This is a genomic window from Actinomycetospora sp. NBRC 106378 (assembly GCF_030269685.1).
In the GTDB taxonomy this organism is placed as follows: Bacteria; Actinomycetota; Actinomycetes; order Mycobacteriales; family Pseudonocardiaceae; genus Actinomycetospora.
This window is the reverse complement of record NZ_BSTT01000019.1, coordinates 57672-112670: the sequence shown is the minus strand read 5'-3', so window position 1 is coordinate 112670 and position 54999 is coordinate 57672. Positions and strand designations below refer to the sequence as shown.

Genomic DNA, 54999 nt, shown 5'->3' with positions numbered 1-54999 from the left:
GGCGACCGACACAACGACGCCCTCCGCGCCCTCAAACGACGCCTCGCCCGCGTCGTGTTCAACCTGCTCCTACAGACCGAACACACCCCAACCCCCGCTGCCGCTTGACATAGGAGCAGCTCGCGGCGGGGCCGGGGCGAGCCCCGTCCCCCGGACGCACCACGGCCCCGCCTCCACCCCGGGGCAGCGGGGAGGACGACGGGGCCGTGGGCTCGGGGAGCGGACGAGTGCGGACGGACGGGCCACCGACCGGGTCGGAGTCGGTCGGAGGGACCCGCCGTCCACGTCGCCGCGGGCCGGGTGGGGAGACCCGGCTCCCGACCCGCTTCCGGACCGATCGGGGAGGGCCGGTACGCGGGGCGGTCGGTGGAGGACTAGCCGAACGAGAGCAGGGAGGACTGCGTCGGCGCCTGCGACGCCGCCTTCGCGGTCCAGTGCCCGACGTCGTTGCGGCCGTTGTCCAGGGCGTGCTGGACATCGTCGCCCATGAGGCCGAACTGGTCGGACATCTCGTGCGGGGTCAGCCCGTCCTTCGAGGCGGCCGTCCAGTTGTACCGGGCGTGCTCGAGGTCGTTCTTGGTGTTGCTCAGCGCGTGGCCGCCGTCGGTGGCCATGTCGGCGAGGACCGAGGAGGACGCCGAGCTCTTCAGCGAGGAGGCGACGTCCGAGCCCTGGTGCTTCAGATCGCTGCCGTGGCTCTTCAGCGAGTCGGCGTCGACCTTCTTCGAGGCCTCGGTGAACTGGTGGGCACCGTCGGTGAGCTTGCCCTGGACCTCGTGGCCCGCGGACTGCGCCTGGTGGACGGTGGGCGCCTCGTGCGCGAACGCCATCGAGGCGGTGCCTCCGGCGACGACGGCGACGGCAGCGGCCGTGAAGGCGCCGCGGCCGGCGAGGCGGGCAGCCTGGGACGCCACGTGGGGAGCGTGGGGAGCGTGATGAGCGCCCATGCGAAGGCCTCCTCCTATCGGGGTGTACGGATACGACCGGTCGGCGGATCAAGCACTGACCCACCTGGAGTCCGGCTACGAACCGTTCTCCGCCGACTCCAACGGGCGACTACCGATCGGGTTACGGATCGGTCACGGTCGCCGTGTAAAAAGAGTGTTCCCGTCACCAGGTGTGACCGCTCCACACGGACGGTGATCTTGCCTGAACGCACGAACGGCACCCTCGCGGCATCGTTCGTGCGCGAGAGTGCCGTCGGTGGGAGGACGCCGTCAGGAGCCGGCGGCCACCCGCTCCAGCACCAGCGACTGCACGCGAGCGGCGTCGGCCTGCCCGCGCGTCGCCTTCATGACCGCGCCGACGATCGCGCCCGCGGCCTTCGTCTTCCCGGACCGGATCTTCTCCGCGATCGCGGGCTGGGCGGCGAGGGCCTCGTCGACCGCGGCGGTGAGTGCCGAGTCGTCGCTGACCACCGCGAGCCCGCGGCCCGCTACCACGTCGTCGGGGGCGCCCTCACCGGCGAGGACACCGTCGACGACCTGCCGGGCGAGCTTGTTCGTCAGCGTCCCCTCGGCCACCAGCGCGATCACGCGGGCCACGTCGGCCGGGGTGATGGCGAGCTCGGCGAGCTCCACGCCCGCCGTGTTGGCCTGCTGGGTCAGGTAGGAGACCCACCACGAGCGGGCCGACTCGGCCGGTGCCCCGGCTTCCACGGTGTCGGCGACCAGGTCCAGCGCGCCGGCGTTGACCAGGTCGCGGAGCTCCTCGTCGGAGATCCCCCACTCGGTCTGGATCCGCGCGCGACGCTCCCACGGCCGCTCGGGCAGCCCGGCCCGCAGCTCCTCCACCCACGCGGCGGACGGCTCGATCGGCACCAGGTCGGGCTCGGGGAAGAACCGGTAGTCGGCGAAGGTCTCCTTCGGGCGGCCGGCGGACGTGGTGCCGGACTGCTCGTCGAAGTGCCGCGTCTCCTGGGTGATCGTCCCGCCCGAGAGCAGCACGCCGGCGTGCCGACCCATCTCGTAGCGCACCGCCCGCTCGACCGAGCGCAGCGAGTTGACGTTCTTGGTCTCGGTGCGGGTGCCGAACTCGGTGGCCCCCTTCGGCATGAGCGAGACGTTGGCGTCGCAGCGCATCGAGCCCTGGTCCATGCGGACGTCGGAGACGCCGAGGCCCTGGATGACGTCGCGCAGGGCCGAGACGTAGGCCCGGGCGATCTCCGGCGCGCGGGTGCCCGCCCCGAGGATCGGCCTGGTGACGATCTCGATGAGCGGCACGCCCGCCCGGTTGTAGTCGAGCAGGGAGTACGAGGCGCCGTGGATGCGACCCGTCGCGCCGCCCATGTGCAGCGACTTGCCGGTGTCCTCCTCCATGTGCGCCCGCTCGATCTCCACCCGCCAGGTCGAGCCGTCGTCGAGCGGCACGTCGAGGTGGCCGTCGAAGACGATCGGGTCGTCGTACTGGGAGATCTGGAAGTTCTTCGGCATGTCCGGGTAGAAGTAGTTCTTCCGGGCGAAGCCGCTGCGCTCCCGGACCTGGCAGTTCAGCGCCAGGCCGATCTTCACCGCCCCCTCGACCGCGCGGGCGTTCACCCGCGGCAGCGAGCCCGGCAGGCCCAGGCACACCGGGCAGACGTGGGTGTTCGGCTCCGCCCCGAACTCGTTGCGGCAGCCGCAGAACATCTTGGTGGCGGTGTTGAGCTCCACGTGCACCTCGAGCCCCATCACGGGGTCGAAGCGCTCGCAGACCTCCTCGACGGTGTACGGGGCCGCGTCGACGGTGCTGGTCATGAGGTGGTCTCCAGGACGGCGGGCTCCGGGATGGTCTCGGCGAAGGGCGTTCCCGACGACGTGTCCCGGGCCAGCTCGTAGGCGGCCGCGACCCGGTAGGCGCGGTCGTCGGCGAGGGCCGGAGCCATGATCTGCAGGCCCACGGGGAGCCCGTCGTCGGCCGAGACGCCGCACGGCACGGACAGCGCGGCGTTGCCGGCCAGGTTCGTCGGGATCGTGCACAGGTCGGCGAGGTACATCGCGACCGGGTCGTCCACGCGTTCCCCGAGCGGGAAGGCGGTGACCGGCACGGTCGGCGACACCAGCACGTCGCAGTACTCGAAGGCGGCCGCGAAGTCCCGCACGATCAACGTGCGGGCCTTCTGGGCCTTGCCGTAGAGCGCGTCGTACGCCCCGGCCGACAGGGCGTGCGTGCCGATCATGATGCGGCGCTTGACCTCGGGGCCGAAGCCGGCCTCGCGGGTCAGGGACATGACCTCGTCGGTCGAGTGCGACCCGTCGTCGCCGATCCGCAGGCCGTAGCGCATCGCGTCGAAGCGGGCGAGGTTCGACGACGCCTCGCTCGGCGCGATGAGGTAGTAGGCCGGCACGGCGTAGGTGAACGAGGGGCAGTCGACCTCGACGACGTCCGCACCGAGGTCGGTGAGCACCCGCACCGCGTCGGTGAACGCGGCGAGCACGCCGGGCTGGTTGCCCTCGCCCGAGAGCTCCCGCACGACCCCGACCCGGACCCCGGCGAGGTCGCCGCGCGCCCCGGCGTAGGCGGCCTCGACGACGGGCGGCAGGGGCGCGTCGATGGAGGTCTGGTCGTTCGGGTCGTGCCCGCCGATCACCTCGTGCAGCAGCGCGGCGTCGAGCACGCTGCGCCCGAAGCTGCCGATCTGGTCCAGCGAGGACGAGAAGGCGACCAGGCCGTAGCGCGACACCGTGCCGTAGGTCGGCTTGACCCCGACGATGCCGGTGAAGGCCCCCGGCTGCCGGATGGAGCCGCCCGTGTCGGAGCCGATCGCGAGCGGGGTCTCGCCGGCCGCCGTCGCGGTCGCCGAGCCGCCGCTGGACCCGCCGGACACCCGGGAGGCGTCCCAGGGGTTGCGCACGGGACCGAAGGCGGAGTTCTCGTTGGAGCCGCCCATGGCGAACTCGTCGAGGTTGGTCTTGCCCAGCGGCACCAGCCCGCCGTCGCGCAGACGGCGCACGACCGTCGCGTCGTAGGGCGGGCGCCAGCCGTCGAGGATGTGCGAGGCGCACGTGGTGGGCATGTCGCTCGTGGCGACGTTGTCCTTGATCGCGACGGGGACGCCCGCGAGCGGCCCGCGGACGGTGCCGGCGGCGATCTCGGCGTCGACCGCCTCGGCCGCGGCGAGGGCGACCTCGCGGTCCACGTGCAGGAACGCGTTGAGCCCGCCGTCGACGGCCTCGATGCGGTCCAGGTGGGCCCGGGTCACCTCGACCGAGGAGACCTCGCGGGCCTGGACGCGCCGGGCGATCTCCGCGGCGGACAGACGGGTCAGCTCGCTCACTGCGACTCCCCCAGGATGCGCGGGACGCGGAAGCGCCCCTCCTCGGCCTCGGGCGCCCCGGCGAGTGCCGCCTCGCGGGACAGGCTCGGAGCGGGCTCGTCGGGCCGCAGGACGTTGGTCAACGGGGCGACGTGGCTGGTGGGCGGCACGTCGTCGGGTATGTCGGAGACGCGACCCAGGGTGTCGAGGATCGCGTCGATCTGACCGGAGAACACGTCGAGCTCGTCGTCGGTGACGGCCAGGCGGGCCAGTCGGGCCAGGTGCGCGACGTCGGAGCGCGTGATGTCGGACATGATCCTCCGTGTGGGGAGACGGAGCGCGGTGGAGCTCGACCCCTCGAGATCGTCGATCCCGCGCGCGGGGGCGCGGGCGTACCGATCCAGTCTAGGCGTCGGCCGGCCGGGGGAGGTTTGCCGGGACCGCCACCGGGCCACCTCCCGCCGAGCGGCGCACGGCGGCCCACCCCGACCCCGCCCTCCTCGCTCACGGACCGCGCGGCTGGCACACTCGCCGCGCCCGACGACGGGTCGCCGCGGGCTCCTCGACGGAGGCGATCCCGGGCGCCCGGGTGACGCTCGACGAAGGACGGAGGCGACGTGACCTACCTGCTGCGGGTGGTGCTCCCCGACCGGCCGGGCACCCTCGGCGCGGTCGCGTCGGCCCTCGGCGTCGAGGGCGCGGACATCCTCAGCGTCGACGTGGTGGAACGTCATCAGGGGCAGGCGGTGGACGACCTCGTGGTCGACCTGCCCTCGGCCCGGCCGCCCGACGTGCTGATCACCGCGGCGGAATCGGTCCGTGACGTGGTCGTCGAGTCGGTCCGGCCGTTCTTCGGCCCGCTCGACACCGCCCGCGAACTCGAGCTGGTGGAGAGCGTCGCCGCCGCCCCCGAGGACGGCATCGCCCTGCTCGTCGACGCCGTCCCGCGGATCTTCCGGTCGGCCTGGGCGCTCGTGGTCGAGGCGTCGAGCGGGGACGTGTGGAGCGACGGCGGTACCCGGGTGCGCCGGGTGGCGGCGAGTTCCGCGGCTCCGGAGACCGAGGCACAGACGCTGCCGTGGCTGCCGCTGGTCAAGGCCACCGTGCTCGACCCGGCCGCCGGGCAGTCGGTGCCCTCGGCCTGGACCGACCTCGACACGGAGCTGGCCGCGGCGCCGCTGGGACGATCCGACCGGGCGCTCGTGGTGGGCCGCCCGGGCGGTCCCGGGTTCCGGCCGTCGGAGCTGGCGCGTCTCTCGCACCTGGCGGGCATCGTCGCCACGATGACGGGCTGAGCATCCCGCCCGCGATCGGACTCAGCGGCGGTGGTCGGGCCGCCCGCGCAGGCCGAACCCGCCGAAGTTGGAGCCCCAGCCGGACCGCCGTCGTTCGGCGAGGCGCGGGGTGACCGCCTGCCCGAGGGCGTAGCGCACGAGCTCCTCGTTGCCGGTGGCGAGCCACGTGCCGTCCGGGCCCTTGAGGGTGTCCTCGAAGCCGATGCGGGTGTCGAGGTTGTTGCGGCGGGCGTAGTCGAGCACCGGCCAGGCGCCGCCCTCCTCGCCGTGCAGCAGGATCGGGACCTGCATCGGGCCGAGGGCCTTGAGGATGCGCACCGCCTCGGCGACGGCGGTCTCCGGGTCGGTCACCGTGACCTCGGCGAGCACCCGCACGGTGCCGGCGGGGACGCCGGCCTGCTTGAGCTGCACCGCGTCGCCGGTGGTCCACACGCCGAGCTCGATGCCGATCCCCACCGAGTCGAGCGCCTCGCACACGATCTCCCAGCCGCGCTCGTGCACGTTCACCGAGGCGACGTCCGGCCGGGCGTGATGGGGCAGGCGGGCCCACTGCTGCACGAGCTCGGTGCGTTTGAACGGGTTCGGCTCGACCCAGCGGGCCGTGGTGACGCCGATCTCCATCGACGGCGCGGCCTGGCGGATCGCCGACACGACGGCGCCGATGGGGCCCGGGTCGAGGCTCTCCTGACCGTCGACGTCGCGGGGGTGCACGTGGAAGCTCGTGACCCCGAGGGCCGCGACGGCCCGGGCGTCCCGCGCGAGGTGGCGCGGCGTCATCGGGACGGCGGGGTAGACGTCGGCGGGGCGGGCGCCGTTGGGGCAGCACTGCAGCACCGTGGCGCCACCTCCCCTCTCGACCGTGCCCGGAGTGACCCGAGTGCGTCCAGTCTTCAACCTCTCGGGTGTCGACGGCAACGTCTGCACGTGCGTCTGCACGCATTTCCCGCAATGCCACCCGTCCGCCCCAGCGGCGGTCACTCTGCGGCATCCAGTGTGCCCGGGGCGTCTAGCCCTCCCCGTCCTGCTCGTCGGGAGCCGCCGCCGTCTCGCCGTCGCCGATCTGGGCCACCGCCCGCGCCGCCTCCGGACCCTGCTCGAGCAGCACACGGAAACCCGGCTCGTCGAGGATCGGGACCTTCGCGGCCACCGCCTTGTCGTACTTCGAGCCGGGCTCGTCACCCACCACCACGAAGGCCGTCTTCTTCGACACCGAGCCCGCCGCACGACCACCGCGGGCCAGGATCGCCTCCTTCGCCTCGTCGCGGGAGAAGTCCGGCAGCGAGCCGGTGACCACGATCGAGAGGCCCTCGAGCGTGCGCGGGGTCGACTCGTCGACCTCCTCGGCCAGGTCCACCCCGGCGGCCCGCCACTTCTCGACGACCTCGCGGTGCCAGTCGACGGCGAACCACTCGCGCACGGCGGCCGCGATCGTCGGGCCGACCCCGTCGACGCCGGCCAGCTCCTCCTCGGAGGCCGCGTCGATCGCCTCGACCGACCGGAAGTGCCGCGCGAGCGCCTGCGCCGCCGTGGGCCCCACGTGGCGGATGGACAGGCCGACCAGGACCTTCCACAGCGGGCGGTGTTTCGCGCTCTCGAGGTTGGCGAGCAGCTTGCGCCCGTTCGCCGACAGGTTCCCCGCCTTCGTGCGGAAGAGCGGGACCTGCTCGAGCTGCTCCTCGGTCAGCGCGAAGACGTCGCCCTCGTCGTGCAGCGCGCCCGACTGCAGCAGCGCCGTCGCCGCCTCGTAGCCCAGCACCTCGATGTCGAACGCGCCCCGGCCCGCCACGTGGAACAGCCGCTCCCGCAGCTGGGCCGGGCAGGACCGGGAGTTGGGGCAGCGGAGGTCCTTGTCGCCCTCGCGCATCTGGCGCAGCTCGGTGCCGCACTCCGGGCAGTGGGTGGGCATGACGAAGGCGTGCTCGCTGCCGTCGCGCGCCTCGACGACCGGCCCGAGCACCTCGGGGATGACGTCGCCCGCCTTCCGGATGATCACCCGGTCGCCGATGAGCACGCCCTTGCGCTCGACCTCGCCCGCGTTGTGCAGCGTCGCCATCGACACGGTGGAGCCCGCGACGAGCACCGGGTCCATCTCCGCGAAGGGGGTGACCCGACCGGTGCGCCCGACGTTGACGCTGATGTTCCGCAGCGTGGTGGTGGCCTGCTCCGGCGGGTACTTGTAGGCGATCGCCCACCGCGGCGCGCGCGAGGTGGAGCCCAGCCGCCGCTGCAGGGAGACGTCGTCGACCTTCACCACCACGCCGTCGATCTCGTGCTCGGCGTCGTGCCGGTGCTCGCCCCACCACCGGGTGTGCTCGATGACCGCGTCGACCCCGTGCAGCACGCGGGTGTGGGTCGAGACCGGGAGGCCCCAGGCGGCGAGGGCGTCGTAGGCCTGGGACTGGCGCTCGGGCGTGAAGCCGCGCCGCTTGCCCAGGCCGTGGCAGATGAGGCGCAGCGGCCGGGTCGCGGTGACCCGCGGGTCCTTCTGCCGCAGGCTGCCCGCCGCGGAGTTCCGCGGGTTCGCGAACGGCTGCTTGCCGACCGCCACGAGCCCGGCGTTCAGCTCCTCGAAGTCCCCCACGCGGAAGAACACCTCACCGCGGACCTCCAGCAGCTCGGGCACCGGGAACTCGTCGGTGCCCGTGAGCTCGGTGGGCACGTCGGCGAGCGTGCGCATGTTCAGCGTGATGTCCTCGCCGGTGCGCCCGTCCCCCCGCGTCAGTGCCCGGGTGAGATGGCCGTTCTCGTAGAGCAGGTTGCAGGCGAGGCCGTCGATCTTGAGCTCGCAGAGGTACTGCAGCTCCTCGGTCGGGAAGTCCAGCTCCCGCTGCACTCGCAGCACCCACTCGCGCAGTTCCTCGGGCTCGAACGCGTTGTCCAGCGAGAGCATGCGCTCGAGGTGGTCCACCGCGACGAAGTCGGTGGAGAACCCGCCCCCCACCCGCTGGGTGGGGCTCGCGGGCGTGACGAGCGAGGGGTACTGCTCCTCGAGCCGCTGCAGCTCGCCGAACAGCTCGTCGAACTCGCCGTCGGTGACGATCGGCGCGTCGAGCACGTAGTAGCGGAACTGGTGGTCGGCCACGAGCTCGGCCAGCTCCTTGTGCCGCGCCAGCACGTCGGCCGGCACGTCCGGGGAGGTCAAGGCAGGGGTCTCGCTGCTCACGGGGCCGAGGGTAGCCAAGGGGTCCGACAACCACGCCCGATCCGGAGGAGGCTCCCCCGGACCGGTCTCACCAGGACGACGGCGGATCCGCGAACGCCTCGGCCAGCTCCACCGTCCGCGCCATCGCGGTGCGGGCCCACGCGGGCGTGGCCCCCGCGAGCCCGCAGGTCGGGGTGACGACGGCGCGGTCGGCCAGCCGGGCCCGGTCGAACCCGAGCCGGTCGGCCAGGTCGAGCGCCGGCCGGGCCAGCGCGCCGAGCTCCGGCGCCGGTCCCTCGGACCGGGAGGGCACCAGACCGAGCCACAGCTCCCGGCCGGCGTCCCACTGCTCCCCGACGGCGTCCAGCACCGCGCCGGAGCGGTCCAGCGCCGACAGGTCCACCGCGAGCCCGTCCACCCCGGTCGCCCCGAGCAGGGCGAGCGGCGGCGTCGGGTGGCAGCAGTGCGCCACCACGGCCACCGCACCGGCGTCGCGCGCCGCGTCGACGAGGACCGCGAGACCCGCCCGCGCGTCCGCGCCGGACACCGATCGGACCGTGCCGTACCCGCTGGGCGTCGACAGCGTGCCCGCGAGCACCGCGGGCAGCGTCGGCTCGTCGATCTGCACGACGACGTCCGCCCCGGTCCGCCGGGCCAGCTCGGCGACGTGCCCGCGCAGCCCCTCGGCGAGGCTCGCGGTGAACTCCGCGACCGCGCCCCGGTCGGTGAGCGCCCGGTTGCCCGACCGCAGCTCCACCCCCGCGCACAGCGTCCACGGGCCGGCGACCTGGGTCTTCACCCGGCGGGGCGCCGCCCCGGTCTCGCCGATCGTCGAGTCCAGCGCGTCGACGTCCCGCGCGAGCAGGTCGACCCCACGCCGGTGCTGCGCGCCCGGCCGGGAGCTCACCCGGTAGCCCGACGGCCACACCTCGACAGCCAGGTCCACCAGCAGCGCGGCCGCCCGCCCGACCATGTCCGCACCGACCCCCCGGTCGGGCAGCTCGGCGACGTGCGGGAACGCCGGCAGCTCGCCCACCACCGTCCGGGCCGCCTCGTCATGATCGACACCGGGCAGCGACCCGATCCCGGTGGCACGCTCCTCGGGGCGCAGGGGCTCCTCGGGAGCCTCGACCGCAGGCACGGTCCCGTCGTCGGGAAGATCGCTCACCCCGCCAGGTGTACCAGGGAGGACCGTGCCGGACCGCAACGGACGGATGCTCGGCGTCGGTGCGGTCAGCGGGGTCGTCGGCGGTCTGCTCGGCGCGCGGGGATGGCGGTGCGCGAGACGGTGCTGCTGCTCCGGCGCCGACGGCGGTCCGGTCCCGACGGCGGGTAGCGCGGCCGGCCGGCGGGCGTGGCGCGCTGCTGACGTCGGGTGTCGGCCGTGGGCCACCGCTGACGTCCGGCGCCGACGACGGGTGGGACGGCCGGTGCGGCGGATTGCACCACCGGTGACGCACTCCGCCGCACTCGCCCCTGGCACCCTGGAGCCGCGATGCTCCACCTCGACGAACCCACCTGGCGGGCCCGCGCCGGCGCCCACGCCGCGCGCGCCGACGCGCTGACGGCCGCGCACCGGGCCCGGCGGGAACGCCACGAGACGCATCCCGTCGAGGACTTCCTCTACACCTACTACCCGACGCGGCCGAACCGCCTGCGCGTCTGGCACCCGGGACCCGGGGTCGTCCTGGAGCACTCCGACCGGGCGGGCTGGAAGCACTACGCCCCCGACGGCGGGCACGTCGACCCGACGACGATCCGCCCGGCCACCGTCGCGTTCGTCCGGAGCCTGCTGCGGGCCACCGCGTCCCGCACGGCGCACCTCGGCTGTTTCGGGCTGCACGAGTGGGCCATGGTCTACCGCGCCGACGCGACCCGGCACCCCGTCCCGCTCCGACTCGGCGCCGACGGCACCGACGCCGTCGTGGAGCAGCACCGGATCCGGTGCACGCACTTCGACGCCTACCGCTTCTTCACCGACGAGGCCGCGCCCCGCAACGTCGAGACCCCGACCCGCGAGCGGCAGGCAGAGCTGGAGCAGCCGGGCTGCCTGCACGCGACGATGGACCTCTACAAGTGGGCGACGAAGCTCGGCCCGCTCGTGCCCGGGGAGCTGCTGCTGGACTGCTTCGAGCTCGCCCGCGACGTCCGGGTGCTCGACATGCGGGCCTCGCCCTACGACCTCGCCGACCACGGCTACGAGCCCGTGCGCATCGAGACGGCCGCCGGCAAGGCGACCTACGCGCAGGCCCAGCAGGGGTTCGCGGACCGGGGCGCGGACCTGCGCGCACGGCTCCTGACGGTGCTCCCTTCGTGACCGTCGACGACCTCGTCGCCCGGGCACGGCGGCTGATCCGCGACGACCGCCGCGCCCTGCTCGGCATCGCCGGCGCGCCGGGCGCGGGGAAGACGACGCTCGCGCTCGCCCTGGTCGAGGCGCTCGGGCCCGAGGCCGTGCACGTCCCGATGGACGGCTTCCACCTCGCCGACGTCGAGCTCGAGCGGCTGGGCCGTCGCGACCGCAAGGGCGCGCCGGACACCTTCGACGCCGGCGGGTACGCCGCCCTCCTGGCCCGGCTGCGCGTCAGCGACCCGCCGTCGGGAACGATCTACGCCCCGGCCTTCGACCGGGAGATCGAACAGCCCATCGCTGGATCGATCCCGGTAGCCTCCTCCTGCCGCCTGGTGGTCAGCGAGGGGAACTACCTCCTCGTCGACGACCCGGCCTGGCGGGCCGTGCGCGCCCGCTTCGACGAGGTATGGTTCCACGGGACCGACGAGGTCCTGCGGCGTATGCGCCTGGTCGAGCGCCACGTACGGTTCGGGAAGTCCCGCGACGAGGCCGTCGCGTGGGTGGAGGCCGTCGACGAGCCGAACGCTCGTCTGATCGAGACCACCCGTCCCCGCGCCGATCTCGTCGTCACGGAGGACGGGCCGACGCGACCGGAGGACCGATGACGGCGACCGCAGGCGACGACGCGGGCCTGGCCGATGACATCAAGGCCGACGACCTCGCCATCGAGACCCTCGGACCCGCCCGGATCACCTCGCCCCTCTCCCCGCTGCTCGACGCCAGCCGCGGCACCACCGAGCACTACGTCGACTCCGGCGACCGGGTGCTGCTCGACGACACGGCCGCCGGCATCAGGGCGCGCGGCGTCTCGCTGGAGGACCTGCCCGGTCTCGAGCCCTGCGGTCCCCGGCGGCAGATCTACTTCGACCCCTCGAAGACCCGCGCCGGCATCGTCACCTGCGGCGGGCTGTGCCCGGGCCTGAACGACGTCGTCGCCGGGCTCGTCCGCACGCTGACCTACCACTACGGCGTGCGCCGGGTCGTCGGCTTCCGCAACGGCTACCGGGGCTTCGTCTCCTCCTACGGCCACGACGTCGTCGAGCTGACGCCGGAGTCGGTGCGCGACTCACCGGTCGACGGCGGCACGTTCCTCGGCACCTCCCGCGGCCCGCAGGACCCCGAGGAGATCGTCGACTGTCTCGAGCAGATGCACCTCAACGTGCTGTTCGTGATCGGCGGGGACGGCACGATGCGCGGCGCGATGGAGATCGCCCGCGTGATCCGGGAGCGCGGGCTGCGGATCGCCGTGGTCGGCATCCCGAAGACCATCGACAACGACATCCCCTTCATCGACCAGAGCTTCGGCTTCCAGACGGCGTTCGCCGAGGCCAGCGACGCCATCCGGTCGATGACGGTGGAGGCGAAGTCCACCCCGGGCGGGGTCGGGCTGGTCAAGCTCATGGGCCGCCACTCCGGCTTCATCGCCTGCTACGCCGCGCTCGTGCGCTCCGACGCCGACGCCGTGCTCATCCCCGAGGTGCCCTTCGAGCTCGACGGCGAGACCGGGCTGCTCGAGCACCTGCGCAAGCGGGTCGCCACTCGCGGCCACGCGGTGGTGGTGGTCGCGGAGGGCGCGGGCCAGGACCTGCTCCCCGCGGTCGGGCGCACCGACGCCTCCGGGAACACGAAGCTCGCCGACATCGGCCCCTGGCTCTCCGAACGCATCACCGACCACTTCGCGAGCGCCGGTGAGGAGACCTCGGTGCGCTACGTCGACCCGAGCTACCTCATCCGCAGCGTCCCGGCGAACCCGTACGACAGCGTCTACACCGTCCGGCTCTCGCACGCCGCGGTGCACGCCGCGATGTCCGGGCGGACCGCGATGGTGGTCGGCCGGGTGCGCCGCCGGTTCGTGCACATCCCGATGAGCCTCGCCGTCAGCCGCCGCAACCAGGTCGACCCGCACGGCGACCTGTGGATGGCCGTGCTGGAGTCGACCGGGCAGCCGTGGCGGTTCGGCGAGGACTCGGGCGCACCGACCCGGGCGCCGCACGCCTGAGCACCACGACGGGGACACGGGCCCCGGTCACGGCCCGTCCCGGCCCCCGTCCGGGAAGGGCCAGCCGTCGATGCGCTTGGGCCGCGGACGACCGAAGGTGCGCACCTTCGAGGTACGCAGGTCGAGCCGGACCAGGGACTCGGCGATCGTCACCGCGGCGGTGACGCCGTCGACCACCGGCACCCCGGTGGCGGCGGCGACCTGCTCGTCGAGCCCGGCCATGCCCCCGCAGCCCAGACAGATCACCTCGGCGTGGTCCTCGACGACGGCCGCCCGCGCCTGCGCGACGATCGCCGCCATCGCGGCGGCGGGATCGCGCTCGATCGCCAGCACCTCCAGCCCGCTCGCCCGGACCGAGGCGCAGCGACGGTCGAGCCCGGCCAGCAGCAGGCGGTCCTCGATGAGCGGCACCGTGCGGTCGAGCGTCGTCACCACCGAGTAGCGGTGCCCGAGGAACTGGGCGGTGCTCGCGGCGGCGTCGGTGATGTCGACGACGGGGACGTCGAGCATCTCCTGCAGGGCCTCGCGGCCGTGCTCGCCGTAGCCTGCCTGGATCACCGCGTCGTACGGCCCGGGGTAACGGAGCACGGCGTCGGCGACCCCGAGCGCGGCGAGATGACTCTCCAGGTTGCCCTCGACCGACTCGGCCCCGAACCGGGGCGTGAGTCCCACGATCTCCGTCCCGGACGCGGCGACGGTCCGGGCGGACGCGGCGATCGCGGCGGTGACCGACTCGGTCGTGTTGACGTTGACGACCAGGATGCGCACGTCGTCCTCTCCGATCCGTCGACGGGAGGACCATTCCACCCGAGGTCACGGGCGGGTTCCCCGGGCACGGCCGGGATCGCCGGACGGCCGCCGAGTGCGACGGGCTCGAGGCCGCGATCAGGCGGAGAGCACTCCCGCGACCAGGTGCGACGGCGCGGGCGACGGCGCGCCCGCCCGCAACCAGGCACAGCACTCGGCCACGTCGGCCGCCTCGTGCAGCGGGCCGACCACGAGCGCCGGGCCGGTCGGGCGACGGTGGACGTCGCAGGGCTGCACCAGGACGGTCGCCCCGGCCGAGGACGTCCCGGTCGAGCAGCCCTGCAGGCACCCCGACCGCACGAGGATCCCGTGCGGGGTCGCGCGGATCGCGGCCCGCAGCGCGTCGTCGCAGTCGTGCGGGGAGGCGGCCGCGTGCGGGCAGGCCTCCACCCCGCAGGCGACCACCGTGACGCCGTTCACCGGCGGCCGTACCGCCGGTTGAACTTCTCGATCTGGCCACCGCGCTCGACCGGGCGGGCGGTGCCGGTCCAGATCGGGTGCGACGACGAGGAGATCTCGACGTCGAGCACGGGGTAGGTCTCGCCGTCGGTCCAGGTGATCGTCGGCAGCGTGCGGGTCCCGACGACGGTCGAGCGGGTCAGGAACGTCTCGCCGCTGGTCTGGTCCCGGACGACGACGGGGCCGTAGGTGGGATGGATGTCCTTCATGCCTGCTCTCCTCGTTGCTGGTCGCTCCCGACGACGGGCCCCTCGAGCTCCTCGCAGGGATCGGTGTGACTGATGCCGAACGGGTCGGGGTAGGCGCGCCAGGCCTCCTCGCCCGCGGCGAGCTCGTCGTCGGTGAGCACCGCGAGGTCGAGGGCGGCGATGATCTCGGCCGGGTCCGCGTCGTGGACCAGGACGACGAGCTGCTGCTCCCGGTCACCCCAGCGGTCGTCCCACCGCAGGGACGCGGACGCGCGGCGGAGCTCGTCGACGTCGTCCCAGGCCAGGGAGTCCGCGAGCCAGCGGCCCGCCATCCCGATCTGCAGTCCGCCGCCGGCCGACTCGATCCACAGCGCGTGCTCCGGCCGCGAGGCCACCCAGACCCGGCCCCGGACGCGGACGGTGCCGGTCAGCAGCACGTCGAACGCCTCGTGCAGCCGCTCCGGGTGGAAGGGCCGGCGCAGCCCGACGTGGAGCAGGGACACCCCGACGTCGCGGGTCAGCGGTGGCTGGCCGCGCAGCAGCGGGCCGTGCGGGTCGTCCGGGACCCCGCGGCGGGCGTCCGGGTGCAGCTCGCCGAGCACCGGGGTGACGTCCGGGACGCCCGCGGCCGCCGCGGGCACGTCGAGCCGCCGCGCCTGCGGCGCCAGCCGGGCGAGGACCGCGTCGCGGCGCACCCGCTCCCAGGGATCCGGGCTCCCGACGACGACGAGGACGTCCGCGAACTCCGCGTGCCCGACCACGATCTGGGCGATCGTGCGGTCGTCGTCCTCGGTCAGGGCGGCGCCGCGGTCGGCCAGGGCCTCCTCGGAGCCGGCGTCGTCGAGCCAGGTCGGGCCGTCGAGCACGGCGACCACCCCGACGAGGTCGAGGACCTCGGTGACCGGCCCCGACCGGTCGTCGGGAACGACGTGGGCGAGCGCCTCGCAGACCGGCTCGGGCTCCATCCCGGGGTCGAGCAGCAGGACGACCCGCCCGACGTCGGGATCGGCGGCGAGCGCGATCAGCAGCGGCAGCAGGTCCTCGCGCAGCGTGCAGGACACGCACCCGTGGGCCAGTTCGAGGGCGGAGACGGTCCACCGACCGTCGCGACGGACGGCGCGGGTGACCACGCCCTCGCCGAGTCTGCGCAGGTCATGGGCCACGAGCACGGTGTGCGGGTCGGCCGTCGCCACCGCCTCTCCGGTGGCGAGCACGGCGTCGCGGTCGACCCCGCAGACGATCACCAACGGGTCCTGCATCGGGGAATCCTCCTCGGTCGGCTAGTGTTAATGATAATCGATACCAACACGGAGGAGGAGTGATGGCTCGCAACGAGCTCCGACCGGTCGTCAAGATGCGGTCCACGGCCGGCACCGGGACGACGTACGTCACCCGGAAGAACCGGCGGAACGACCCCGACCGGCTCGTGCTGCGCAAGTACGACCCGCGCGTCCGGCAGCACGTCGACTTCCGCGAGGAGCGCTGATGGCCGGCCGGGCGGCCCGTGTGGGGCGGCCTCCGAAGAAGAAGGCCAACCCGTTGCACGCGCGCGGGATCGGCACGGTGGACTGGAAGGACACCGCGCTCCTGCGGACCTTCGTGTCCGACCGCGGCAAGATCCGGTCCCGGCGCGTCACGGGGCTGACCGGCCAGCAGCAGCGTCAGGTCGCGACGGCGATCAAGACGGCGCGCGAGATGGCGCTGCTCCCCTACACGTCCACGGCGCGCTGATGTCGCGGACGTGCCAGGTGACGGGGCGCAGGCCGTCGGCCGGGAAGAACGTGTCGCACTCGCACCGGCGCACCACCCGCTGGTTCGAGGTCAACGTGCAGTCCAAGCGCTACTGGCTGCCCTCGGAGAACCGCTGGGTGCGCCTGCGGCTCTCGGCGAAGGGGATCAGGACGGTCGACCGGGACGGCATCGAGTCGGTCGTGGCGCGGCTGCGCCGGGGCGGGGAGAGGATCTGATGGCGAAGCGCAGCAAGATCGCAGCGAACGAGCGGCGGAAGACCACCGTGGCCCGCTTCGCCGCCCGCCGGGCCGAGCTGAAGGAGATCGTCCGGCACCCGTCGTCGTCGACCGAGGCCCGGGCGGCCGCCGTCGCCGAGCTGGCGCGCCAGCCCCGCGACGCGAGCGCCACACGGGTGCGCAACCGGGACGCGGTCGACGGCCGGCCGCGCGGCCACCTGCGCGCGTTCGGCCTGTCGCGCGTCCGTCTGCGCGAGTACGCCCACGCCGGCTACCTGCCCGGCGTCACGAAGTCGAGCTGGTGAGGAGTGCGATGAAGGTCCGTGCGTGGCTGAAGGCGTTGAAGCAGAAGCCGGGGTCGTCCGTGGTGCGCCGCCACGGCAAGGTCCTGGTGATCAACAAGCTGAACCCGAAGTGGAAGGCCCGTCAGGGCTGATCGGTGACCCGCAGCAGGAGGGCGAGGAAGGCATCGGCCTGCAACCGCCCTCCGCTGCGGGGCTCCTCGCCACGGCGGACGTCGTCCTCGCGGAGCTCGTCGCCGACCCGCGCGAGCGCCCGGAGCAGCGTCTCGGCGAGCTCCGGGGCGATGTCGCCGGTCAGCTCCAGGTCGCCGTCGTCCCGACGACGGGTCCGGACGCTCGCCAGCGCCTCGCGCAGCACCGCGCGAGGCTCACCGGCGACCTCGTCCGTCAGCGCCGCGCCAGCCGCCGGCCGGTGCCCGGGGCGGCCGGGATGCCGTAGTGCTCGAAGATCGCCGGCTCGTCCGACGCCGGCAGCTCCCCGTCGGTGTCGATCGACGGGGCCTCCTTCGCGAGGTCCTTGTCCACCGTGACCTTGACGTGGTCGGGGTGGACCGTCGCCCCGTGCAGCGGCACGAAGACCAGCCGCTTGCCGGAGAACATCCCGGTCGTCACGGTGACGAACGCGGGCTCGTCGGTGGCGGTGTCGTAGTACACCGCCTCGAGGTCACCGATCTTCGACCCGCTCGGGTCGACGACCTTCTTGCCCAGCCAGTCGCGGATGTTCTCGGCCTCGAAGCCCATGGCGGCTGATCATAGGGCTCCGGGGTCCCGACGACGGGTCGGCGCGCGCCGGGCAGCCCGACGCCTTGTCGTGGTCCCCGACCCACCGGCCCTCGTCTTGTCGTTGTGATTCACAACGACAGGACGATCGGGCCGACGCACCTGGCCGCGACAGGACCCGCCGTCGGGCCGTGGCATCCAGCGAGCATCGTGTTGCGCCCCGCCTCGCGGCCGCACCCCGCGCCAGGGTGCCCCAAGATCCTGTTGGGCCGCGCGAAGTGCTCGCTCAGCGAACGCTTCGCGCGGCGCGACAGGATCTCCGGCCCCTGACCTGTCGTCAGGACGTGGCGGCGATGGTGGCCGAACCGAGCACCCGGTCGCCGTCGTAGACGACGACCGCCTGTCCCGGCGCCACCCCGCGCAACGGGGAGCCCAGGGTGACCGCGAGCCCGTCGTCGTGCACCTCGACCGACGCGGGCGCGAGACCGCCGTGCGCGCGGACCTGCACGGTCACGTCGTCGCGCCGCCCCGTGGGGCCGTGCCAGACGGGCGGCTCGGTGGTCAGCGCCGTCACGTCGAGCGCCTCCGCCGGGCCCACCTGCACCTGCCGGGACACCGGCTCGATCCCCAGCACGTAGCGGGGCCGGCCGTCGGGGGCCGGCCGCGAGAGGCCGAGGCCGTGGCGCTGGCCGACGGTGAAGTTCTGCACGCCGCCGTGCCCGCCGAGGACCGCGCCGGACACCGCGTCGACCAGCTCCCCCGGTGCGTCGGGGACCCGGTCGGCGAGGAAGCCCCGCGTGTCGCCGGACGGGATGAAGCAGATGTCGTGACTGTCGGGCTTCTCGGCGACGACCAGGCCCCGGGCGGCGGCCTCGGCGCGCACCTCGGACTTGAGCGAGTCGCCGAGGGGGAACATCGCGTGGGCCAGCTGGTCGGCGGTGAGCACGCCCAGCACGTAGGACTGGTCCTTGTCCGGGTCGGCCGCCCGGCGCAGCGCGCCGTCGGAGAGCCGCGCGTAGTGACCGGTGGCCACGGCGTCGAAGCCCAGCGCCCGAGCCCGGTCGAGCACGGCCGAGAACTTGATCTTCTCGTTGCAGCGGAGGCAGGGATTCGGGGTGCGCCCGGCCGCGTACTCGGCGACGAAGGGTTCGATCACGTCCTCGCGGAACCGGTCGGCCATGTCCCAGACGTAGAACGGGATGTCGAGGACGTCCGCGCACCGGCGGGCGTCGCGGGAGTCCTCCATCGAGCAGCAGCCGCGGGCGCCCTCGCGCATCGTGGCGGGCTTCGCCGAGAGCGCGAGGTGGACGCCGACGACGTCGTGCCCCGCGTCCTGCGCGCGAGCTGCGGCGACCGCGGAGTCGACGCCGCCGCTCATGGCCGCGAGGACGCGCAGCGGGGCGGAGCCGGACCGGGTGGTCGAGCCGCGCACCGTCAGGACCCCACCCGCTCGCCCGCGCGGGCGAGGGCGCCGCGCGCGCGCTCGACGACGGGTCCGATGGCGGCGACCGCGGCGTCGACGTCGGCCGCGGTGGAGGAGTGCCCGAGGGAGAACCGCAGCGAGCCGCGGGCGGCGGCCTCGTCGACGCCCATCGCGAGCAGCACGTGGGAGGGGCGCGCGACCCCGGCGGTGCAGGCCGAGCCGGTGGAGCACTCGATCTCGTGCGCGTCGAGCAACATGAGCAGGCTGTCGCCCTCGCAGCCCGGGAACGAGAGGTGGGCGTTGCCGGCGAGGCGGGCGGGCCCGCCGTTGACCGCGGGCGCGTCGAGCGGCACCCCGTTCAGCGTCGCGTCCGGGACGACCTCGATCAGCCGGGCCACGAGGTCGTCGCGCAGGGCGGCGAGCTCGACGGTGCGCCGCGGGACCGCGGCGACGGCGGCCTCGACGGCGGCGGCGAGCGCCACGGTGCCGGCGACGTCGAGCGTGCCCGAGCGGACGTCGCGCTCCTGCCCGCCGCCGTGCAGCAGGGGCACGCAGGTCGCGTCGCGTCGCAGCAGCAGCGCGCCGACCCCGACGGGGCCGCCGAGCTTGTGCCCGGTGAGCGACAGCGCGTCGGCGCCGGAGGCCGCGAAGTCGACGGGGAGGGACCCGACGGCCTGCACGGCGTCGGTGTGCAGCGGCACGCCGAACTCGTGGGCCACCTCGGCGAGGCCGCGGACGTCGTTGACGGTCCCGACCTCGTTGTTCGCCCACATGACGCTGACCAGCGCGGTCTCGTCGCCGTGCGCCGCGAGCTCGGCCCGCAGGACCTCCGGCGTCACGCGCCCCACCGCGTCGACCGGCAGGACCACGAGCGTCGCGCCCTCGTGGTCGGCGAGCCACTCCGCGGCGTCGAGGACGGCGTGGTGCTCCACGGCCGACACGACCACCCGGGTGCGCCGGGCGTCCTGCGCCCGGCGGGCCCAGTAGAGGCCCTTGACGGCGAGGTTGTCGCCCTCGGTGCCACCGGTCGCGAGCACGACCTCGGTGGGCAGGGCGCCGACGGCGTCGGCGATCGTCTCGCGGGCCTCCTCGACGTCCCGGCGGGCGCGGCGGCCCGCCGTGTGCAGCGAGGAGGGGTTGCCGACGCGGCCGAGCGCCGTCGTGTACGCGGCGACGGCCACGGGAAGCATCGGCGTGGTGGCCGCGTGGTCGAGGTACGTCATCGTCCGTCGAGCGTAATCCCCCTCGTGGCGTGCGCACCCGTCGATGTCCGACGGACCACGCCGGGAACGCGCGCGGGGTCCCGGAAACGCGTGAGGGGAACCCCCGGGCCGCAGGAGCGGCCGAGGGTTCCCCTCACGCGAGTGGAGCGAGGCGGGTCAGGCCCGCTTGCCGACCTCCTCGGTCAGCTGCGGGGCGACCGAGAAGAGGTCGCCCACGATGCCGAAGTCGGCGATCTCGAAGATCGGGGCCTCGGGGTCCTTGTTGACCGCGACGATGGTCTTCGAGGTCTGCATGCCGGCGCGGTGCTGGATCGCCCCGGAGATGCCGAGCGCGATGTACAGCTGCGGCGACACGGTCTTGCCGGTCTGCCCGACCTGGAACTGGTTCGGGTAGTAGCCGGAGTCGACGGCGGCGCGGGAGGCGCCGACGGCGGCGTGCAGCGAGTCGGCGAGGCCCTCGACGACGTTGAAGTTGTCGGCCGAACCGACGCCGCGGCCCCCGGCGACGACGACCGACGCCTCGGTGAGCTCGGGGCGGTCGCCACCGACGATCGGCGCCCGGTTGGACACCTTGGCCGACTTCGCGGCGTCGGTGGCCGGGACCTCGACGGTCTCCTGCGTGCCGGCGGCCGCGTTCTCCTCGACCTCGAGCGAGCCCGAGCGCCACGAGACGATCGCGGTGTCGGTGGTCGCCCGCGACTGCACGGTGAAGGCGCCACCGAAGATCGAGTGGGTGCCCGCGCGGTCGCCGTCGATGTCGACCAGGTCGTTCAGCCAGCCCGAGTTGGTGCGCACGGCGAGGCGGCCCGCGACCTCACGGCCGTCGGCGCCCGCCGGGATCAGCACGGCCGGCGGGGAGACCCGCTCGACCAGGGAGGCCAGCACGTCGACCTGCGGGGTCGACAGGTAGTTGACCGTGTCGTCGGACTCGGCGACGTAGATCTTCTCGGCGCCGTGGGCGGCGAGGCCCTCGGCGAGCTTGGTCGCGGTGCCGGGCGTGCCGACGACGACCGCGGACGGCTCGCCGATGCGGCGGGCCGCGGTCAGCATCTCGTAGGTGTTCTTCTTGATCTCGCCGTCGACGTGGTCGACGAGGACGAGTACCTCAGCCATGTCTGTTCTCCTCGCTTGACTCGTGGACGGCAGCTCAGATGAGCTTCTGGCCGACGAGGTACTCGGCGATCTTGGCGCCGCCGTCACCCTCGTCCTCGACCTTCTGACCACCCGACTTCGGGGGCCGCGGGGCGAAGGAGTCGACCTGCACGAGCGAGCCGGCGAGCCCGACCTCGGAGGCGTCGAGGCCCAGGTCGGCGATCCCGAGGGTCGTGACCGGCTTCTTCTTGGCCGCCATGATCCCCTTGAACGAGGGGTAGCGCGGCTCGTTGATCTTCTCGCCGACGGAGACGACGGCGGGCAGGGAGGCCTCGAGGTCGCTGGTGCCCTCGTCGGTCTCGCGCTTGGCCTTCGCCGTGCCGTTCTCGACCGTGAGCTCGTTGGCGTGAGTCAGCGACGGCCACCCGAGCAGCTCGCCGAGCATGCCGGCCATCGCGCCGCTGCGGCCGTCGGTGGCCTCGTTGCCGGCCAGCACCAGGTCGACGTCGCCGACGGTGCCGATCGCCTTGGCGAGGACCTTGGCGGTCGCGATCGCGTCCGAGCCGTGGATGGCCTCGTCGTTCACGTGCACGGCCTTGTCCGCACCCATCGAGAGGGCCTTGCGGATGGCGTCGGTGGCACGGTCGGGGCCGGCGGTGAGGATGGTGACCTCGGCGTCGCCGGCTTCCTTGATCTTGAGCGCCTCCTCGACGGCGCGCTCGTTGATCTCGTCCAGCACCGCGTCCGACGACGCGCGGTCGAGGGTCTTGTCGCCGTCCGAGAGCTTCCGCTCGGACCAGGTGTCGGGCACCTGCTTGATCAGAACCACGATGTTCATGGTCGTTCGTGACCTCCTGTGCTCACGTGCTGACGGTTCCCGCGGACCTCGTGGCTACCGGCGGGTAACAACGCCACTGATCCGACTGTCCCACGTCCTCGTCGCCGGAGCGACGTGGCGTACCCCTCTCATGTTACCCGCGAGTAGGTAGTAGGGAGCTACTGGCGGGTAACTTACGGCCCGTACGCTGAGGCGGACACAACGGATTCCCGGTAGGAGATCGCCGTGCCCGGACTGTTCAGCAAGGTCTCTGAGTTCCTCAAGAGCCCGCAGGGACGCAAGTACACCGACCAGGCGAAGCGCTACGCCTCGGACCCGAAGAACCGGCAGAAGGCGCAGGACCTGTTCAAGCGCTTCGGCGGTGGGGGCAAGAAGCACTGATCAGGTGAGGGCCACCGCCCGGCCGTCGCGGAACACCGCGCGCAACCGGGCGGACAGCTCGTCGAGGCCGCCCGCGCCGGTCAGCGCGCCGTCGAGGACACACAGGTCGGCGACGAGTCCCGGCGCCACCCGGCCGGTCTCGTCGCCCCACCCCAGGAGGCGCGCGCCGGCCGAGGTGGACGCCGCGACGACCGCCTCCGGCGTCATCCCGCACGCCGCCATGAGCGGGAGCTCCTCGAGGTTGCGGCCGTGGGGCCCGACGCCCGAGTCCGTCCCCATCGCGATCCGGACGCCCGCGTCGACCGCCCGCCGGACGGAGTCGAGGTGGACGTCGACGACGGCGGCGGCCTTCGCGACGACCTCGGGTGGCAGTCGCGCTCCCCGTTCCGCGGCCTCGAGCACGGCCCGGGGCGCGACGAGCGTCGGCACCAGCACGGTGTCGTGCTCGAGCATCAGGGCGATCGCCTCGTCGTCGAGGAAGATGCCGTGCTCGATCGAGCGCACCCCGGCCCGCACGGCGTTCTTCACCCCGAGCGCGCCCTGCGCGTGCGACATCACCTCGCGCCCCTGCGCCGCGGCCTCCGCGACGACGACCGCGATCTCCTCGGGCGAGAACTGCGTGTGCTCCGGGTCGTCGCCGGGCGAGAGCACCCCGCCCGTCGAGCAGATCTTGACGACGTCGGCGCCGGCGCGCAGCACCTCGCGCACGGTCCTGCGCACGCCGTCCACGCCGTCGCACACCCCGTCCGGTCGGCCGGGGTGCGGGAGGGAGAGCGGGACGCAGTGCCCGGAGGGCAGCCAGCCGTCGGAGTGGCCGCCGGTCTGACCCAGGATTGAGACCGCGATGCGCATCCGGGGCCCGTCGACGAGCCCGTCCTCGACCGCCCGGCGGACTCCGGCGTCGGCGCCGCCCGCGTCCCGCACCGAGGTGACGCCCGCGCGGAGGGTCGCGGTGAGGTTCCGGGCCGCGGCGAAGAACTGGTAGCTGAACGGCGTCGCGAGCCGGGCCATCAGGTCGACCCCGGAGCTGGTGACGTGCACGTGGGCGTCCACGAACCCCGGCGTGACGGTGGCCCCGGTGCAGTCGAGGGCCTCGTCGCCGTCGAGACCCGACCCGACGTCGAGGATCCGCCCGTCCTCGACGACGACGTCCGCCCGGGCGGCCGGCGCGCCGGTGCCGTCGAGCACCGACCCGCCGTGCAGCAGCAGCCTCACGTCGCGACCTCCTCGAGCTCGGGCTCCGGCGCCCGGGTCCGTCGCTCGAGCAGGGCACCGATCCCGACGACGACGAGGTTGGGCACGAGTGCGATCAGCCCCTCGTTGATCGTGCCCGCGTAGGGCCCGAAGGTCAGCACCACGACGACCACCTCCCCCACCACCAGGCCCGCGAGCACGGGCCGCAGGCCGACCCACCGTCGCGCGAACAACGCCAGGACCAGAGCGGGGACGAGCTGGTCGAGCCCCGAGTAGGTCAGCAGCAGGAGGTTGGCGAGCAGGTCGGGCCGCACGATCGCGAGGACCAGGGCGAGGGCGGTCAGCCCGACCACGGACGCCTGGTTGACGCGGGTCTCGGCGCGCGGCGTCGTCGTGCGGACGACGTTGCGGGCGACCAGCGAGGACATCCCGATGATGAGGCCGGCCGCCGGGACCATGGCGGTCGCGGCGGTCGCGACCACCACCACGCCGACGAACCACGACGGGAAGGTCTGCGCGGCGAGCGTGAGGAGTGCGCCGTTGCTGCTCGTCGTCGGCGGGAGGCTGGTGAGCGCGACGAAGCCGATGATCATCGGGATGATGAGGCAGACCGAGTAGACGGGCAGGAACGCGTAGTTGCGGCGGACCGCCCGCTCCGAGCCCGCGGAGAGCAGCGCCGGCCACATGTGCGGCAGGGTCAGGAACAGCACCCCGAGGGTCGAGGCGACGGTCGAGGAGATGAAGTACCCGGCGTCGTACTCACCGGCGTGGATCGTCAGCATGCGCGGCGCGTCGGCGAGGACCCGCTCGAACGTCGCCCCGATCCCGCCGTTGACCTCGGCCGGGATGACGATCAGCAGGACGAGCAGCACGACGAGCATGAGGGCGTCCTTGAGGTAGGACGTCGTCGCGACCCCGCGGATCCCGGCCCACAGGACGAAGGCCACCGTGAGGACGAAGGCCACGACCATGCTCACGGTGCCGTTCGCCTTCGCGCCGGAGGCGAGCTGGACGGCGAGTCCGAGCCCGGTGATCTGCAGCTGCAGGTAGGGCAGCAGGAAGACCACGCCCAGGACGGCCACGAGCGTGCCGAAGGCGCGGGACCCGAAGAAGTCGCCGAGGAAGTCGGCCTGCGTCACCTGGCCCCGCTCCCGGGCCCGGCGCCACACGACCGGGGCGAGGAAGTACAGGCCCGCGTACGCCAGCGGGACGTAGGGCAGGGCGTAGAGGGCGGCCGCGCCGCCGGCGAAGGCGAGCCCGGCCATGCCGAGGAACGTGAAGGTGGTGAACACCTCGCCGGCCTGCAGGAACCACATCGTCCAGGCCCCGAAGCGCCGCCCCCCGACCGCCCAGTCCGAGACGTCGGTGATCGCGCCCCGACGCCCCGCGAAGCCGACCGCGGCGATGACCACGATGCCGATCGCCGTGACCACCAGGACGGTGCTCATTCGCCGTCCTCCCGCCGGGTGAACTCCAGCGCGGCGAGCACGGGGGTGATGAGCAGGACCAGCACGCCCATCCAGACCATGATCGAGGGCAGCCCGAACCACAGCGTCGGGGCGTTGACGAACCCGAGCAACGGGGCGGCGAGCAGACCCAGGGTGATCACCCCGAGCAGCGCGTAGCAGGTGGGACGCACGGCGACCTCCGGTTACCTAGACGGCGTCACGCTCCAGTGCGCGGCGGGCGAGCTCGGCGTGCAGGAGCACACCGTCGGACATCACGGACTCGTCGAAGACGGCCCGCGGGCTGTGGTTGGACGGCGTCCGATCGGGGTCGCCGACCGCCGCGCCGAGCAGGCAGAACGCGCCCGGCACCCGGTCGAGGACCCGGGAGAAGTCCTCCGCACCCGCCTCGGGGTGGGCCATCTCGACGACCCGCTCCGCCCCGAGGAGTTCGCCGGCGACGCGGGCGGCGAAGGCCGCCTCGGCACCGTCGTTCACCGTGGCCGGGTACTCGCCGGCGACGACGACGTCGGCCTCGCACCCGTGGGCCCGCGCGATGTCGTGGCACACCTGCGGCAGCAGCTCGAGCATCCGCTCGCGGGCCGCGGCCGAGAAGGTCCGGACGGTCGCCTCGAACGACGCCGAGTCGGGGATGATGTTGCTCTTCGTGCCGCCCTCGATCCGGCCGACGGTGAGGACCACGGGGTCGAACACGTCGAAGCGGCGGGTGACCATGGCGTGGAGCCCGGAGATGACCTCCGCGAGCGCCGAGATGGGGTCGCGGGTCCGGAACGGCGACGACCCGTGCCCGCCGGCCCCGTGCACGGTGACCCCGACGGTGGCGCGCGCGGCCATCACGGTGCCGGGGCGGGTGTTGACGGTCCGCGGGGTGTAGGCCGAGGCCATGACGTGCAGGCCGTAGGCGCTGGACACGCGCGGCCCGGCCGCGTCGAGGACCCCCTCGTCGACCATGTACGACGCGCCGTCCCAGCCCTCCTCCCCCGGCTGGAACATGAACACGACGTCGCCCTGCAGCGCCTCGCGATGCGCGCTCAGCACCCGGGCCGCGCCCACGAGCATCGCGGTGTGCAGGTCGTGGCCGCACGCGTGCATCGCACCGGCGACCTCGCTGGCGAACGGCTCGCCGCTCTGCTCGTCGACGGGGAGGGCGTCCATGTCGCCGCGGAGCAGCACGGCCCGGTCGCGGCTCGCGCCGCGGAGGACGGCGGTGACGCTCGTGGTGGAGGTACCCGTCGTGATCTCGAGGGGCAGTCCGTCCAGCGCCGCCAGGACCGTCTCCTGCGTGCGCGGCAGCTGCAGGCCGATCTCCGGGGCGCGGTGCAGCCGTCGCCGGAGTTCCACGAGGTCCCCGGAGACGGCCTCCACGTCGTCGCGCATGGATGCGGAAGCTACGCATCCACCGGGCCGTTCGTCACGCGCGGCCCGGGTCGGCGTCACTCCGGCCGGCGGTGCCGTCCCCCGGGCTCGCGCACGGGATGCGGGACACGGACCGGCCGCGAGGGCGGGAGCGCGAGCATCTCGGGCGGGGCGGCGATCGCCCGCTGCCCCGGGGTGGCCATCCGGGCCTGCAGCAGGCGCACCAGCGCCTCGTACCACTGCACCAGCACGTCCCACGGCGTCGGCCCGGGCGGCCGGGACTCCCGGCGACGGCGGGTCATCGCGTCGCGGCAGGGTCGGCACACGTGCGCGGCCGTGGCCCCGAGCGGCGCCGGGTCGACCACGACCCCGCACAGGCCCATCGGCGGCGCGCCGGTGCGGTTGGCCTGCTCGAGCTCGGTGGCCATCACGGCGTGCTCGGTGCGGTCCGAGCAGGAGGTCATCGACAGCGGACGGTCACCGGGCACGGGAGGCGGCCAGGCACCCCACGCGCCGGAGGGCACCTCGCCGACCGCTGGACGCGCGCTACGGACCATTCGGCGCGCGTCGGTCGTCATGTGTCCATTCTGCGGCCACTCGGCGCACCCCGTCGGCTGGACCGTGCCGCCCGTGCGGGTGAAATCCGAACGACCGCCCGGTGACCTCGGGACACCCGACCGGCCCCGTGGGGTTCCCGAAACTCGGCCGACCGCGCGGTCTGCCGAACGTCATCAACCGGACACCCGGCGTGATCTCCGCGACGATGGACCCATGTCCGTTTCACAGGTTAGCCTCGCCTAACTCGTCGCCGTCGTCGTCCGTCGGAAGGACCCCGATGTCCGCTGTCCCGCAGCACCCCGCCGGTCGTGAGGCCGTGCTCGACGTCGTCGGGGTGGGCTTCGGCCCCTCCAACCTCGCCCTCGCCATCGCCCTGGCCGAGTACGGCGAGACCCATCCCGGTCCGCCGCTGACCGGCCACTTCCTCGAACGGCAGGACCGGTTCGGGTGGCACCGCGGGATGCTCCTCGAGGACGCGACGATGCAGGTCAGCTACCTCAAGGACCTCGCCACGCTCCGCAACCCGCGCAGCGGCTTCTCCTTCGTCTCCTACCTCTACGACCGCGGTCGCCTGGTCGACTTCATCAACTACGGCAGCTCCTACCCCACTCGCGAGGAGTTCCACGACTACCTCGAGTGGGCCGCCGAGCGCGTCCCGCCGGAGGTCGTCGACTACGGCACCGAGGTCACCGCACTGCGTCTGGTGCCCGGTCCCGGCGGGCCGGCCGACCTCGTCGAGGTCGAGGTCGAGGGTCCGCAGGGCAAACGCACCCTCACCGCGCGCAACGTCGTGCTCGGCACCGGGCTCGTCCCCCACGTCCCGGAGGGCACGCCCCTGGGCGACCGCGTCTGGCACTCGAAGGACCTGCTGCACCGCCTGCCCGAGCTCGACGGCGAACCCCGGCGGATCGCCGTGGTGGGGGCGGGTCAGAGCGCGGCCGAGGTCGTCGACCACCTGCACCGCCGCTTCCCCGGCGCCGAGGTGTCCGCCATCTTCGCCCGCTACGGGTTCAGTCCGGCCGACGACAGCTCGTTCGCGAACCGCATCTTCGACCCGGACGCGGTGGACGACTTCTACGACGCCCCGACCGAGGTCAAGGACCGCATCCTGGGCTACCACGGCAACACCAACTACTCGGTGGTCGACGGCGAGCTGATCACCGCGCTCTACCGCCAGCACTACAAGGAGCGCGTCGCGGGCCGGGAGCGGCTGCGGTTCCACAACGCCTCCGAGGTGGCCGACGTGCGGCCGTACGACGACCGGACCGACGTCGTCATCGAGTCGCTCATCGACGGGCGTCGGGAGACGGTGGAGGCCGACCTCGTCGTCTACTGCACGGGCTACCGCTGCGCCGACCCGCTCGCGATGCTCGGTCCGGCCGCCGCCGACTGGCCCCGCGACAGCCGGGGGCGCGCCCACTTCCACCGGGACTACAGCGTGGTCACCCCACCGGAGGTCACCGCCGGCTTCTACGCCCCGGGCGCCACCGAGCACACCCACGGCCTCACCTCGACGCTGCTCTCCAACGTCGCGGTCCGAGCCGGGGAAATGGTGGCCGCGATGGTCGCCGCCCGCGCGGACCTGCGGGGGACCCGGGCCGTTCCCGCCGTCGCCGCCGCCGGCCGATGACCCTCGCCGAGGGTCCCACGACCACCGCGCTGCGCACCTGGCCCGACCGGTTCGCCGAGCAGGTCGAGCGGCGCGGCGACGCCGTCGCCGTGGTCCACGCCGACGAGCGCCTGACCTACCGCGAGCTCGCCGACCGGGCCGCCCGCCTCGCGCACGTGCTGCGGGAGCGGGGCGCCGGGCCCGAGCGGCTCGTCGCGATCGCGCTCCCCCGCGGGATCGACCTGGTCGTCGCCCAGGTCGCGGTGCTGTGCGCGGGCGCCGCGTACGTCCCGGTCGACGTCGACCAGCCCGCGGCGCGGGTGGAGGCGGTGCTCGCGGACGCGCGACCCGCCGTCGTCGTCACCACCCGTCGTCAGGACCCGGGCCACCCGGGCGCGCTCCACCTCGAGGACCTCGATGACGGCCCGCGGGCGCCGCTCGACCCGGGGATCACGGCGGAGCACGCCGCGTACGTCATCCACACCTCGGGCTCGACCGGGCGACCCAAGGGCGTCGTCGTGACCCACGCGGGGGTCGACGGTCTGCTCGCGACGCAGACCGAACGCTTCGGGATCGGACCGGACGACCGCATCCTCGCCTTCGCGTCGCCGAGCTTCGACGTCGCCTTCTGGGACCTCTGCCTCGCGCTGCTCTCCGGCGGACGCCTCGTCGTCGTGCCGAGCGAGCTGCGGACACCGACGCGCGAGCTCGCGGACTACGCATGGTCGAACGACGTCACGTTCATGATCCTGCCGCCGGTGCTGCTCGCGGCCATGCCCTCGGACGTCGACCTGCCGCCGGCGACCCTGCTCGCGGGCACCGAGCGGGTGTCCCCGGAGCTGGTCGCGCGGTGGGGCCGCGGCCGGCGGATGTTCAACGCCTACGGGCCCACCGAGGCCACCGTGAACTCCACGCTCGGCGAGGTCGACCCCGACACGGCGCGCTCCAGCGTCCCCATCGGGATCGCCGACCCGCTGACCACGGCCCACGTCCTCGGACCGGATCTCCGGCCCGTTCCCGACGGCGGGTCGGGCGAGCTCTACCTCGGGGGTCCCGGCCTCGCCCGCGGCTACCTCGGGCGCCCGGACCTGACCGCCGAACGGTTCGTCGCGAGCCCCTTCGGCGGATCCGGCGAGCGGCTCTACCGCACCGGCGACCTGGTGCGGACCGACGGCGGGGTCCTCGACTTCCTCGGCCGCACCGACGACCAGGTGCAGATCCGCGGGTTCCGCGTGGAGCCCGGCGAGGTCGAGTCGGTGCTGCGCGCCCGCCCGGAGGTGGCGCAGGCGGCCGTGGTGGTGCGCGACGAGCGGCTCGTCGCCTACGTCGTGCCCTCGCTCGAGGGCAGCGCCGACGTGGACGGGTGGGAGGAGCTGCACGAGCTGCTCTACTCCGCGGCCGACGCCGACGCCACGTTCGACGACGGCTTCGCCGGCTGGAACTCCACCTACGACGGCTCCCCCATCCCCCGGGAGCACATGCGGGCCTGGCGCGACGCCACCGTCGACGCGATCCGCGCCGCCGCGCCCGGCGCGCGGCGCGTGCTCGAGGTCGGCGTCGGCTCCGGGCTCCTGCTGACCGAGATCGCCCCGCAGGTCGACGCCTTCGTCGGGATCGACCTCTCCGCCGCCGGCATCGAGGGACTAGGACGGCGGGTCGCCGCGGAACCGTGGGCCGCGCGCGTGACGCTGGAGGCCCGCCCCGCCCACGCGGTGGGCGGGCTCGCCGGGCCGTTCGACCTCGTCGTCGTGAACTCCGTGGCGCAGTACTTCCCGGACGAGGCCTACCTGCGCGACGTGGTCGCGCAGGCGGCGTCGCTGCTCACCGACGACGGCGTGCTCTTCCTCGGCGACCTGCGGCACGCGGGGCTGCTGCGACCGCTGCGCGCGGGCGTCGCCCGGGCGCAGGGCCTGACCGGCGACGATGCCTCCCGGGCGGTGGAGGCCGGCGTCGCGTGGGAGCCCGAGCTGCTCGTCGACCCGGACCTGGTGTGTGCGGTCGGCGCCTCGCTCGGGCTCGCGGTGGACGTGACGGTGGAGCGCGCGCAGGTGCACGACGAGCTGTCGCGGTACCGGTTCCATGCGGTGCTCTCGAAGGCCTCGGGGTCGAGGCCGGAGGTCCCGACGGTGCGGTGGGACGGGCAGGTGCCCGACGCGCGGCCGGTGCGGATGGCCGGCATCCCCAACGCGCGGCTCGTGCCGGACATCGACGTCGTCGGCGGGGTCGACCCCGAGGAGCTGTTCGCGCGCGGCGCGACCGGGGTGGCTCCCGATCCGGCCGACCCGACGTGCCTGGTGGCGCTGTTCGGGGCCTCCCGCCCGGTGTACGTGCCGGTCGGAGACGGTGTCGCGACCCGGCCCGCGCCGTTCCGCGACGTCGCGCAGGTGGTCTCCTCGGTGCGGGCGGCCCTGCGGTCCGAGCTGCCGGCGCACCTCGTGCCGTCGGGGATCGTGGCGGTGCCGGCGCTGCCGGTGCGGTCCTCGGGGAAGCTCGACGTGGACGCGCTGCCGCTGCCGGACCCCGCGGCGGAGGTCGGCGGGGTGGCGCCTCGGTCCCCGCGCGAGGAGCTGCTCGCGGCCCTGGTCTCCGAGGTGCTCGACGTGCCCGGGGTGGGTGCGGAGGACGACTTCTTCGCGATCGGCGGCGACTCGATCGTCTCGATCGCGCTGGTGGTGCGCGCCCGGGCGGCCGGGCTGGAGATCACGCCGCGGCAGATCTTCACCGAGCGGACGGTCGCCGGGCTGGCCGCAGTGGCCGTGGCGACCGACGACGTCGAGGTGCCGGAGGGGCCGCTGCTCGACGATCCCGCCGACGGGGTCGACGTCTGGCCCGCCTCCGCGCTGCAGGAGGGCTTCTTCTTCCACGCGGCCGTGTCGGACGTCTACGTCGTGACGGAGGTCGTGCGGCTGCGCGGCACGATCTCCTCGGCACGTCTCCGGTCGGGTCTGCAGGCCGCGCTCGACCGGCACCCGCAGCTGCGCGCCGGGTTCGTCCAGCGCGACGACGGCCGGGTGGTGCAGGTGATCGCCGGCGCCGTCGACCTGCCGTGGCGGGAGGTGGACCTGCGCGGCCCGGAGGGCTCCGTCGAGACCGAGATCGCCCGGGAGCGGTCGACCCGGTTCGACCTCGCGGCGCCACCGTTGCTGCGCGCGGCGCTGCTGCGGACCGCCGACGACGAGGCGCGGCTGGTCCTCACCTTCGAGCACCTCGTGCTCGACGGCTGGTCGGTCGCGCTGCTGATCCGCGAGGTGCTGTCCGGGGCGGGGGTCGGCGACACCGACCTCATGCGCCGCCGGTACGCCGCGCTCGAGGCGGCCCGGGACGACGACCTGGCGGTCTCGGCCTGGCGGGACGCCCTCGCCGACCTGGAGGGCCCGACGCTGCTGGCGGACGCGCTGCCCACCCCCGATGGCAGGAAAGCGTCGTTGCTGTCGTCTGACGACAGCAACGACGCTTTCCTGCCGGAGGGAGGGGTGCGGCCCCACCGCCAGATCCGGCACCACCTCGACGCCACCACGACCCGCCGGCTCACCCGGGCCGCCCGGCAGCGTGGCCTCACGCTCGGCACGCTGCTGCACGGCGCGTGGGGCCTCACGGTCGGAGCGCTCACCGGCAGCCGCGACCTCGTCGTCGGCAGCACGGTCTCCGGGCGCGACGCGGGGCTGGACGGCATCGGCGAGGCGGTCGGGCTGTTCATCAACACCGTGCCGGTCCGGGTCACCTGGGCGCCCGGGGACACCGCGACCGACGTCCTGCAGCGGCTCCAGGACCGGCGCACGGACCTGCTCGACCACGCCGACGTGCCCCTCGGCGCCCTGCAGCGCGCGCTGGGCCACGGCGAGCTGTTCGACTCGCTCGTGGTCGTCGAGAACTACCCGCCGCCCGGCGGCAGCACCGACGTGACCGTCGCGGGCGTCGGCGTGGTGGACGCCGTGCACTACCCGGTCGCGCTGATCGCGGCGGCCGGCGACGACACCGTGCTGACGCTCAAGCACGACCCCGCCCGCGTCTCCCCCGACGCCGCGGCGCTCGTCCTCGCCCAGCTCGCCCGCACCCTCGACGCGCTCGCCGCCGACCTCGAGACGACCGTCGCGCACCTGCCGTCCGGCACGGAGCCGGACCAGGACACCGACCACGCCGTCGACCCCCGCACCCTCGGGCGGCGCGTGGCCGACCAGGTCGCGGCCACGCCCGACGCGACAGCCGTCGTCGACGCCGACGGGACCACGCTCACCTACGCCGAGCTCGACGCCCGCGCGGCGGGCCTCGCGCAGCGCCTCGACGGGGACGTCGTCGGGGTCGCCGTGCCCCGTGGCGCGGACCTCGTGGTCGCGCTCGTCGGCGTCCTCCGCGCGGGCGCCGCCTACCTGCCCCTCGACCCCGACCTCCCCGCGCAGCGCCTCGCCGGGATGGTCGCCGACGCCGGGGTCACCACGGTCGTCACGACGGCGGGTACGCCCACGCCGGACGGGGTCCGCCGCGTCGAGGTCTCCCCCGACACCGCCCACACCCCCTGGCCCGACACCGACGTCGACGCCCCCGCCTACGTCCTGTTCACCTCGGGCTCGACCGGCCGTCCGAAGGGCGTCGTGGTCAGCCACCGCGCCATCGACAACCGGCTGGCGTGGATGGACGCGACCTACGGGCTGGGCCCCGACGACCGGGTCCTGCAGAAGACCCCGACCGGCTTCGACGTCAGCGTCTGGGAGTTCTTCTGGCCGCTGTCGGTCGGCGCGGCCATCGTGCTCGCCCGCCCCGGTGGCCACCGCGACCCGGGGCACCTGGCGGACCTCGTCGCCCGCCACCAGGTCACGACGATGCACTTCGTCCCGTCGATGCTCGCCGGGTTCCTGGCCGACGAGGCCGTGACCGCCGACGCGTCCTGGGCCGCCCCGCTGCGGCACGTGTTCGCCTCCGGCGAGGCGTTGCCCGCGGCCGACGCCCACCGGTGGCAGGCGCTCACCGGCACCGCGATCCACAACCTCTACGGCCCGACCGAGGCGGCCGTGGACGTCACCGCGCACACCGTCGTCCCCGGCGAGACCGTGGTGCCGATCGGCGCGCCGGTGTGGAACACGCGCGTCCACGTCCTCGACCCCGCGCTCCGTCCGGTCCCCGACGGCGTCCCCGGCGAGCTCTACCTCGCGGGCGTGCAGCTGGCGCAGGGCTACGTCGGCCGGCCCGGGCTGACGGCCGAGCGGTTCGTGGCCGGTCCCGACGGCGAGCGCTGGTACCGCACGGGCGACGTCGTGAGACGTCACGACGGCGAGCTCGAGTACCTCGGCCGCGCCGACGGCCAGGTCAAGATCCGTGGGCAGCGGATCGAGCTCGGCGAGGTCGAGGCCGCGCTCGCCGCGGTCGACGGCGTGCGCCGCGCGGCCGCGGTCGTGCGCACGGACGGGCCATCCCCGGCCCTCGTCGGCTACGTCGTGGGTCCCGACAGGGATCCAGGGCAGCACGCCGATAGGGGAGCGGCAGTGCGGGCCGCCGTCGGGAAGGCCCTGCCCGAGGCGATGGTGCCCAGTGCCGTCGTCGTGCTGGACGACCTCCCGACGACGCCGAGCGGGAAGCTGGACCGGGCAGCACTGCCCGCCCCGACCACACGGCGGGCCGCGACGCGGGAACCCACCACCGACGCCGAGCGGACCCTCGTCGCGATCTTCGAGGAGGTTCTCGACGCCGAGGTCGGCGTCGACGACGACTTCCTCGCCCTCGGCGGCGACTCGATCTCGTCGATCGGGGTCGCGAGCCGGGCGCGTCGGGCCGGCGTCGACGTCGGCCCCGCCGAGGTGCTGCAGGGCCGGACCCCGGCCGGGATCGCGGCGCTGGCCGGGGACGGTCGACCGGTCCGCCGGCACGAACTCGTCGCCCCGGTCGCCCGCGAGGACGTGCGGGCGCCGTACGAGGTCGCCGAGGTCTGGCCGCTCTCGCCGTTGCAGGAGGGCCTGTACTTCCACGCCACGATGGACGCCGCGGCCGACGTCTACGGCATCCAGGAGACGATCGACCTCGACTCCAGGGTCGACGTCGCCGCCCTGCGCCGGGCCGTCGGGACCTTGCTCGCCCGGCACGACGCCCTGCGTGCCGCGTTCACCGACGCCGGGCTCGACCAGCCGGTCCAGGCCGTCGCGGCGGCCCTCGAACCGCCGGTGACCGAGGTCGACGCCCCGACCGCCGCCGACGTCGACCGCGTCACCGCCGAGGACCGCGAGCGGCGCTTCGACCTCACGGCCCCGCCGCTGTTCCGGGTGCTGCTGGTCCACGGGCCGGACGCCGACCGGATCCTGCTCTCGCGCCACCTGCTGCTGTGGGACGGCTGGTCGGCCTGGATCGTCCTCACCGAGCTCCTCGACGCCCTGCACGGCGACGAACCCGACCTCGCGTCCCTGTCCGACACCGGCTCCTACCGCGACCACCTCGCCTGGCTCGGCGCGCAGGACGACGCCGCGGCCACGGAGGCGTGGCGGACGGCGCTGGCCGGGCTCGCCGAGCCGACGCTGGTCGACCCGCCCTCGCCGCAGCCGTTGCGCGAGGACGGGCTCGAGCTCCCGGCGGAGGTCACCGAGCAGGTCCGGGCGCTGGCCCGGGAGCGCGGCGTCACCCCCAACACCGTGCTCTCGACGGTGTGGGGCCTGGTCCTCGGCGTCGCCACCGGCCGCACCGACGTCGTCTTCGGCACCACGGTCGCGGGCCGCCCGGACGCGGTGCCGCACGTCGAGAACACCGTGGGCCTCTTCCTGACGACGGCTCCGGCGCGGCTCACGCTGCGCGCGGACGAGCCGGTCGGGGCGCTCGTGGAGCGGGTGCAGGCCGAGCGGCTGGCGCTGGCCCGGCACGAGTGGGTCGGGCTCGGCGCGATCCAGCGCTGCTCGCCGCACCCCACCCTGTTCGACACGCTCTTCGTCTACCGGCCGGAGGGCGGCGAGGAGCGCATCGCGGCGTTCTCGGACCGGCACGGGGTCACGGGCCTGCGCAACGCGGACGCGACGCACTACCCGCTGACCTTCGTCGTCACCCCGGGCGCGCGGATGCGGCTCACGCTGGGGCACACCCTCGGAGACGACGGGCCGCGGTGGCTCGACCGCTTCGCGCACCTGCTCGGCCAGGTGCTGGACCGGCCGGACGCCCCGGTGGCGGGCCTCGACCCGCTGCTGCCGGACGAGCACGCGGCCGTGACGGCGACGCGCGACGGGCACACCGTCGACGTCGGGAACGCCACCGTCGCCGACCTGCTCGCCGAGCGCGCCGCGCTCGTCCCGGACGACCTCGCCGTCGTCAGCGGATCGACGCGGCTCACCTACCGCGAGCTCGACGCGGCCGTCGACCGCACGGCCCGTCTGCTGCGTGCCCGGGGCGCCGGACCGGAGGCGGTCGTGGCGCTCGCCGTGCCGCGCAGCGCCGAGACCGTGATCGCGCTGTTCGCCGTGCTGCGGGCGGGTGCCGCGTACCTGCCGCTGGAGCTCGACCACCCGACGGAGCGGCTGGTGGAGACGATGCGCGACGCGCGACCGGTCGTGCTGCTGACGGTGGCCGCGGTGGCCTCGTCCCTGTCGGCCGCCGGCGTGCCCGCCCTGGTCATCGACGACGCGGACGTCCGCGCCGAGCGCGACGCGCTGCCCGCGGGCCCGCTGCCCGACGTCGACGGGTTCGCCCCCGACGACCCCGCCCGCCTCGACCGGCCCGCCTACGTGATCTACACGTCGGGGTCGACCGGGAGGCCGAAGGGCGTCGTCACGCCCTACCGCGGCCTGACCGGCATGCAGCTGAACCACCGCACCGAGATCTTCGAGCCGGTGATCGCCGCCGCGGGCGGGCGGCGGCTGCGGATCGCGCACACCGTGTCGTTCGCCTTCGACATGTCGTGGGAGGAGCTGCTCTGGCTCGTCGAGGGCCACGAGGTGCACGTCCTCGACGAGGAGCTGCGCCGCGACGCGACCCGGCTGGTGGCGCACGCGCGGACCGAGCGCGTCGACGTCGTCAACGTGACGCCGACCTACGCGGAGGCGCTGCTGGAGGAGGGGTTGCTCGACGCGGGAGACGCAGCGGAGCGGAGCTCGACCCGGTCGGGCAGCCCGGTGCTCCTTCTGCTCGGCGGCGAGGCGGTGTCGGACACCCTGTGGACCGCGCTGCGCGACGCCGACGGGGTCCTCGGCTACAACCTCTACGGCCCGACCGAGTACACGATCAACACCCTCGGCGCGGGGACCGCGGACTCGGCCACACCCGCCGTCGGGAAGCCGATCGTCAACACGCGGGCGCACGTGCTCGACCCGTGGCTGCGTCCGGTGCCGGACGGGGTGCCGGGCGAGCTGTACATCGCCGGCGACGGGCTCGCGCGCGGCTACCTCGACCGGTTCGGGCTGACGGCGGAACGGTTCGTCGCCGACGCCGGCGGCGGTCGGATGTACCGGACGGGCGACCTCGTCCGGCGGCGCTCCGACGGCATCCTGGACTACCTGGGGCGCACCGACGACCAGGTCAAGATCCGGGGGCACCGGGTGGAGCCCGGCGAGGTCGCGGCGGCGGTGTCCGCGCTGGACGGGGTGCACCGCGCGGCAGTCGTGGCCGACCGGCGCGGGCCGGGCGGGGCGCGTCTGGTCGCCTACGTCGTGGGCCGCGCCGACGGGGTGCGCGACGCCCTGCGCACCCGCCTGCCGGACCACCTCGTGCCGGCCGCGGTGGTGGCGGTCGACGACCTGCCGCTGACCGTCAACAGCAAGCTCGACGTCGGGGCGCTGCCCGCCCCGGACCTCGCGGCGCCGGGCAGCGGCCGCGCCCCGGCGGGGCCGGTCGAGGAGACGCTGTGCGGGTTGTTCGCGGACGTGCTCGGCGTGGAGCGGGTCGGACCGGACGACGCGTTCTTCGACCTCGGCGGACACTCGCTGCTCGCGACGCGCCTGCTCTCGCGGGCCCGGACGGCGCTGTCAGCCGACCTCACGCTGCGGGACCTGTTCGACGCGCCGACGCCGGCCGGGCTGGCGGCGCACGTCGGGGAGCGGGTCTCGGATCGTCCCGAGCTGGTCCACCACGACGTCGATGGCGACGTCCCGCTCTCCCCCGCGCAGCAGCGCCTGTGGATGCTCGCCCAGCTCGACGGGGCGGGCGCGGCCTACCACTACCCGCTCGTGGTGCGGCTGACCGGCGATCTGGACGCGGACGCGCTGGAGGCGGCGCTGAACGACGTCGTCGCCCGGCACGCCCCGCTGCGGACGGTGGTGGCGGGCGAGTCGCAGCGGATCCTGGAGCACGTCCGGGTGCCGTGGCAGCGGTGGCACACGACCGACGCCCAGGGTCAGCCGTGGGCCACCGCCGACATCGGGGACGCCATCGACGCCGAGATCGCCCGCCCGTTCGCGCTCGACCGGGAGCTGCCGGTCCGGGCACTGCTGATCTCCGACGACGAGGGCTCGACGCTGGTCCTCACGCTGCACCACGTCGCGACCGACGAGTGGTCCGACCGCCCGTTCGCCGCCGACCTCGCCACCGCCTACGCGGCCCGACGGGACGGGCGCGCGCCGGCGTTCGAGCCGCTGCCGGTCGACTACGTCGACTACACCCGGTGGCAGCGCGACCTGCTCGACGCCGTCGGCGCGGACCAGCTCGCCTTCTGGGCGCGGACGCTCGCCGGGGCGCCCGAGGAGCTCGTGCTGCCCACCGACCGGCCGCGGCCGGCCCGGCCGACCTTCACCGGCGGCACGGTGACGCTGCCGCTGGACCCGGAGGTGAGCGCGGGCCTGCGGGCGCTCGCCGCGGACCGTGGGGCGAGCACGTTCATGGTGCTGCAGGCCGCCGTGGCCACCCTGCTCTCGCGGGTGGGGGCCGGCACCGACCTGCCGCTCGGCGCGCCGGTCGCGGGCCGCGACGACCCCCGGCTCGACGACCTCGTCGGGTTCTTCGTCAACACCGTCGTCCTGCGCACGGACCTGAGCGGCGCCCCCGGCTTCGCGGAGCTCGTCGACCGCGTCCGGGAGACCGACCTGGCCGCATTCGCGCACGCGGACGTGCCGTTCGAGGCGGTCGTGTCCCACCTCGACCCGCCGCGCACGGTCGCGCGCACGCCGTTGTTCCAGGTGATGGTCGGGCACCACGTGCGTTCCGGTGCGCCCCTCGCGCTGGACGGGGTGGAGGCCGCCGAGGTCGACGTCGCCCACCGCACGGCCATGTTCGACCTCGTGTTCAGCTTCGCCGAGCACGACGGCGAACTCACGCTGCACCTCGAGTACGCCGCCGACCTGTTCGACGAGGAGTCGGCCCGGCAGCTCGCGGCCCGGTTCGCGCTCGTGGCGCGCACGGTGGTCGGGTCGCCGGACGTCCCGGTCGACGACCTCGACGTGCGGCTCGCCGGCGAACGGGAGGCCCTCGTCCGGTTCGGCGGGTCGGCGACGGCGCGCGCGGTCGAGGAGGAGACCCTCACGGCGGCGTTCGCGCGGTGGGTCGCGACGACGCCGGACGCGGTGGCGGTCACGGACGTCGACCGGGAGCTGTCCTACGCCGAGCTCGACGCGCTCGCTGCGCGCATCGCGTCGTTGCTGGAGGTCTCTCCCGGCGACGTGGTCGGGGTCGCGGTCCCGCGGTCGGTGACGATGGTCGCGACCGTGCTCGCGGTCCTGCGCCGCGGTGCCGCGTGGCTGCCGCTCGACCTCGCCCACCCCGCGGACCGGCTCGAGCACATGCTCCGCGACTCCGGCGCGACGCTCGTCGTGGTGACGCCCGGGACCGACCCGCGCACACCCGACGTCGTGAAGCGGCTGGTCCTGCCCGAGGTCCTCCCCGACGGGAGCCCGGGGCCGGTCGCGGTGCCGCTCGCGGCGACCGCGTACGTGATCTACACGTCGGGGTCGACCGGCCGACCGAAGGGCGTGGCGGTGCCGCACGAGGGCATCGCGTCGCTGGCGGCGACGGCGGTGGACCGGATGGGCGTGACGGCGGACAGCCGCGTCCTGCAGTTCGCGTCGGTCGGGTTCGACGTGGCGGCGTTCGAGCTGGTCATGGGCCTGACGCTGGGCGCACGTCTGGTCGTCCTGCCCGACGAGGCGCGCGTCGCGGGGCCGGCGCTGACGACGTTCCTACGCGAGCACCGGATCACCCACGCGATCCTGCCGCCCTCGCTGGTCGCGGCCCTCCCCGACGACGCGACGATCCCGGACGGGACCACCGTCCTCGTCGGGACCGAGACCGTCCCGCCCGCGGTCGTCGCGCGGTGGTCGGAACGCCTCGACCTGTTCGTGGCCTACGGGCTGACCGAGGCGACGGTGAACTCGACGCTGTGGCGGGCCCGGCCCGACCACGTGGGGCCGCTGCCCATCGGAGAGCCCGACCCGAACACGGAGGTCCGGATCCTCGACGGGCGGCTGCGGCCGGTGCCGCCGGGCGTCGCCGGGGACCTCTACGTCGGCGGGCGCGGACTCGCCACGGGCTACCTCGGTCGGCCGGCGCTGACGGCGGGACGGTTCGTCGCGGCACCCGGCGGCGCCCGGATCTACCGGACCGGCGACCGGGCACGATGGCGCGCGGACGGGAACGTCGACTTCCTCGGGCGCGACGACGACCAGGTCAAGGTCCGCGGCGTGCGCATCGAGCCCGGCGAGGTCGCGGCCGCGCTGGCCGACCATCCCGCGGTGCGACAGGCCGTCGTCGTGGCCGACTCCGACGGCGACCTGACCCGCCTGGTCGGGTACGTGACGCCGGACGGCGCGCCGGATCCGTCCTCGGTCAGGGACCACGCCGCCGCACGGGTGCCGGAGCACATGGTCCCGTCCCTGGTCGTCGTGGTCGACGCGATCCCGCTGACGCCGAACGGCAAGCTCGACCGCCGCGCGCTGCCCGCGCCGGACTGGTCGGCGCTGGTCGGCGGGGTGACGCCGGCGTCGGCTCCGGAAGCGCGGCTGGCCGACCTGGTGGCGCAGACGCTGCGGCTGGAGACCGTCGGCGTGACCGACGACTTCTTCGCCCTCGGCGGGCACTCCATGGCGGCGATGCGCCTGCTGTCGGCGATCCGGACCGAGCTGGACGCCGAGCTGGCGGTGCGCGACGTGTTCGAGGCGCCGACCGTGCGGGCGCTCGCGGCGCGCGTGGCCACGGCGCCCCGGGCCCGGCCCGCGCTGGTGCGGACGGACGGCGGCCCGGTGGTCGCGCCGGCCCAGCGGTGGCGCCTCGCCCGGGGGCTCGCACCGCGGCCGGACCACGTGCTGCGGCTGGCGGGGCCGTTCGCGTTCGACGTGCTGTCCGCGGCGATCGGCGACCTGGTGGCGCGGCACGAGCCGCTGACGTGGAGCTACCCCGAGGGTCCCGACGGCGAGCCGGTGCCGGTTCCGGTGTCGCTGCACCGCGGCTCGTCCCCGGAGCCGTTCGACCTCGTGCGCGAGCCGGCGTTCCGGGCGCACCTGCAGGACGACGGGTCCCTGCTGCTGGTGCTCGGCTACCTCGCGGTGGACGAGTGGTCGGTGGTGCCGCTGCTGCGGGACCTCGCCGTGGCGGTCACCGCGCGGTCGGCGGGCTCGGCGCCGTCGTTCGCGCCGCTGCCGGTGACCTACGCCGACCACGCGCGGTGGGCCGCGTCCCTGCCCGGCGTCGACGAGGTGCCGCCGGGTCTGGAGGGCATGCCGACGACCGTCTTCGGTGGCGGCCCGGACGCTGCCGCCACGGACGTGGTGGCGGTGCCGGCCGAGGTGCGCCGGGGGCTGGACGGGCTGGCCCGACGGCACGGGGCGTCGCTGCTGATGGTGCTGCAGACCGGGCTCGCCCGGGCGCTCGGTGCGCTGGGACACGGACCCGACCTGCCGTTGGCCGCGCTGACGGCCGGCCGGACCGACGCGGCGCTCGACGGGCTGGTCGGTGGGATCGCGGATCTCGTGGTGCTGCGGACCTCCACGGAGGCGTCGGTCGAGGAGGTCCGGGCGGTCGACCTGGAGGCGTTCGCGCACGCCGGGACGCCGTTCGTGGTCACCGCGGAGGCGACCGGGCTGTGGCGCCCGCCGGTCGTCCTGGTGCAGCACGAGGAGCCGGCGCTGGAGCGGGAGACCGCGGTGCTGGGCGAGCTGTCGGCCGTGCCGACCGGGACGTCGGACGCCGATCTCGTCGTGTCGTTCGCGGAGTGCGCGCCGGGGACGGCGCTGACCCTGGAGGTGACGCGCCGCGTGGAGGTCGTCCCGGCGGACCTGGCGGACCGGCTGGTGGCGGCGCTGGCGGAGCTGGCCCGCCCCTGAGCGGCAGGACGTCGTTGCTGTCAGCCCGTGGCAGCAACGACGTCCTGCCACCGGGAATCGGCCCGGCCCGCCGCCCCTCCGAGGTGCACACCAGGCAGCCGAGTCGGCCCTCTGACATGCCTCAGGTACACCTCGCGGTCGGACGAGATCGGCCGGGTCAGCGACGATGTGGCTCTCCTGCCACTGGACGCCGGCAACGACGCTTTCCTGCCACGAGGAGGGGGGCCGGGAGCGGCTCAGCCCTGCTGGGTCGACCAGAGCGTCGCGTAGCGCCCGCCCGCGGCGAGCAGCTCGTCGTGGGTGCCGGACTCCACGATCCGGCCGGCGTCCATCACCACGATCCGGTCGGCGGTCGCGGCCTGGACCAGCCGGTGGGCGACCACGATCCCGGTGCGCCCGACCAGCACCCGCTCGGCCGCCTCGTCGAGGGCCCGCGCACCGGAGCTGCCGGCCTCGGCCGTCGCCTCGTCGAGCACGGCGACGGGCGGGTCGGCGAGGAGCAGCCGGGCGAGGGCGAGCTGCTGGGCCTGGGCACCGGTCAGCGCGTGCCCGCCGGCCCCGACCACCGTGTCGATCCCGTCCGGCAGCGCGGCCACCCACGTCGACGCGCCCACCGCCTCCACCGCCGCGGCGAGATCGTCGTCCGACGCCGACGGCGCGGCCAGGCGCAGGTCGTCGGCCAGCGGGCCGGCGAAGACGTGGACCTCCTGGGTCACGAGCCCGACCCGGCCGGCGGCCACCGCACCCGCCGTCGGGACGTGGACCCCCGCGACGAGACCGGCGAGCGTCGTCTTGCCCGCGCCGCTCGCACCGACGAGGGCCACGCGGGCGCCGGCCGGGATGTCGAGGTCGACGTCGGAGAGCACCTCGTGGCCTGCGACATAGCTGTGCCGCACCCCGCGGACCGCGACCGACCCGTCCTCCCCGACCGGCCGCTCCGGGGCCGGTCCGAGGTCGGCGACCCCCACCACGCGGGCGAGCGACGCCCCCGCGGACTGCACGGTGTCGAGCAGGAAGAGCGTCTCGTTGATCGGCGTGAACAGTGCGATGAAGTAGAGGGCGGCCGCGCTCGCCGTGCCGACCGAGGCCGCGTCGATCGACACGAGCCACGTCCCGGTCGCGAGCACCGCCGCGATCCCGAGGAACTCGGCGAGGTTCAGCCGCCCGAAGAACCCGGTCTGCAGCCGCACCACCCGCAAGGCGAGGGCGACGACGTCGGCGGCCCGCGAGGACACCCGGCGCCGGTGCTCGTCGTGCAGCACCAGCGACCGGACCGTCCCGATGCCCCCGACGGTGTCGAGCAGCTGCTGCTGCTGGGCGCCCCCCACCCGGCGCTGCTCGGCGTAGAGCGGGGTCGAACGACGCAGGTACCACCGGGCGGTGAGCGCCTGGACGGGCAGCGCGACGAGGGCCGCGAGCAGGAAGCGCCCGTCGAGGGCCGCGAGGCCGACGAGCGTGGCCACGATGACCAGTCCGCCGCGGGCGACGTTCGGCACGGCCTCGCGGACGGCGTCGCCGACGAGGGACAGGTCGGAGGTCACGCGGCTGGTGAGGTCGCCGGCGCCGGCCTCCTCGACCCGCGCGAGCGGCAACGACAGGGCACGGGCGACGAAGCGTTCCCGCAGGTCGGCGAGCAGGCCTTCGCCGGCACGCGCGACGAGCATCCCGCCGACCACGGCCAGCGCTCCCTGCGCGAGGGCCGCGGCGACGAGACCGACCACGGGCGCGGTGACGGCGTCGGGCCCCCGGCGCTGCACGACGACGTCGACGACGAGCCCGAGCAGCGGCGCCACCGCCATGCTCGCCCCGGCGCTCGCGAGCAGCGCCACCAGACCTCCGAGGACGACGCCCCGCCGCTCGCGCAGCAGCCCCGCGAGCACGACCCGGATGCGGTCACCGGAGGCGACCGGCAGCAGTTCCCGGTTCATCCCAGCGCTCCGCGGTAGGAGGGGTCGTCCAGCAGTGCCGCGTGCGTCCCGGTCGCGGCGACCCGGCCCCCGACGACGTGCACCACCCGGTCGGTCGCGGCCAGCAACGCGGGACGGGTGGCGACGACGAGCGTGGTCCGGCCGGCCCGTAGTGCGGCGACCCCCGCCGCGATGCGGGCCTCGGTGACGGCGTCGACGGCGGTGGTCGGGTCGTGCAGCACGAGCACGGGCGGGTCGGCGGCGAGGGCCCGGGCGAGTGCGAGCCGCTGGCGCTGCCCGCCCGAGAGCGACCGGCCCTGCTCGGAGACGGCGCTGTGGAGCCCGTCGGGCAGCACCTCGGCGACCTGGTCGGCGTGCGCGGCGGCGAGCGCCGGTCCGACGTCGCCGACGGCCGCGGCACCCACCGTCTCGGCCACCGTGCCCGAGAACAGGACGGCGTCGTGCGCGGCGACCAGCACCCGTCGTCGGGACTCGGTCGGGTCGAGCGTGGTCACGTCGGTGCCGTCGAGGGTGACGACGGCGGGTGTCGCGCTCTCGCGCGCGAGCGCCCGCACGATCGCGGCCGCGTCGGCCGGGTCGGCGCAGACCACGCCGACGTGGGCGCCCGCCTCGAGGTCGAGGTCCACGCCGTCGAGCGCCTCGCGGACGCTGAGCTCGCCCTTGGACCGTTCGGCGGACTGCCCTTCCGAGCGAGCGGCACTTTCGCTCGCTCCAGGTGCGCGAGAGTGCCGTTCGTTCACGTCGGAGGTGCCCACCGCGAACGGCGCCGACAGCACCTCGCCGATCCGGCGCGCCGACGCCCGTCCCTGCGCGAGGCGGCCGTTGACCCAGCCGAGGATCTGCAGCGGCGTCACGAGGAACTGCGCGAGGCCCACCGCGGCGACCAGCTCACCGACCGAGATGACGCCCGACGCCGCGAGCCGGCCGCCGACCAGGGCCACCAGCGCGAGGAACAGGCCGTTCGCGGCGAGCACCGCGCCCTGGTAGAGCGCCTGCGCGCGGGTGGCGCCGAGCGTCGCGGCGAGGGCGGCCCGCGAGGCGCCGACGTACCGGGTGACCGCCGCCGGCTGCGCGCGCAGGCCGCCGAGGACCCGGAAGCCCTCGACGAGGTCGGCCGCGACGCCCGAGGCGCGGGCGGCCGCCTCCTGCTCCGGGCCGGACCGGCGTTCGAGCGGGCGGCCGAGGTAGTGCACGGCGGCCAGCAGCAGCGGCGTCCCGACCAGGACGAGCACGCCCAGCACGAGCGAGGAGGTCAGCAGCACCGTGGCCGCCACCGCCATCGCGGCGAGGGCGGCGATCCCGAGCGGCAGGGCGAAGGCGACGACGCCGACGCGCTTGGCGTCGGTCACGGCGACGGAGGTGAGCTCGCCGGGCAGGCGACCGGTCTCGGCGCCGCCGCGAGGGTCGAGGACCCGGTCGGCGACCCGGAGCCGCAGGGCCTGGTCGGTGGTCACGTCGGCGTACCAGGACCGGCGGGCGCCCCACCGGTAGCAGAAGGACAGGACGAGGAAGTCCAGCCCGAGCAGGGTCAGCCACAGGACGAGGGCGCCCGGGTCGCCGGTGGCGACGGCGCGGTCGATGACCACGCCGACGAGCACCGGGACCAGGGCCTCCCCCGCCTGGTGGCCGCAGAACAGGACGGTCGCGGCAGCGATCGGTCTCCGGCGCTCCCGCAGCGCCCCACCCAGGACGGAACGAACGGCACTCTCGGGTGCACCGATGCTGTGAGAGTGCCGTTCGCTCGTCACGGGAGACACCTAGCGCAGGGCCTGCGCGAGCGGGGGCACCATGGCGTCGATCGCGTAGGGCAGCGACAGCGGGCTGCCGAAGCCGACGGCGCCGGCGAAGATCGACGTCTCGCCGCCGAGGAAGGCGACCTTCCCCTGCTGCACCACGGGGAGGGTGTTGAAGGTCGGGATCGCGCGCACGGTCGCCTCGTCGGCGCCGAACACCGCCAGCGCGTCCTTGTTCAGCTCGCCGAGCTGCTCGGAGGAGAGCTCCTGGGTGGTCGGCGCGACCTGCATGCCGAGCCCGGTGAACGGCTGGGTGCGCAGGTCGTCGGTCCCGAGCGAGTTGGTCGAGCCGCTGGCGGTGAGGTCGACCGCGACGGTCTTGCCGGCGAACTGCGGGTTGGCGTTCTTGGCGTCGGTGAAGCGCTGCTCGACGCCCGCGATGACCTGGTCGGCCCGCGCGCTCTCCCCGAGCGCCTGACCGGTGATCCGGGTCTGCTCCTGCCACGGCACGGCCACGCCGTCCTGCGGGTCGGCGATCGTCGGCGCGATGCGGGAGAGGGCGTCGTAGTCGGCGCGCTCCATGTAGGAGTAGACGCCGAGGATGAGGTCGGGGCGCAACGAGGCGACCTTCTCCACGTCGATCTGGTTGCCGCCGACGAGCTCGGGCCGCTGGCCGCCGAGCGCCTGCTGGGCCCAGGGGCGGTTCGCGGCGTCGAAGGAGCCGAGGAACTGCCGCTCCCCGACCGGCACGACGCCGAGCGCGAGGGCGAAGTCGACGTCGTTGTAGCCGACGGTGACCACCCGGACCGGCTTGTTCGGGATCGTCGTCTCCCCGAACTTGTGCTTGATCGTCACCGGGAAGCCGGGAGCGGCCGGCGCCGACGAGGCGGACGTGCCCGACTCCGAGCCACTGCCGCAGGCGGACAGCAGGAGGGCGGCGACGAGGCCGAACAGGAGCGCCACGAAGGGGCGCCGACGAGAACTCATGGATGCGGCTCCGGACGAACGACGATGGAAGTCGGAGGTGAGGCTTACCTAATCACGTCCGAAGGTCAACTGTCCGAATCGTCACGCTCTCGCTGGCGCCGGCCGACCGGCAGCACCAGGGGGGTCCCGGAGACGGGGTCCTCGACGATCTTCGCCTCGAGACCGAAGACGTCGCGCATCGTCTGCTCGGTGAGCACGTCGGCCGGGGCGCCGGAGCACGCGATCCGGCCGTCGTGCATGGCGACGAGGCGGTCGGCGTAGCGGGCGGCGAGGTTGAGGTCGTGCAGCACCATGACCACGGTGCGACCGCGCTCGCGGTGCAGCCGCTCGACGAGGTCGAGGACGTCGACCTGGTGCGCGAGGTCCAGGAACGTCGTCGGCTCGTCGAGCAGGAGCACGTCGGTCCCCTGCGCCAGCGCCATCGAGATCCACACCCGCTGCCGCTGCCCGCCCGACAGCGTCTCGAGCGGCCGGTCGGCGAACTCGGAGGTCCCGGTCCAGGCGAGCGCCTCGGTTACCACGGCCTCGTCGTCGGGGCTCCACTGCCGGAACCAGCGCTGGTGGGGGTGCCGGCCGCGCGCGACGAGGTCGGCGACGACGAGCCCCTCGGGCGCCACCGGGTCCTGCGGCAGCACCCCGAGCACCGTCGCGACCTGCTTCGACGGCATCCGGTCGATCCGCTGGCCGTCGAGCAGCACGTGCCCGTGCCGCGGGGCGAGCAGGCGGGCCATCGCCCGCAGCAGCGTCGACTTGCCGCAGCCGTTCGGGCCGATCACCGCCGTCACGGTGCCCTCGACGACGTCGAGGTCCAGCCCGCCGTCGGCCCCGACGACGAGCTCGTCGTCGTAGCCGACCTGCAGGCCCTCGGTGCGCAGCCGGGTCCTCGTCGTCTTCCCGACGTCGGGTCTGGTCAGATCCGTGGTCACACGGTCCTCCTGCGGGTGCGGCGGACGAGCAGGTAGAGCAGGTACGGGGCGCCGACGACCACGGTGACGACCCCGACGGGCACCGCCTCGCCGAGCACGGTGCGCGCGACGAGGTCCGCGGCCACCACGAGCAGCGCCCCACCGAGGGCGGAGCCGACCAGCGGCGGCCGCGATCCCCCGGAGAGGCGCAGCATGATCTGCGGGACGACGAGCGCGACGAACCGGATCGGCCCGGCGCAGGCGGTCGCCACGGCGGCCAGCACCACGGCCACGCCGACCACCCCGGCGCGGGCGCGGTCCACCCGTACCCCGAGCCCGCGGGCGGCCTCGTCGCCGAGCTCGAGGGCGGCGAGCCGGAACGCCAGCACGATCGCGAGCGGCAGCCCGACCGCCAGGACGAGGCCCGCGGGCACCACGTTCTCCCAGGACCGGCTGGCGAGCGACCCGCGCAACCAGGTCAGCACCTGTCCGGCCTGCTGGACGTTCGCCGACACGAGCAGGTAGGTGGTCAGCGAGACCGCGGCCGAGCTCACCGCGATCCCGACCAGCAGCAGCCGGAAGCCGTCCAGGCCCTGCCGGTAGGCCAGGACGTAGACCAGGGCCGCGGCGACCAGGCCGCCGGCGAGCGCCGCGATCGGCGTGCCGACCGGCGACACCGCCAGCCCCGACACGCCCGCACCGCCCGCGAGCACCACGGACGCGACGGCGAACAGGCTCGCGCCGTCGGTGACGCCGAGGATGTCCGGGCTGGCCAGCGGGTTCCGGACGACGGCCTGGGTCAGGGCACCGGACAGCCCCAGCGCGGCGCCCACGAACGCGCCGGTCAGGGTCCGGGGCAGGCGCAGCTCGGTGACGATGTAGGCGTCGGCCGGGTCGCCGCCGCCGAGCAGGATGCGGACGACCTCGGTGACCGGGATCGGGAAGTCCCCGCGCCCGAGGTTCACCGCGGCGACCAGCACGAGCAGCACGGCGGTCACCACCGCGACCAGTACCGCCCGCGTGCGCCACACGCCGGTGACGGGCCCGGCCCGGAACCCGCGCCGCGCCGTCGTCAGGACCCCGGCCTCCCGCATCACAGCCGCGCCAGCTTCCGTCGCCGCACGAGCGCGATGAAGAAGGGCGCGCCGACGACGGCCAGCACGATCCCGACCTGCAGCTCCCCGGGACGGACCACGAGCCGGCCGACCACGTCGGCCACCAGCACCAGCGTCGCGCCGCCCAGCCCGGCGACCGGCAGGAGCCAGCGGTGGTCGGGGCCGGTGAAGAAGCGGGCGATGTGCGGCGCGACGAGCCCGACGAAGGAGATCGGCCCCGCCACCGCGACGGCGGACCCGGCGAGCAGCGTGATGGCGGCGATCCCGAGCGCGCGGGCGCGGCCGACGTGGTGTCCGAGGCCGCGGGCGGTGTCCTCACCGAGGGCGAGCACGTTGAGACCCGGTGCGTTGATCGCGGCGAGGACCAGTCCCGCGAGGACGAACGGGGCGATCTGCAGCGAGGCGAGCGAGTCCTTGTCGTCGAGGGCGCCCGCGGACCAGAAGCGGTAGGCGTCGAGGGAGGACGTGTCCCGCAGGACCAGGGCCGAGGTGATCGCGATGAGCAGCTCGCTCACGGCGACCCCGGCCAGGGCGAGCGTCACCGGGGTCGGCCCGCCCGCGCGGCTGCCGCCGAGCGAGGCCAGGGCGAACACGAGCACGCTGGCGAGCCCCGCGCCGGCGAAGCCGAACCACACCGTGCCGTACAGGCTCGTGATGCCGAGGAACTGGATGGCGACGACGAGCAGGAAGCCCGCGCCCGCGCTCACGCCGAGCAGTCCGGGGTCGGCGAGCGGGTTGCGGGTGTGGCCCTGCATGAGCGCCCCGGCCACCCCGAGCGCGATCCCGACGAGGGCCCCGAGCAGCGTCCGCGGCACCCGGAGGTCCTGCACGATCGCCACGGTCTGGTCGGCACCCGTCCCGGTCAGCCCGGCCCACACCTGGACGGGGCTGAGCAGCGCCGCCCCGACCACGACCGACAGGACCATCGCGACGAGGAGGGCCACCACCGCGATCCCGACGACGAGCGCCGGGCGCCTGCCCCGGGGGACACGTGTCCCCGCCGGTCGGTCGGCGAGCGCGGTCACGGGTCCCTCCCTCGACTGAGGTGAGCCCAACCTAACTGACGGGCCCGCTCGCCGGGGACACGAGGATGGCGGCGTGACCGAGACCCTGCCGCTGACCGGCGAGCGCACCGTCCCCGGGATCCCGGCGGAGAACTACTGGTTCCGCCGCCACGAGGCCGTCTACCTCGCCCTGGTCGACGACTGCCGGGACGCCGTCGTGCTCGAGGCCGGAGTGGGCGAGGGCTACGGGGCGGCGCTGCTCGCCGACGTCGCGGAGCGTGTCGTCGGGCTGGAGCTGGAGGCGGCGACGGCCGCACACGTCCACCGGCGCTACGGGCTCGACGTCGTCCGCGCCGACCTGCAGCGCCTCCCGCTGCCCGACGCCTCGGTCGACGTCGTCGTGAACCTCCAGGTGATCGAGCACCTGTGGGACCAGCCCGGGTTCCTGCGCGAGTGCGCCCGCGTGCTCCGGCCGGGCGGGCGGTTGCACTGCTCCACGCCCAACCGCCTCACCTTCTCCCCCGGCAACGCCCTCGACGACCGCCCGCTCAACCCCTTCCACACCCGCGAGCTCGCGGCGGAGGACCTCGTGGCGATGCTTCCCGACGCCGGGTTCTCCGGCGTCGAGGTGCGCGGGCTCCACCACGGCGCCGCGCTCCGCGAGCGCGACGCGCGCCACGGCGGGTCGATCGTCGACGCGCAGATCGCGCTGGCGCTGTCGGGCGCGGAGTGGCCGGAGGCCCTGGTCGCCGACGTCGAGGCCGTGACCGTCGACGAGTTCGACCTACGCGCCGACGACGTCGACGCCTCGCTCGACCTCGTCGTCAGCGCGGCACGGCCGGCCTGACGTCGGTGTGGACGAAGTCCGTGTCTCCCGTCTTCCGGGGCGCCTTGTAGAGCAGGGGCTCTCCGGTGTCGATGGCGAGCGCGTAGGAGAAACAGTCGCCGTAGTTGAGCCTCGCCGGGTGCCCGGAGCCCCTCCCGAAGTCGCGGAGGGCCGCGCGGGCGAGGTGCGCCTGGGCCGGCGTCACCGGGACCAGCTCGATCCGCATGACACCGAGGTAGTGGTCGAGTTCCCTGCTGGCGACCGGGTCTCCCGCCCCGTCGATCACCAGGGCCGTCTCCACGTAGTTGGCGGCGGAGAGGCGCGCGAAGCCCACCGTCGCGATGGCCTGGTCGTAGACGTCGGCGTCGGGTTCCTGACGCAGGACCGCCACGAGCGCGGAGGAATCGACGATCACCGTGGCAGTCCGGTCGCCTCGTCGTCGAGGAACGCCGTCGGGTCGACGCCGGGTTCGTAGGGTCCCAGGCGTGCCGCGATGTTGCGGGCGATGGCGCGGCCGGCCTCGAGTCGGGCCGCGTCCACCGACCCCCGTGCCGGGAGCCTCGCGAGACGTTCCCGCACCGCCGTGGTCACGGCCTCGGTGAGGCTCTCGCCGGTCTCGTTGGCCAGCTGCCGCGCCAGAGCGTAGGTCTCGTCGTTCTTGATGTTCAGCGCCGCCATTGCGTGCCTCCGTGGTGGAGCACCGACGGTAGCATGGTGGAACGTCATCCCCGTCCGAGATCCGCGTCTACCCGGAAGTAACCTGCTGGGCCGAAGGAGGTCGGATGACGGAGGGGACGTTCTGCCTGGTCCTGCACTCCCACCTGCCCTGGTTGGCCCGGCACGGCTCGTGGCCGGTCGGTGAGGACTGGCTCTACCAGGCCTGGGCGCACTCCTACCTGCCCGTGGTCGACGTGCTGCACCGCCTGGCCGATCGGGGCCACCGCGACGTCCTCACCCTGGGCGTCACGCCGGTGCTCGCGGCCCAGCTCGACCACCCGTACACGCTGCGGGCGATGCACGCCTGGCTCGCCGACTGGCAGCTCCGGGCGCACGCGAACCACCGCCGGCTCCCCGAGACCGCCGTCCGCGAGCACCGGGCCGCGGCCGCCGCGCTCGAGACCTTCGAGCGGACCTGGCGCCACGGCGGCTCGCCCGTCTTCCGCGGTCTCACCGACTCCGGTGTGGTGGAACTCCTCGGCGGGCCGGTCACGCACCCGTTCGGCCCGCTGCTGCCCGGCCGCGTCCGGCGGTTCCTGCTCGACGGCGGCCTGCGCGACACCGCGCGCCGGCTCGGCGCCCGCCCGCGGGGCATCTGGGCGCCGGAGTGCGGCTACGCGCCCGGCATGGAGCGCGAGTACGCCGCGGCGGGCGTGCAGCGGTTCCTCGTCGACGGCCCCGCCCTGCGCGGCGACACGGCCGCGGCGCACCCGGTCGACGGGTCCGACGTCGTCGCCTTCGGCCGCGACCTCGAGGTCACCTACCGCGTGTGGTCGCCGAAGGCCGGCTACCCGGGCGGCCCCGACTACCGCGACTTCCACACCTTCGACCACGCCTCGGGCTTCAAGCCCTACCGGGTGACCGGGAAGCGGGTGGCCGAGAAGGCGCCCTACGAGCCCGACCGGGCCGCGGCCGCCGTCGGGAAGGACGCGCAGGACTTCGTCGACACCGTCGTCGCCCGGCTGCGGGAGCTGAAGGCGAGCCGCGGCCGGCACGGCCTCGTCGTCGCGGCGTACGACACCGAGCTGTTCGGGCACTGGTGGCACGAGGGCCCGGCGTGGCTGGAGCAGGTGCTGACGCTCCTTCCCGACGCCGGGGTGCGCGTCACCACCCTGCGCGGTGCGGTCGAGGCCGGGCACGTCGAGGAGCCGGTGGTGCTCCCGCCGTCGTCGTGGGGCTCGGGCAAGGACTGGCGCGTGTGGGACGGCGCCGCGGTGGCCGACCTGGTCACCGACAACACCGAGGTCGCGACCCGCCTGCTCGCCGCGGTCGACGGCGTCCCCCGCTCCACCGGGCGCGACGCCACGCTCGACGCCCTCGCCGTGCAGGCGGCACTGGCCCTGTCTAGCGACTGGGCGTTCATGGTCACGAAGGACTCCGCCGCGCACTACGCCCGCCGACGCGCCGCCGAACACCGCGACCGGGTCCGCGAGCTGACCGATCTCCTGCCCGCCGGACGCCACGCGGAGGCGGCGCGCCGGGCCGCCGTGTTCGCCGCGCAGGACGACCTGTTCGGTCACCTCGACGCCCGCCACCTGACGCCGGCGCGCTCCCGGGTGCTGGTCGACGCATGAGAACCCTGCTGGTGTCCTGGGAGTACCCGCCGGTCGTGGTCGGCGGGCTCGGACGCCACGTCGGGGCGCTCGCGACGCACCTCGCCGCGCAGGGCCACGACGTCGTCGTCCTGACCCGGCAGCCCACCGGGACCGACGCCGCGACCCACCCGACCACCGACACGGTCGTCGACGGCGTGCGCGTGCTGCGGGTCGCCGAGGACCCGCCGCACCTGGAGTTCTTCCGCGACCTCGTGGCCTGGACGCTCGCGATGAACCACGCCCTGGTCCGCGCGGCCACCGGGCTGCTGCGGGAGTGGCGACCGGAGGTCGTGCACGCCCACGACTGGCTCGTCGCCCACGCCGCGATCACCCTGCGCGAGCTCGCCGACGTGCCGCTGGTCGCGACGATCCACGCCACGGAGGCGGGCCGCCACGGGGGCTGGCTGTCGCAGCCGCTGAACCAGCAGGTGCACAGCGTGGAGTGGTGGCTCGCGAACGCCGCCGACGCCGTGGTCACGTGCTCGCACGCGATGCGCACCGAGGTCGCCGACCTGTTCGACGTCGACCCGACCGGGATCGCGGTGCTGCACAACGGGATCGACGCGTCGGGGTGGGCGCCCTCCCCCGTGGCAGGAAAGCGTCGTTCCTGTCATCCAGTGGCAGAGAATCCGCATCGTCGCGTCAGCCCGCCCACCCTCGTCACGTTCGGCCGTCTGGAGTGGGAGAAGGGCATCCAGGACGTCATCGCCGCGCTCCCCGCGATCCGTCGGGCCCACCCCGGGACGCGGCTGATGATCGCGGGCTCCGGCTCCCACGCCGCCTGGCTGTCCGCCCGCGCCCGCGAGGCCCGGGTGCGCCGCGCGGTCGTGATGCTCGGGCACGTCGACGACGTCACCCTCACGCGCCTGCTGGGCTCGGCGTCGGCGGTCGTCCTGCCGTCGCGCTACGAGCCGTTCGGCATCGTCGCGCTGGAGGCGGCGGCCGCGGGCGCGCCCCTGGTGGCGTCGCGGGCCGGCGGGCTCGGGGAGGTCGTGCTCGACGGCGTCACCGGGCTCTCGTTCGACCCGGGTGACGTCGCGGGCTGCGCCGCCGCCGTCGTCGCGGCGCTCGACGACCCGGAGGCGTCCCGACGACGGGCCGCCACGGCCCGCGAGCGCCTCGACACCGACTTCGCCTGGCCGACCATCGCGGCGGACACCGCCGCGCTCTACCGCGCCACCCGTCGTCGGGAATCCGTGTCCCTGGAGCGCCCGAAGATCCCCAGCGGGAACGTCTTCGGCCGGAGCTGAGCCCAGGGCTCAGTGCGCGATCGTGGGCCGGCGGCGCGACCAGCGTCGGTCCCGGAGCTCGGTGACGATGAAGCGGGCGACGTCACCCCGGGTGATCGACCGGCCGTGCGGCGGGGTCGCGGCGTCGTCGACGCGGTAGCGGTCGGTGGCGTCCCGGTCGAGGAGCAGGACCGGCCGCACCAGGGTCCAGTCGAGCTCCCCGGCCGTGACGACGGCCTCCATGGCGATCATGTCGTCGTAGAGCTCCCGGAGGAGCGGGCGGACGAGCAGCCGGTACCAGAGGGCGAGCTCGGGATCGTCGCGGCGGACCCCGGCCGAGGTCACGCCGACGAAGCGGTCGACCCCGCACCGGTCCATGGCGGCGACGGTGGCCCGCGCCCCGGCGGAGTACAGCCCGTCGGCGCGCCGGCCCGGCGGGCCGACGGCGGAGACGACGACGTCGTGACCGTCGATCGCCGCGTCGAGACTCGTCTCGTCCGTGACGTCGGCCCGAACCACCACGGGGCGGCTGGGGAGGTCGTCCGCGGCCAGGAGGGAGCGGAGGCGGTCGGGGTCGCGGGCGGTGGCGGTCACCCGATGACCGGCGTGCAGGGCCTCCGCGACGACGCGCCGTCCGGTGGCACCGCCGGCGCCGAGGACGACGACGGCGAGGTCGGCGCTCACGAGACCACCCGGGCGTGGTCGGCCACGGCGGACCCGGGGCGACCGGAGCCGGTGAGGCTCGTCCGGACCCGGTGCCACGCGGCGACGGCGGGCAGCCCCACGCGGGCGACCCCGCTCGCGACCGGGTGGGACAGCCGCTGCATCGACCGGAGGAGACCGAGGGCGTCGCGCACCCGGGACGGCGCGTAGCCGGCCATCGTCTGCTGGAAGCGCAGGGTGGCCAGCGGGATCGTCGTGGTCCCGTCGCGGGCGGCGACCAGTTCGTCGGCGAGGTGCCCGGCGTCGCGGATGGCGGTGGCGGCCGAGCCACCGCCGGTCGGTGGCATGGCGTGGACCGCGTCGCCGAGGGCGGTGACCGGACCCGCGGGCCACGGCGTGAGGTCACCGTCGGGATCGCACGTGTGGTAGCCGAAGTACGCCGCGGTGTCGACGTCGGTGGCGGCGACGAGGTCCAGGAGAGCCGGC

Annotated in this window: 47 protein-coding genes (1 of these 47 cut by a window edge); 15 read left to right on the top strand and 32 right to left on the bottom strand. The window is 74.7% G+C overall.

Annotated elements, in window-relative coordinates; all coding sequences use genetic code 11:
- Positions 1–374: 374 nt before the first annotated feature.
- From QSK00_RS27835 to gatC, 4 genes are all read right to left on the bottom strand, one after another.
- Entirely contained in the window at positions 375–914 is a 540-nt protein-coding gene (locus tag QSK00_RS27835; RefSeq protein WP_285596287.1) for a hypothetical protein, read from the bottom strand.
- Between the two features lie 303 nt (positions 915–1217).
- The gene (gene gatB, locus QSK00_RS27830) at positions 1218–2735 is read right to left on the bottom strand and encodes an Asp-tRNA(Asn)/Glu-tRNA(Gln) amidotransferase subunit GatB (protein WP_285596286.1); all 1518 of its coding nucleotides are present in this window, start codon (positions 2733–2735) and stop codon (positions 1218–1220) included.
- Entirely contained in the window at positions 2732–4255 is a 1524-nt protein-coding gene (gene gatA / locus QSK00_RS27825) for an Asp-tRNA(Asn)/Glu-tRNA(Gln) amidotransferase subunit GatA (RefSeq protein ID WP_285596285.1), read from the bottom strand. The genes gatB and gatA overlap by 4 nt, the downstream gene beginning before the upstream one ends.
- Positions 4252–4548, bottom strand: a complete 297-nt coding sequence (gene gatC, locus QSK00_RS27820) for an Asp-tRNA(Asn)/Glu-tRNA(Gln) amidotransferase subunit GatC (protein ID WP_285596284.1) — start codon at positions 4546–4548, stop codon at positions 4252–4254. Before gatC ends, gatA begins: the two co-directional genes overlap by 4 nt.
- Positions 4549–4851: 303 nt before the next feature.
- Here gatC and QSK00_RS27815 point away from each other — a divergent pair, with 303 nt between their 5' ends.
- A complete protein-coding gene (locus QSK00_RS27815) occupies positions 4852–5529 on the top strand; it encodes an ACT domain-containing protein (protein ID WP_285596283.1) in 678 nt (225 codons plus the stop codon).
- 21 nt (positions 5530–5550) lie between these two features.
- Here the strand turns inward: QSK00_RS27815 and QSK00_RS27810 are convergent, their stop codons facing one another.
- The 3 genes from QSK00_RS27810 to QSK00_RS27800 all read right to left on the bottom strand — a co-directional run bounded on the left by QSK00_RS27810 (position 5551) and on the right by QSK00_RS27800 (position 9839).
- Entirely contained in the window at positions 5551–6363 is an 813-nt protein-coding gene (locus QSK00_RS27810) for a 3-keto-5-aminohexanoate cleavage protein (RefSeq protein WP_285596281.1), read from the bottom strand.
- A 172-nt stretch (positions 6364–6535) separates the two neighbouring features.
- Complete coding sequence (gene ligA, locus QSK00_RS27805) at positions 6536–8692, bottom strand: NAD-dependent DNA ligase LigA (protein WP_285596280.1); 2157 nt, start codon at positions 8690–8692, stop codon at positions 6536–6538.
- Positions 8693–8759: 67 nt separating this feature from the next.
- The gene (locus QSK00_RS27800; RefSeq protein WP_502872087.1) at positions 8760–9839 is read right to left on the bottom strand and encodes a uroporphyrinogen decarboxylase/cobalamine-independent methonine synthase family protein; all 1080 of its coding nucleotides are present in this window, start codon (positions 9837–9839) and stop codon (positions 8760–8762) included.
- 327 nt (positions 9840–10166) lie between these two features.
- Between QSK00_RS27800 and QSK00_RS27795 the strand changes: the two genes are divergently transcribed.
- Genes QSK00_RS27795 through QSK00_RS27785 form a run of 3 tightly spaced genes read left to right on the top strand, consistent with a single transcriptional unit; the run spans position 10167 to position 13023 of the window.
- Entirely contained in the window at positions 10167–10988 is an 822-nt protein-coding gene (locus tag QSK00_RS27795; protein WP_285596278.1) for a 3-methyladenine DNA glycosylase, read from the top strand.
- Positions 10985–11629 (top strand): nucleoside/nucleotide kinase family protein, encoded by a 645-nt coding sequence (locus QSK00_RS27790; protein WP_285596277.1) that lies wholly within the window; start codon positions 10985–10987, stop codon positions 11627–11629. The genes QSK00_RS27795 and QSK00_RS27790 overlap by 4 nt, the downstream gene beginning before the upstream one ends.
- Positions 11626–13023 (top strand): ATP-dependent 6-phosphofructokinase, encoded by a 1398-nt coding sequence (locus QSK00_RS27785; protein WP_285596275.1) that lies wholly within the window; start codon positions 11626–11628, stop codon positions 13021–13023. The genes QSK00_RS27790 and QSK00_RS27785 overlap by 4 nt, the downstream gene beginning before the upstream one ends.
- Positions 13024–13050: 27 nt before the next feature.
- Here QSK00_RS27785 and QSK00_RS27780 read toward each other — a convergent pair whose 3' ends face one another.
- From QSK00_RS27780 to mrf, 4 genes are all read right to left on the bottom strand, one after another.
- Positions 13051–13791, bottom strand: a complete 741-nt coding sequence (locus tag QSK00_RS27780) for an aspartate/glutamate racemase family protein (RefSeq protein WP_285596273.1) — start codon at positions 13789–13791, stop codon at positions 13051–13053.
- 117 nt (positions 13792–13908) lie between these two features.
- Positions 13909–14250 carry a hypothetical protein gene (locus tag QSK00_RS27775; protein WP_285596271.1) on the bottom strand — a complete coding sequence of 114 codons (342 nt, stop codon included), beginning with the start codon at positions 14248–14250 and terminating at the stop codon, positions 13909–13911.
- A complete protein-coding gene (locus tag QSK00_RS27770; protein ID WP_285596269.1) occupies positions 14247–14498 on the bottom strand; it encodes a type B 50S ribosomal protein L31 in 252 nt (83 codons plus the stop codon). Before QSK00_RS27770 ends, QSK00_RS27775 begins: the two co-directional genes overlap by 4 nt.
- On the bottom strand, positions 14495–15736 hold the full coding sequence (gene mrf / locus QSK00_RS27765) for a ribosome hibernation factor-recruiting GTPase MRF (RefSeq protein WP_285596266.1): 1242 nt from the start codon (positions 15734–15736) through the stop codon (positions 14495–14497). The genes QSK00_RS27770 and mrf overlap by 4 nt, the downstream gene beginning before the upstream one ends.
- A 62-nt stretch (positions 15737–15798) precedes the next feature.
- Between mrf and rpmG the strand changes: the two genes are divergently transcribed.
- Genes rpmG through rpmJ form a run of 5 tightly spaced genes read left to right on the top strand, consistent with a single transcriptional unit; the run spans position 15799 to position 16880 of the window.
- Complete coding sequence (gene rpmG, locus QSK00_RS27760) at positions 15799–15963, top strand: 50S ribosomal protein L33 (protein WP_285596265.1); 165 nt, start codon at positions 15799–15801, stop codon at positions 15961–15963.
- Positions 15963–16208 (top strand): 30S ribosomal protein S18, encoded by a 246-nt coding sequence (gene rpsR / locus QSK00_RS27755; protein ID WP_285596263.1) that lies wholly within the window; start codon positions 15963–15965, stop codon positions 16206–16208. Before rpmG ends, rpsR begins: the two co-directional genes overlap by 1 nt.
- Positions 16208–16444, top strand: coding sequence for a 50S ribosomal protein L28 (gene rpmB / locus QSK00_RS27750; protein WP_285596261.1), 237 nt, complete (start codon positions 16208–16210; stop codon positions 16442–16444). The genes rpsR and rpmB overlap by 1 nt, the downstream gene beginning before the upstream one ends.
- On the top strand, positions 16444–16749 hold the full coding sequence (rpsN, locus tag QSK00_RS27745) for a 30S ribosomal protein S14 (RefSeq protein ID WP_285596260.1): 306 nt from the start codon (positions 16444–16446) through the stop codon (positions 16747–16749). Before rpmB ends, rpsN begins: the two co-directional genes overlap by 1 nt.
- A gap of 8 nt (positions 16750–16757) precedes the next feature.
- Entirely contained in the window at positions 16758–16880 is a 123-nt protein-coding gene (gene rpmJ, locus QSK00_RS27740) for a 50S ribosomal protein L36 (protein ID WP_285596258.1), read from the top strand.
- Here the strand turns inward: rpmJ and QSK00_RS27735 are convergent.
- The 6 genes from QSK00_RS27735 to QSK00_RS27710 all read right to left on the bottom strand — a co-directional run bounded on the left by QSK00_RS27735 (position 16871) and on the right by QSK00_RS27710 (position 22042).
- Complete coding sequence (locus tag QSK00_RS27735) at positions 16871–17104, bottom strand: hypothetical protein (protein WP_285596256.1); 234 nt, start codon at positions 17102–17104, stop codon at positions 16871–16873. The genes rpmJ and QSK00_RS27735 overlap by 10 nt on opposite strands.
- Positions 17105–17133: 29 nt before the next feature.
- Positions 17134–17487 (bottom strand): PRC-barrel domain-containing protein, encoded by a 354-nt coding sequence (locus QSK00_RS27730; protein WP_285596254.1) that lies wholly within the window; start codon positions 17485–17487, stop codon positions 17134–17136.
- A gap of 316 nt (positions 17488–17803) precedes the next feature.
- Entirely contained in the window at positions 17804–18862 is a 1059-nt protein-coding gene (mnmA, locus tag QSK00_RS27725) for a tRNA 2-thiouridine(34) synthase MnmA (RefSeq protein ID WP_285596296.1), read from the bottom strand.
- Positions 18863–18900: 38 nt separating this feature from the next.
- On the bottom strand, positions 18901–20112 hold the full coding sequence (locus QSK00_RS27720) for a cysteine desulfurase family protein (protein ID WP_285596252.1): 1212 nt from the start codon (positions 20110–20112) through the stop codon (positions 18901–18903).
- A 156-nt stretch (positions 20113–20268) separates the two neighbouring features.
- Positions 20269–21225, bottom strand: coding sequence for an electron transfer flavoprotein subunit alpha/FixB family protein (locus QSK00_RS27715; RefSeq protein ID WP_285596250.1), 957 nt, complete (start codon positions 21223–21225; stop codon positions 20269–20271).
- Positions 21226–21259: 34 nt separating this feature from the next.
- A complete protein-coding gene (locus QSK00_RS27710) occupies positions 21260–22042 on the bottom strand; it encodes an electron transfer flavoprotein subunit beta/FixA family protein (protein WP_285596247.1) in 783 nt (260 codons plus the stop codon).
- Positions 22043–22267: 225 nt separating this feature from the next.
- Here QSK00_RS27710 and QSK00_RS27705 point away from each other — a divergent pair, with 225 nt between their 5' ends.
- Positions 22268–22423: a hypothetical protein gene (locus QSK00_RS27705; protein ID WP_179794337.1), complete on the top strand. Its 156-nt coding sequence runs from the start codon at positions 22268–22270 to the stop codon at positions 22421–22423.
- Here QSK00_RS27705 and QSK00_RS27700 read toward each other — a convergent pair whose 3' ends face one another.
- From QSK00_RS27700 to QSK00_RS27680, 5 genes are read right to left on the bottom strand one after another with little or no spacing between them, the layout of a single operon-like run.
- Positions 22424–23638 (bottom strand): metal-dependent hydrolase family protein, encoded by a 1215-nt coding sequence (locus QSK00_RS27700; RefSeq protein ID WP_285596246.1) that lies wholly within the window; start codon positions 23636–23638, stop codon positions 22424–22426. It abuts the gene before it with no gap.
- A complete protein-coding gene (locus QSK00_RS27695; RefSeq protein ID WP_285596244.1) occupies positions 23635–25065 on the bottom strand; it encodes a sodium:solute symporter family protein in 1431 nt (476 codons plus the stop codon). Before QSK00_RS27695 ends, QSK00_RS27700 begins: the two co-directional genes overlap by 4 nt.
- Complete coding sequence (locus QSK00_RS27690) at positions 25062–25256, bottom strand: hypothetical protein (protein ID WP_285596243.1); 195 nt, start codon at positions 25254–25256, stop codon at positions 25062–25064. The genes QSK00_RS27695 and QSK00_RS27690 overlap by 4 nt, the downstream gene beginning before the upstream one ends.
- A gap of 16 nt (positions 25257–25272) precedes the next feature.
- Positions 25273–26460 (bottom strand): M20 metallopeptidase family protein, encoded by a 1188-nt coding sequence (locus QSK00_RS27685; protein WP_285596241.1) that lies wholly within the window; start codon positions 26458–26460, stop codon positions 25273–25275.
- A gap of 56 nt (positions 26461–26516) precedes the next feature.
- Complete coding sequence (locus tag QSK00_RS27680) at positions 26517–26903, bottom strand: hypothetical protein (RefSeq protein ID WP_285596239.1); 387 nt, start codon at positions 26901–26903, stop codon at positions 26517–26519.
- Between the two features lie 371 nt (positions 26904–27274).
- Between QSK00_RS27680 and QSK00_RS27675 the strand changes: the two genes are divergently transcribed.
- Positions 27275–28627: a lysine N(6)-hydroxylase/L-ornithine N(5)-oxygenase family protein gene (locus tag QSK00_RS27675; protein WP_285596237.1), complete on the top strand. Its 1353-nt coding sequence runs from the start codon at positions 27275–27277 to the stop codon at positions 28625–28627.
- Positions 28624–41811, top strand: coding sequence for a non-ribosomal peptide synthetase (locus tag QSK00_RS27670; RefSeq protein ID WP_285596235.1), 13188 nt, complete (start codon positions 28624–28626; stop codon positions 41809–41811). The genes QSK00_RS27675 and QSK00_RS27670 overlap by 4 nt, the downstream gene beginning before the upstream one ends.
- Positions 41812–42047: 236 nt before the next feature.
- Here the strand turns inward: QSK00_RS27670 and QSK00_RS27665 are convergent, their stop codons facing one another.
- The 6 genes from QSK00_RS27665 to QSK00_RS27640 form a co-directional block, all read right to left on the bottom strand.
- Positions 42048–43739, bottom strand: coding sequence for an ABC transporter ATP-binding protein (locus tag QSK00_RS27665; RefSeq protein WP_285596233.1), 1692 nt, complete (start codon positions 43737–43739; stop codon positions 42048–42050).
- Entirely contained in the window at positions 43736–45487 is a 1752-nt protein-coding gene (locus tag QSK00_RS27660) for an ABC transporter transmembrane domain-containing protein (protein WP_285596231.1), read from the bottom strand. Before QSK00_RS27660 ends, QSK00_RS27665 begins: the two co-directional genes overlap by 4 nt.
- Positions 45488–45496: 9 nt before the next feature.
- Complete coding sequence (locus QSK00_RS27655; protein ID WP_285596229.1) at positions 45497–46459, bottom strand: ABC transporter substrate-binding protein; 963 nt, start codon at positions 46457–46459, stop codon at positions 45497–45499.
- Between the two features lie 65 nt (positions 46460–46524).
- Positions 46525–47385, bottom strand: coding sequence for an ABC transporter ATP-binding protein (locus tag QSK00_RS27650; protein ID WP_285596227.1), 861 nt, complete (start codon positions 47383–47385; stop codon positions 46525–46527).
- Positions 47382–48458: a FecCD family ABC transporter permease gene (locus QSK00_RS27645; RefSeq protein WP_285596225.1), complete on the bottom strand. Its 1077-nt coding sequence runs from the start codon at positions 48456–48458 to the stop codon at positions 47382–47384. Before QSK00_RS27645 ends, QSK00_RS27650 begins: the two co-directional genes overlap by 4 nt.
- The gene (locus QSK00_RS27640; protein WP_285596224.1) at positions 48458–49504 is read right to left on the bottom strand and encodes a FecCD family ABC transporter permease; all 1047 of its coding nucleotides are present in this window, start codon (positions 49502–49504) and stop codon (positions 48458–48460) included. Before QSK00_RS27640 ends, QSK00_RS27645 begins: the two co-directional genes overlap by 1 nt.
- 73 nt (positions 49505–49577) lie before the next feature.
- On the opposite strand from QSK00_RS27640, the gene QSK00_RS27635 reads away from it, so the two are divergent.
- Positions 49578–50330 carry a class I SAM-dependent methyltransferase gene (locus QSK00_RS27635; protein ID WP_285596223.1) on the top strand — a complete coding sequence of 251 codons (753 nt, stop codon included), beginning with the start codon at positions 49578–49580 and terminating at the stop codon, positions 50328–50330.
- Here the strand turns inward: QSK00_RS27635 and QSK00_RS27630 are convergent.
- Both QSK00_RS27630 and QSK00_RS27625 read right to left on the bottom strand, forming a co-directional pair.
- On the bottom strand, positions 50308–50724 hold the full coding sequence (locus QSK00_RS27630) for a type II toxin-antitoxin system VapC family toxin (protein ID WP_285596221.1): 417 nt from the start codon (positions 50722–50724) through the stop codon (positions 50308–50310). The genes QSK00_RS27635 and QSK00_RS27630 overlap by 23 nt on opposite strands.
- Complete coding sequence (locus QSK00_RS27625; protein WP_285596220.1) at positions 50721–50987, bottom strand: type II toxin-antitoxin system VapB family antitoxin; 267 nt, start codon at positions 50985–50987, stop codon at positions 50721–50723. Before QSK00_RS27625 ends, QSK00_RS27630 begins: the two co-directional genes overlap by 4 nt.
- Positions 50988–51091: 104 nt before the next feature.
- On the opposite strand from QSK00_RS27625, the gene QSK00_RS27620 reads away from it, so the two are divergent.
- Together QSK00_RS27620 and QSK00_RS27615 are read left to right on the top strand one after the other, a co-directional pair.
- Positions 51092–52600, top strand: coding sequence for a 1,4-alpha-glucan branching protein domain-containing protein (locus QSK00_RS27620; protein WP_285596218.1), 1509 nt, complete (start codon positions 51092–51094; stop codon positions 52598–52600).
- Positions 52597–53871: a glycosyltransferase family 4 protein gene (locus QSK00_RS27615; protein ID WP_285596216.1), complete on the top strand. Its 1275-nt coding sequence runs from the start codon at positions 52597–52599 to the stop codon at positions 53869–53871. The genes QSK00_RS27620 and QSK00_RS27615 overlap by 4 nt, the downstream gene beginning before the upstream one ends.
- A 9-nt stretch (positions 53872–53880) precedes the next feature.
- Here QSK00_RS27615 and QSK00_RS27610 read toward each other — a convergent pair whose 3' ends face one another.
- On the bottom strand, positions 53881–54534 hold the full coding sequence (locus QSK00_RS27610) for an NAD(P)-dependent oxidoreductase (protein WP_285596215.1): 654 nt from the start codon (positions 54532–54534) through the stop codon (positions 53881–53883).
- On the bottom strand, positions 54531–54999 hold the final stretch of the coding sequence (locus QSK00_RS27605) for an FAD-dependent oxidoreductase (RefSeq protein WP_285596213.1). Its footprint extends 830 nt past the window's final position; 469 of the gene's 1299 nt are visible here — the last part of the coding sequence; its start codon lies beyond the right edge, outside the window; it ends in the stop codon at positions 54531–54533. The genes QSK00_RS27610 and QSK00_RS27605 overlap by 4 nt, the downstream gene beginning before the upstream one ends.

Bases quoted from the DNA above. Each gene is read 5' to 3' on its own strand.
- gatB (WP_285596286.1), bottom strand. From the start codon at position 2,735: ATGACCAGCACCGTCGACGCGGCCCCGTACACCGTCGAGGAGGTCTGC.
- gatC (WP_285596284.1), bottom strand. From the start codon at position 4,548: ATGTCCGACATCACGCGCTCCGACGTCGCGCACCTGGCCCGACTGGCC.
- QSK00_RS27795 (WP_285596278.1), top strand. From the start codon at position 10,167: ATGCTCCACCTCGACGAACCCACCTGGCGGGCCCGCGCCGGCGCCCAC.
- QSK00_RS27785 (WP_285596275.1), top strand. From the start codon at position 11,626: ATGACGGCGACCGCAGGCGACGACGCGGGCCTGGCCGATGACATCAAG.
- QSK00_RS27770 (WP_285596269.1), bottom strand. From the start codon at position 14,498: ATGAAGGACATCCATCCCACCTACGGCCCCGTCGTCGTCCGGGACCAG.
- mrf (WP_285596266.1), bottom strand. From the start codon at position 15,736: ATGCAGGACCCGTTGGTGATCGTCTGCGGGGTCGACCGCGACGCCGTG.
- rpmG (WP_285596265.1), top strand. From the start codon at position 15,799: ATGGCTCGCAACGAGCTCCGACCGGTCGTCAAGATGCGGTCCACGGCC.
- rpsR (WP_285596263.1), top strand. From the start codon at position 15,963: ATGGCCGGCCGGGCGGCCCGTGTGGGGCGGCCTCCGAAGAAGAAGGCC.
- rpmB (WP_285596261.1), top strand. From the start codon at position 16,208: ATGTCGCGGACGTGCCAGGTGACGGGGCGCAGGCCGTCGGCCGGGAAG.
- rpsN (WP_285596260.1), top strand. From the start codon at position 16,444: ATGGCGAAGCGCAGCAAGATCGCAGCGAACGAGCGGCGGAAGACCACC.
- rpmJ (WP_285596258.1), top strand. From the start codon at position 16,758: ATGAAGGTCCGTGCGTGGCTGAAGGCGTTGAAGCAGAAGCCGGGGTCG.
- QSK00_RS27730 (WP_285596254.1), bottom strand. From the start codon at position 17,487: ATGGGCTTCGAGGCCGAGAACATCCGCGACTGGCTGGGCAAGAAGGTC.
- QSK00_RS27720 (WP_285596252.1), bottom strand. From the start codon at position 20,112: ATGACGTACCTCGACCACGCGGCCACCACGCCGATGCTTCCCGTGGCC.
- QSK00_RS27715 (WP_285596250.1), bottom strand. From the start codon at position 21,225: ATGGCTGAGGTACTCGTCCTCGTCGACCACGTCGACGGCGAGATCAAG.
- QSK00_RS27710 (WP_285596247.1), bottom strand. From the start codon at position 22,042: ATGAACATCGTGGTTCTGATCAAGCAGGTGCCCGACACCTGGTCCGAG.
- QSK00_RS27695 (WP_285596244.1), bottom strand. From the start codon at position 25,065: ATGAGCACCGTCCTGGTGGTCACGGCGATCGGCATCGTGGTCATCGCC.
- QSK00_RS27685 (WP_285596241.1), bottom strand. From the start codon at position 26,460: ATGCGCGACGACGTGGAGGCCGTCTCCGGGGACCTCGTGGAACTCCGG.
- QSK00_RS27680 (WP_285596239.1), bottom strand. From the start codon at position 26,903: ATGACCTCCTGCTCGGACCGCACCGAGCACGCCGTGATGGCCACCGAG.
- QSK00_RS27675 (WP_285596237.1), top strand. From the start codon at position 27,275: ATGTCCGCTGTCCCGCAGCACCCCGCCGGTCGTGAGGCCGTGCTCGAC.
- QSK00_RS27670 (WP_285596235.1), top strand. From the start codon at position 28,624: ATGACCCTCGCCGAGGGTCCCACGACCACCGCGCTGCGCACCTGGCCC.
- QSK00_RS27665 (WP_285596233.1), bottom strand. From the start codon at position 43,739: ATGAACCGGGAACTGCTGCCGGTCGCCTCCGGTGACCGCATCCGGGTC.
- QSK00_RS27655 (WP_285596229.1), bottom strand. From the start codon at position 46,459: ATGAGTTCTCGTCGGCGCCCCTTCGTGGCGCTCCTGTTCGGCCTCGTC.
- QSK00_RS27645 (WP_285596225.1), bottom strand. From the start codon at position 48,458: ATGCGGGAGGCCGGGGTCCTGACGACGGCGCGGCGCGGGTTCCGGGCC.
- QSK00_RS27625 (WP_285596220.1), bottom strand. From the start codon at position 50,987: ATGGCGGCGCTGAACATCAAGAACGACGAGACCTACGCTCTGGCGCGG.
- QSK00_RS27620 (WP_285596218.1), top strand. From the start codon at position 51,092: ATGACGGAGGGGACGTTCTGCCTGGTCCTGCACTCCCACCTGCCCTGG.
- QSK00_RS27615 (WP_285596216.1), top strand. From the start codon at position 52,597: ATGAGAACCCTGCTGGTGTCCTGGGAGTACCCGCCGGTCGTGGTCGGC.